Genomic DNA, 57,671 nt, shown 5'->3' with positions numbered 1-57,671 from the left:
CGGCCGCGGCACGCTCGCCTTCGGCGCCGGACGGGCCGAGCTCACCGCCGAGGACGGCGCGCTGCTGCTCGCCGTCGAGGGCGCCGAGGAGAACCTGCCCCAGCTGGAGGACGTGGTCGGCCGCCACCTGGTCCGCTTCGGCACCCGCGACGAGCTGGTGGTCGCCTGGCAGCGGGACAGCGGCGAGGCCGGCACCGTCCAGCGACTGACCGGCGAGGACGGCTGACCGGCCCGCGCGGCCGTCGTCGGCTCAGCTCTGCCGCAGCGGCGGCATCGGCACCGGCGCCGAGAACGCCGTGGCCCCCGCCCCGACCCCGCCGGTGCAGCCGTTCGGCGGCACGGTGGTCACTCCCCGGGTGGAGGGCTTCTCGGCCGCCCAGAACATGAAGCCCAGCAGGCCGGCGCTGGTCCCCGCGCCGTTGGGTGCGGCGTTCTGCACCCAGCTGCCGGTGGCGCGCTGCACCGAGTTGGCGAAGTCGGTGCACTCCGGGCGGACCTGCGAGCCCTCCGCGATGTACAGGCTGCCGGTGAACTTGGCGGGCGCCAGCGGCGGGATCGGCGGGCTGTACGTCGGCTTGCCGTCCAGGTGCTCCTGCCAGTTGGCGGTCGCCGTGGACGCCGAGGGCTGCTTGTTCGGCACCATCGCGTTGGCGTAGTCCAGCACCGGGTTGCCGGTGGTCAGCCAGTGCGCGGTGGCGTACTGGTCGATGCCGCTCAGCCAGCGGTCGCCGGCCGCGACGTCGACGGTCAGCCGGGCGGTCGGGTCGGCGCCCGAGGCGTCGTACGGGTGGGCCGACCGGTAGGCGTCCACGAAGGCCTGCAGGCCCGTCAGGTTCGGGCTGCTGCTGTTCTCGTAGTCGATCTCGATGCCCACCCCGAGCTTCGAGGCCAGCGCCGCCGCCTTCTGGCCGAGCAGCCCGCCGCTCTGCGCCAGCGCGGAGTCCCAGTCGCCGGTGTAGGTGATGCCGCCGATGGAGAGCATCACCCGGATCCCGCGGGCCGTGAAGTAGTCCACCACCTGCTGGTTCATGCCCACCGGCACGCCCGCGGCGTCCCCCGCGTCGGTGGTGCCGTTCAGCAGCCGCAGCGGGTTGACGAAGCTCAGCACCACCACGTTCACCGAGGGCCGGCCGTCGCCGCGGTCGACCAGCCAGTGGTTGGCGGCGTCGAACTCCGCCATGTCCCGGACCTTCGCCCAGGTGCAGGCGTCGTTGCCGCAGTGCCAGGCGCCGTAGACCTGCATCGGGGCGGCCGCCGCCGTCGCGCTCTGCGCCGGCAGCGCCGCGGCCGCGACGACGAGCAGCGAGGCCGCCACCGAGAAGCGCGTCACGGGCATGACTGGAGAACGCACATTCGCCTCCCGGCGATCGCGTGCGGATGGGTGGGGAACAGGGTGCGCGCGAGCCGGGGAGGCGTCAATGGCCATGACCGGATCGCGAATTGACGTGACGTCAGGCTTGGGCGTCCGGCAGCAGGCGGGGCAGCAGCCGGTGCAGGCCGAGCAGCAGCAGGCCCGAGAGGCACCAACTGGCGACCACGTCCAGCAGCCAGTGGAAGTCACTCCACACCAGCCCCGCGCCCACCCCCAGGCAGACCGCCGCGGTGGCCCACCCGACCCGCCGGGCCGACCGCGCCGGCCGCACCCGGGCCAGCAGCAGCGCCGCCGTCCCGTAGGCGATCGCCGAGGTCGCGGTGTGCCCCGACGGGTACCAGCCCCACTGGTCCGCGGCCAGCGGCAGATCGAACGGGCCGGGCCGGGCGAACCAGGCCTTGGCCGGCACCACCAGCAGCGGGATCAGCACCGCCGCCGCCACCGCCACCGGCACCGGCGTCCACCAGCGCGGCCGCCCGTCGCGCCGGGCCAGCCAGGCCGCCAGGCCCGCACAGCCCAGCAGCACCGGGACGGCCGGCACCCCGCCGCCCAGGTCGGACAGGGCGACGCCCAGGTGGTTCAGCAGCGCGGAGTGCAGCGTGCGGCGCAATTGCCGCACCGCGTCGCGCACCGCCGGGTCGATCCCCAGCAGCGGCCCGTCCACCGCCACCTGCCAGGAGATCACCACCAGCAGCACCGCGAGCGTCATGGGCAGGACAGCAAAAGTCGGCCGCCCCGGAGCAGGGGGGAGAGCTCCGGGGCGGCCAAGGCGATCGCCGCACCGTGCGGCCCGGGGGGTGTGGGCGGGACGGCCGGTCGATCGGTCCAGTGCGTCCGCCTCGACGGCGGACGGCGGTGTGGGCAGTGCTTGAGGTTCGCTGTCCATCTGTGATGACAGTACGTCAAAGCCGGGGCGCGCCAACGACCGACGGGCTTTCGTGCACAGCATCTTCACCACCGGCGGGGCAACCTCCACCCAGGGCTCGAACAGCAGAACGCGCGAGGGCCGGACGGGATCCGCTTCCGTCCGGCCCCCGCGCCGCTCAGGGGGTACTGCCTGGGACTCAGACGCCCGCGAAGGCCGACTCCAGGATGTCCAGGCCCTCGACCAGCAGGTGCTCCGGCATCACCAGCGGCGGCAGGAAGCGCAGCACGTTGCCGTAGGTGCCGGCGGTCAGCACGACCAGGCCCTCGGCGTGGCAGGCCTTCGCGATGGCCGCGGTGGCCTCCGCGTTCGGCTCCTTGCCGCCCGGCTTCACCAGCTCGACGGCGATCATCGCGCCGCGGCCGCGGACCTCGCCGATGATCTCGAACTTCTCCTGCATCGCCCGCAGGCGGCCCAGCATGATCTCGCCGATCCGCTGCGCCTTGCCGTTGAGGTCCTGCTCCTTCATGGTCTCGATGGCGCCCAGCGCGGCCGCACAGGCGACCGGGTTGCCACCGTAGGTGCCGCCCAGACCACCGGTCTGCGCGGCGTCCATGATCTCGGCGCGGCCGGTCAGCGCCGACAGCGGCAGACCGCCCGCGATGCCCTTGGCGGTGGTGATCAGGTCCGGGACGATGCCCTCGTCCTCGCACGCGAACCACTGGCCGGTCCGGCAGAAGCCGGTCTGGATCTCGTCCGCGACGAAGACGATGCCGTTCTCCTTCGCGAACTCCACGATCGCCGGCAGGAAGCCCTTGGCCGGCTCGATGAAGCCGCCCTCGCCCTGGATCGGCTCGATGATGATCGCGGCGACGTTCTCGGCGCCGATCTGCTTGTTGATCTGGTCGATGACCTGCTTGGCAGCCTCGGTCGCGGCGTTCTCCGCGCCCGTCAGCCAGCGGTACGGGTAGGCCACCGGCACGCGGTAGACCTCGGGGGCGAACGGACCGAAGCCCTGCTTGTACGGCATGTTCTTCGCCGTCAGCGCCAGGGTCAGGTTGGTGCGGCCGTGGTAGCCGTGGTCGAAGACCACGATCGCCTGGCGCTTGGTGTAGGCGCGGGCGATCTTCACCGCGTTCTCGACGGCCTCGGAGCCCGAGTTGAACAGCGCGGTCTTCTTCGCGTGGTCGCCCGGGGTCAGCTCGTTCAGCTGCTCCGCAACCGCGACGTAACCCTCGTACGGGGTCACCATGAAGCAGGTGTGGGTGAACGCGGCCAGCTGCTCGGTGGTCTTCTCCACCACGGCGGCGGCGCTGTTGCCCACGTTGGTGACGGCGATGCCCGAACCGAAGTCGATCAGGCTGTTGCCGTCCACGTCCTCCAGCACACCGCCGCCGGCACGCGACACGTACACCGGCAGCGTGGTACCCACACCGGCAGCCACCGCACCGAGCTTGCGAGACTGCAGCTCCTGCGACTTCGGGCCGGGGATCGCGGTGACCAGGCGGCGCTCCTGCGGGAGCGGCGTTGCAGCGCTCATCAGTGATTCTCCAAGTTCTCAAGGCGCGGTAGTCGCAGGCTACGACCGGCCCCGTTCGGCGGGCATGCGCCACTCGGTACTGCTGCGCCGTACGAATTGTCCTGCGCGGCCAGTGGCCGAAGATCGGCCGCCGCCCCGCTCCCTCCACTACATTGGCCCCGGGTGTGTCGGTGGGACGGCGGAGCGGGTCTGGCACCGCCGGCAACGTAGGAGGGGCCCCGAAGTGGAACTGAACGACGCGCGAACCCAGCACACCCCCCTCCCGCCACCCCGCGCCCCCTTCCACCTCCCCACCTGGGCCACCGCCCCCCGCCCCCAGGCCCCGCCCGGCATCTACCGCCAGCACCACACCCCGTACGACCCGAGGGCGGCGGGCGACGGGGAGACGGCGGCGGGGCCGCTGCTGTTGCGGGCCGTGCTCAACGTCGCCGTCGGAGTCTTCGTCTACCTCGAAGGCGTCTCCCTGATACAGGGACTCCTGACCACCTTTGGTCTCACCGTCACCAGCTCCTTCGTCATCTCCCTGTTGATCGCCGCCGCCGTGAACGTCGCGGTGATCATCCTGGTGCTGATGGTCTTCGGCCGGATGGGCCGCTGGGCCGAGGTGTGGCGGCGCTGGATCGCCCCGATCCTCTCCCGCACCGTCACCGACGTCCCGCCCGAGCCCGAGGACGTGCCCGTGGTGGACGTGTGGGCCGAGTTGCGGCCGGCCGGGGAGGCGGTGCGGCGGCTGGAGGGCGAGCAGGTGGGGGACGTGGACTATGTGCGGCTGCACCAGGCCTGGCGGAGCGTCGGTGCGGACGCGGCCGGCCGGCAGGAGTTCGCCGCGCAGGTGGGCAGTCGCGGTGCGGCCGCCTGCGCGCACCCGTCCGAGCAGCGCGACCTGCCGGGCGGGCGGCGGGCGCGGCACGACCTGATGGTGCGTCAGGTCCGGTTGGGCACCGCGCAGGACGTGCCGAAGAACCCGGCGACGCACCGGAGCGCGGGCTTCGCGCTGGAGCCCGCGCTGCTCGGCACCTCGCTGCTCGCGGTCGGCCCGGCCGGGACCGGGAAGACGGCGGCGCTGGCCCGCCCGGTGGCGGAGGCGCTGTGCCTGCAGGCGCTGGCGGGCGCGGCCTGCGCGGTGGTGGTCGGGGCGTCCGACGCGGACCTCGGCCCGGACGACTGGTACGACGTGGTGATCGCCCCCGGCGACCCGTCCGCGCCGTACGGACTGGACCTGTACGGGGCCGCGCCGAACCCGGACGAGGCGGCGGCCCGGTTGGCCGACGCGCTGCTGCCGGACGAGCTGGCTCCGCGGGCGGAGAGTGCCCGGACCTCGATGCAGCAGGTGGTGGGGCCGTTCCGGGCGGCGTACGGCCGCTACCCGGGGGTGCGGGAGCTGCGCGGGCTGCTGGCCGGTGACCGGGACGGGTGGGCGGAGCTCGCGGAGCAGTTGCAGAAGTCGGGTCGGCGCCCGGAGTTCGAGGCGGACCTGCAGCAGCGCGAGCGGATGCACGGCCGGGTGGACGACCCGGGCGCGCTGCTCGCCGACCGGCTGGCGCTGCTGGACCGTCCGGCGCTCGCCCCCGGGTTCTCCGGCGGCCCGGACGCCAAGCCGGCGTTCGCGATGCGCGCGCTGGAGCATCCGCTGCGGGTGCGGGTGAAGCTGCCCGAGCGCAGCCACCCGGAGGCCGCCCGGATGCTGTCGCGGCTGCTGCTCGGCCAGTTCACCCAGGCCGCCGCCGACCGCGGCGACCGGGAGCTGTTCGCGGGGCTGGTGCTGGACGACGCCACCGCCGCCGTGGACGCGCAGACGATCCGCGGGATCCAGCGGCTGCGCGGCGCCAACGCCGGCGTGGTGCTGCTGCTGCGCACGCTGTCCGACCTGCCGGAGTCGCTGCGCGCGCCGCTGTTCGGCGCGGTCGGCAACCGGATGGCCTTCCCCGGCATAGCGCCCTGGGACGGTCGGCTGTTCTCCGAGGCCTGGGGCACCCACCTGGTTCGGGAGACCGCCGTGACGCACACCCCGGACACCTCGGGCGGCACGATGCGCCGGGCCGGCCGGCTGGTGCGCAAGGCGCTGTCGGGCACCACCGCGCAGACCGAGTCGGTGACCACCCGGGACGTCGAGCGGCACCGCTGGTCGCCGTCCGACCTGGCGCACGCGCTGCCGTCCGGGCACGCGGTGGTCTCGCTGACCTCGGTGACGGGGGAACAGGTGCCGCCGCTGCTGGTCGACCTCCGGCACTGATCGCTCCGGGGCCGGTCGCGGGGTGGTCAGCATTGGGTCACGGAAGGTACGGACCGGCGGATTTCGGCACTCCGGCTTGTCCGGAGCGTCCATAATGGGAGAAGAACCCTCACTCGCCCGGTTGCAACGACGCGACCGGGTCGAACCATCGAAGGTGCCATGCCCCCCACACTCGCCTCCGTCGTCCGCACCAGCACGCTCCATCTGACGGTGCTGGCAGGCGCGGACCACCTGGAACGCCCGGTCCGCTGGGTGCACACCAGCGAGCTGGACGACCCCACTCCGTTCCTGGAGGGCGGTGAGCTGCTCCTCACCACCGGCATCAAGCTGGGCAAGAGCGCCGCCGGTCTGCAGGCCTACGTGCACCGGTTGGCGGACGCCGGCGTGGTCGGGCTCGGGCTGGGGGTCGGCCTCTCGCACACCGAGGTGCCGCAGGCATTGGTGGACGCCGCCGCGCAGCGCGGGCTGCCGCTGCTGCGGGTGCCCGAGGCGACGCCGTTCATCGCGATCTCCAAGACCGTGTCCGCCGCGCTGGCCGCCGAGCAGTACGAGGCCGTCACCACCAGCTTCGAGGCGCAGGAGGAGCTGACCCGGGCCGCGCTCGGCAAGGACGGCACCACCGCGATCGTCCGTCGGCTGGCCGCCCGCCTGGGCGGGTGGGCCGCGCTGTACGACGGCTCCGGCGCGCTGTCCGCGGTCGCCCCGGACTGGGCCGCCCGCCGGGCCGGCCGGCTGGCCGCCGAGGTGGACCGGCTGCGCCGCCGCCCCGCGCCGTCGAGCGCCGCGCTGCAGGGCCGGGCCGGCACCATCGACACCGCCGACGAGGACTACGTGGTGGTCCAGTCGCTCGGCGCGGACCGCCGCCCGCGCGGCTTCCTCGCGGTCGGCACCGAGGACCGCATCACCCCGACCGAGCGGTACGTGCTGAACGCCGCCGTCGCGCTGCTCACCCTCACCCTGGAGCGCTCCCGGGAGCTGCGGCAGGCCGAGGAGAAGATGGGCGCGGCGCTGCTGCGGATGGTGCTGGCCGGTGAGGTCGGCACCGCCCGCCAGATCGCCGCGGGGCTGTTCGGCGGCCTGCCCGAGGGCACCGTCCGGGTGCTGGTGGCCGCGGCCGGGCCCGGCCCGGAGGCCGCGGAGGCGCTCGGCGAGCTCGGCGACCGCGCCGAGCAGGCCGGCGGCAAGGTCGGCGAGAAGCTGCTGGTGGCCCGCGAGGACGGCGCGCACGGGCCGCGCCTGATGGTGCTCGCCATCGACAACGGCTCGGTGCACCGGGCCTGCCTGGGCGCCGTCGAGGAGCACGAGGGCCTGGCGCTCGGCGTCTCCGCCCCGGCCGCCCTGGAGGAGGCCGGCACCGCGCACGCCCAGGCCGAGCGGGCGCTGGCGGTCGCCCAGCGCGGCGGCCGCCGCACCGTCGACCACGAGGAGGTCGGCGCCGGCTCGCTGCTCCCGCTGCTCGGCGAGGAGGCCGTCACCGCGTTCGCGGAGGGCCTGCTGCGCCCGCTGCGCGAACACGACCGCACCGCCCGCGGCGACCTGGTGGCCTCGCTGCGGGCCTGGCTGTCCCGGCACGGCCAGTGGGACGCGGCGGCCGCCGATCTCGGCGTGCACCGGCACACCCTGCGCTACCGGATGCGCCGGGTCGAGGAGCTGCTGGGCCGCTCGCTGGACGACACGGACGTCCGGATGGAGCTGTGGCTGGCGCTGCGGGCGGGCGAGGACTGAGCCCCGCCCCGGACGGGCCTGTCCTGTCCGTAGAAATCGACCGGCTGCTTTCCACCCGTCCGTCCAATCGGAAAGCCGTCCCCCTCCGCCTACCGTGAACGGGAAAGCGAAGTCTTCGAGGGAAGGGGCCGGTGCGACCGTGACCACCACGTACGAGTTCTGGTTGGCCGGGCAGCGGGCGAGCGGCGAGGCGGACTTCGAGGTCCGCCACCCGCACGACAACAGCCTGGTGGCGAAGGTCAGTGTGCCGACCGACGCGCAGGTCGAGGAGGCCGTCGCGGCCGCCGCCGCCGCTGTTCCGGTGTTCGCCGCGACCCCGGCGCACGTGCGCGCGGCCGCGCTGGACCACGTCGCCAAGCGGCTGACGGAGCGCACCGAGGAGATCGCCCAGCTGATCACCGCCGAGAACGGCAAGCCGATCAAGTGGGCGCGCGGCGAGATGGGCCGTGCCGTGTCGGTGTTCCGCTGGGCCGCCGAGGAGGCCCGCCGGACCAACGGCGAGACCATGCGGCTGGACACCGACCCGGGCGGCACCGGCCGCTACGCGCTGGTGCGCCGCTTCCCGCGCGGCGTCGTGCTGGGCATCGCGCCGTTCAACTTCCCGCTGAACCTGGTGGCCCACAAGCTGGCCCCGGCGATCGCGGTGGGCGCGCCGATCATCCTGAAGCCCGCCCCGGCGACCCCGCTGTCCGCCATGGTGCTGGGCGAGATCCTGGCCGAGACGGACCTGCCGGTGGGCTCCTGGAGCATCCTGCCGGTGGAGAACGCCAAGATGCCCGCGCTGGTGCAGGACAAGCGCCTGCCGGTGATCTCGTTCACCGGTTCGGACAAGGTCGGCTACCAGATCATGGACTCGGTGCCGCGCAAGCACGTCACCCTGGAGCTCGGCGGCAACGCCGCGGCCGTGGTGCTGGCGGACTGGAGCTCCGAGGCGGACCTGGACTGGGCCGCGAGCCGGATCGCGCTGTTCGCGAACTACCAGGGCGGCCAGTCCTGCATCTCGGTGCAGCGGGTGATCGCCGACGCGACCGTCTACGACCGCCTGGTCGAGAAGGTCGTCGCCAAGGTGCAGGCGCAGGTCACCGGTGACCCGCGCGACGAGGCCACCGACGTCGGCCCGCTGGTGGACGAGAACGCCGCCAAGCGCGTCGAGTCCTGGGTCGACGACGCCGTCGCCAAGGGCGCCAAGCTGCTCACCGGCGGCAAGCGGGACGGCGCCGCCTACGCGCCGACCGTGCTCGCCGAGATGCCGGCGGACGCCATCCTGGCGAAGTCCGAGGTGTTCGGCCCGGTGATGTCGCTGCACAAGGCGTCCTCCACCGACGAGGCCTTCGCGATGGTCAACGACTCCGACTTCGGCCTGCAGGCGGGCGTCTTCACGCACGACGTGCAGACCGCCTTCCGTGCGCACCGCGAGCTGGAGGTCGGCGGCGTGGTGATCGGCGACGCGCCGTCCTACCGCGCCGACCAGATGCCGTACGGCGGCGTGAAGGACTCCGGCGTGGGCCGCGAGGGCGTCCGCTACGCGATGGACGACTACACCGTCGAGAAGGTCATGGTGCTGACCGGCCTCGACCTCTGAGCAACCCCTTCGACGCCCCGTCACCGCAGCAGCGGCGGCGGGGCGTCGGCCTGCCTTGACGCGCTCCGGCACCGGGCGTAGGCCGGGAGGCAGGAAGGAAGGAGGCCCGTCATGCTGGGCGACCTCATTGCCGAGGAACAGGGCCGGATCACCGGTCGGCGGGTGCTGCCGGGGGAAGCACGGACTGCCGCCCACGGTGGAGACCTCGTACGCGGCGAGCGGCACTCTGCTGGGCGTCCCGGTCCAGGACATGGGCACCTACACGGCGCGGCTGCGCGACGACGGCACGCTGGAGGGCGGCGGCCAGGGCGTGCTGATGGGCCCGGGCGGCGCGCATGCGAGCTGGCGCGGCCACGGGGTCGGCACGTTCACCGAGAGCGGCGGCAACAGCTTCCGCGGCTCGGTCGTCTACGAGACCGACTCGCCGGAGTTCGCCGGGCTGCGCGGCGTCGCAGGCGTGTTCGAGTGGGAGAACTCGGCGGACGGCGAGGTCGCCGGGAAGCTCTGGGCATGGCGGTGACCACCGGGTAGCACAGGCCACAATGGGGGCATGAATTCGCTCGCCCATCCGCAGCTGCGCTTCACTCCGACCGTCGCCGACCCGGACGGGCCGCGGGAGTTGGTCATTCTCGGCTCGACCGGCTCGATCGGCACCCAGGCCATCGACGTGGTGCTCCGCAACCCCGGCCGGTTCAGGGTGGTCGCGCTGTCCGCGGCCGGCGGCCGGGTGGAGCTGCTCGCCGAGCAGGCCGTCGCGCTGGGCGTGCACACCGTCGCGGTGGCCGACCCGGCCGCCGAGAAGCCGCTGCGCGAGGCCCTGGCGGCCAAGGCGCAGGGCGCCCCGCTGCCGCGGGTGCTGGCGGGCCCGGACGCGGCGACCGAACTGGCCGCGGCGGAGTGCCACTCGGTGCTGAACGGCATCACCGGTTCGATCGGCCTGGCGCCGACGCTGGCCGCGCTGCGGGCCGGCCGGGTGCTGGTGCTGGCGAACAAGGAGTCGCTGATCGTCGGCGGTCCGCTGGTGAAGGCGGTGGCGCAGCCCGGCCAGATCGTGCCGGTGGACTCCGAGCACGCCGCGCTGTTCCAGGCGCTGGCCGGCGGCACCCGCGCGGAGGTCCGCAAGCTGGTGGTGACCGCCAGCGGCGGCCCGTTCCGCAACCGCAGCCGTGAGCAGCTGGTCGGCGTCACGCCGTCCGACGCGCTGGCGCACCCGACCTGGGCGATGGGCCCGGTGGTGACGATCAACTCGGCGACCCTGGTGAACAAGGGCCTGGAGGTGATCGAGGCGCACCTGCTGTACGACGTGCCGTTCGACCGGATCGAGGTGGTGGTCCATCCGCAGTCGGTCGTTCATTCGATGGTGGAATTCGTGGACGGTTCGACGCTGGCCCAGGCCAGCCCGCCGGACATGCGGATGCCGATCGCGCTGGGCCTCGGCTGGCCGGACCGGGTGCCGGACGCCGCCCCCGGCTGCGACTGGACCAAGGCCGCGACCTGGGAGTTCTTCCCGCTGGACAATGAGGCCTTCCCCGCGGTCGAGCTGGCCCGCGAGGTGGGTACGCTCGGCGGGACCGCCCCGGCGGTCTTCAATGCCGCCAACGAGGAATGTGTGGACGCTTTCCTGAAGGGCGCACTGCCCTTCACCGGAATCGTGGACACTGTGGCGAAGGTGGTCGCCGAACACGGCACACCGCAATCGGGAACTTCGCTCACGGTGGAGGACGTACTCCACGCGGAGAGCTGGGCCCGGGCCCGGGCCCGTGAGCTGGCGGCCGGCTGAGGCAGTAGGACGACGGAGGCGACGCGGTGGAAATGCTGATGTGGGTGCTGGGCGTCCTGATCTTCGTGGTCGGGCTGCTGTTCTCGATCGCCTGGCACGAGCTCGGCCACCTCTCCACCGCGAAGCTGTTCGGGATCCGGGTGCCGCAGTACATGGTCGGCTTCGGGAAGACCGTCTGGTCGACCAGGCGGGGCGAGACCGAGTACGGCCTGAAGGCGATCCCGTTCGGCGGCTACATCCGGATGATCGGGATGTTCCCGCCCGGGGCGGACGGCCGGATAACGAAACGTTCCAGCTCGCCGTGGCGCACCATGATCGAGGACGCCCGGTCCGCCTCGTACGAGGAGCTCCAGCCCGGCGACGAGACCCGGATGTTCTACACCCGGGCCCCGTGGAAGCGCGTCATCGTGATGTTCGCCGGCCCGGGCATGAACCTGGTCCTGGCGATCGGACTGTTCCTCACCCTGTTCATGGGGATCGGCGTCACCCGGACCACGCCCACCATCGCGACCGTCAACGAGTGCGTCGTCCCGGTCGGCGAGAAGACCGACACCTGCAAGCCGGACGCCGAGAAGTCCCCGGCCAACGCGGCCGGCCTGCGGGCCGGCGACACCGTGCTGGCCTTCGGCGGGGTGAAGATCCACGACTACACGCAGCTGCAGGGCCTGATCCGCGATTCGGCCGGCAAGCACGTGGAGATCGACGTCCGGCACCAGGACGGCACCCTCGCCACGCTGCCCGCCGACATCAAGGCCAACACCCTCGCCGCGATCGACAAGGACGGCTACCCGATCAAGGGCAAGACCGTCACCGCCGGTTTCCTCGGCATCACGCCGGCGATGGGCGTGCACCACATGTCGTTCGGCGAGAGCACCGACGAGATGGCCCGGCTGGCCGGCCACGGCGTCGAGTCGCTGGCCCAGCTGCCCGGCAAGATCCCCGGCCTGTGGCACGCCGTCGTGGACGGCGCCCCCCGCGACCAGGACTCCCCGGTCGGCATGATCGGCGCGGCCCGGCTCGGCGGCGACGTGTTCGCCGCGGACCTGCCGCTCAGCGTGCAGCTGACCGTCTTCGTGCAGATGCTCGCCTACCTGAACTTCATGCTGTTCCTGTTCAACATGCTGCCGCTGCTCCCGCTGGACGGCGGCCACATCGCCGGCGCCCTGTGGGAGTCGCTGCGCCGCGGCCTCGCCAAGGTGCTGCGCCGCCCCGACCCCGGGCCGTTCGACGTGGCCCGGCTGATGCCGGTGGCGTACGTGGTCGCCGGCATCTTCATCTGCTTCACCGGCCTCGTGATGGCCGCCGACATCGTCAACCCGGTGCGCCTGAACTAGCCGCACGCCACCCACGGCCGGGTGTGCTCCGCCACCCGGCCGTGCCGTACCGTTGGACGCCGGGCGCGCCGGTTGCAGTGCGCGTCGGCTCATCGAATTTCTGCAGAGGAAACACTGCGCACATGACCGCGATCTCGCTCGGTATCCCCTCCCTGCCGCTCAAGCCGCTGGCCAAGCGCCGGTACTCGCGGCAGATCATGGTCGGCAACGTACCGGTGGGCGGTGACGCGCCGGTCTCGGTGCAGTCGATGACCACCACGCTGACCTCCGACGTCAACGCGACGCTCCAGCAGATCGCCCAGCTGACCGCCTCGGGCTGCCAGATCGTCCGGGTCGCGGTCCCCTCGCAGGACGACGCCGACGCGCTGCCGATCATCGCGAAGAAGTCGCAGATCCCGGTGATCGCCGACATCCACTTCCAGCCCAAGTACGTGTTCGCCGCGATCGACGCCGGCTGCGCCGCGGTGCGCGTCAACCCCGGCAACATCAAGGCGTTCGACGACAAGGTCGGCGAGATCGCCAAGGCCGCCAAGGACGCGGGCGTGCCGATCCGGATCGGCGTCAACGCCGGCTCGCTCGACAAGCGCCTGCTGGAGAAGTACGGCCGAGCCACCCCCGAGGCGCTGGTGGAGTCCGCGCTCTGGGAGTGCTCGCTGTTCGAGGAGCACGACTTCCGCGACATCAAGATCTCGGTCAAGCACAACGACCCGGTCGTGATGATCAACGCCTACCGGCAGCTCGCCGCGGCCTGCGACTACCCGCTGCACCTGGGCGTCACCGAGGCCGGCCCGGCCTTCCAGGGCACCATCAAGTCCGCGGTGGCGTTCGGCGCGCTGCTCGCCGAGGGCATCGGCGACACCATCCGGGTGTCGCTGTCCGCCCCGCCGGCCGAGGAGATCAAGGTCGGCAACCAGATCCTGGAGTCGCTGGGCCTGCGCGAGCGCGGCCTGGAGATCGTCTCCTGCCCGTCCTGCGGCCGCGCCCAGGTGGACGTCTACAAGCTCGCCGAGGAGGTCACCGCCGGCCTGGAGGGCATGGAGGTGCCGCTGCGGGTGGCCGTCATGGGCTGCGTCGTCAACGGCCCCGGCGAGGCCCGCGAGGCCGACCTGGGCGTCGCCTCCGGCAACGGCAAGGGCCAGATCTTCGTCAAGGGCGAGGTGATCAAGACCGTGCCCGAGTCGAAGATCGTCGAGACCCTGATCGAGGAGGCCATGAAGCTGGCCGAGCAGATGCAGGAGGAGGGTGTCGAATCCGGCGCCCCCGTCGTCGTGGCCGCCGAGTGACGGTCTGAACTCCCCGGCGGGGCCGCCGCGTTCGGCGGTCCCGCCCCTGCGAGAGGTGACTCCCGTGCTCGATCGAGGTGTGATGCTGCCCGGCCCGTTCCAGGTCGCCCGGGCGCTGGCCGCAACCCGCGTGCTGGAGACGCCCGACCTCGACGCGGCGCTGGAGGTCCTGCGCCGCGACCCCGTCGCCAACGCCTTCGTCGCCACCCGGGTGGAGGCCGTCGGCCTCGACCCGTGGCGGCTCGGCGGCGAGATGTGGGGCTGGCACGACGCCGACGGGCGGCTCGACGCGCTCTGCTACGCGGGCGCCAACCTGGTCCCGGTCAACGCCGGCCCGGAGGCCGTCCGGGCGTTCGCCGAACGCGCCCGCCGACAGGGCCGCCGCTGCTCCTCGATCGTCGGCCCGGCCGGGGCCACCGCCGCCCTGTGGGCGCTGCTGGAGCGCTCCTGGGGCCCGGCCCGCGAGGTGCGCGGCCACCAGCCGCTGATGGCCACCTCCGCACCCGTCACCGACGTCGCCCCGGACCCGCTGGTGCGCCGGGTGCACCGCAGCGAGATCGAGGCGCTGATCCCCGCCTGCGTGGCGATGTTCACCGAGGAGGTCGGGATCTCCCCGCTGGCCGGCGACGGCGGCCTGCTCTACCAGGCCCGGGTCGCCGAACTGGTCTCCTCCGGACGGTCGTTCGCCCGCTTCGACGAGGACGGCAAGGTCGTCTTCAAGGCCGAGATCGGCGCCGTCACCGCCGGCGCCTGCCAGATCCAGGGCGTCTGGGTGGCCCCCGAGCACCGCGGCAAGCGGCTGTCCGAGAGCGGCATGGCGGCGGTCGTGAACACCGCTCTCGCCGAGGTCGCCCCCGTGGTGTCGCTGTACGTCAACGACTTCAACCTGCGGGCCCGCGCCGCCTACCGCCGGGTCGGCTTCCGCGAGGTCGGCGCGTTCATGAGCGTGCTGTTCTGACCGAGCGTCAGGGGCGGGCCGGGTCGCGCAGCGGCAGGTGGGCGCCCATCACCGCGTACGGCCGCGCCGTGTTCGGGAAGCGCACCGCCGGCGCCAGGTCCCGGTAGCCGAGCGAGCGGTACAGCCGGCGGGCCGGGGTCTCCGCGTCGATCGCCGACAGGATCGAACGGTCCAGACCGGAGTGCTCGCACAGGGTGCGGATCAGCCGGGTGCCCACCCCTTGGCCCTGGAGCTCCGGCAGCACGTGCAGCTCGGTCACCGCGAACACCCCGTCCAGCCAGCTCTCGTGGCCGCGCGCCGCCAGGTACGGCTCGATCACCGTCGACCACCAGTGGGTGCGCTGGTTGGGCATCCCGTAGCCGAACCCGACCAGCCGGCCCTGCGCCATCGCCCCCAGCGCGATCACCCCCGGCTGCAGCGCGTGCCGGCCGACGATCGGCAGCCGCACCGCCACCTCCTGCGGACCCAGCCCGAACGCGACCGCCTGGACCTCCAGCACGGCAGGCGCCCACGCCGCCAGGTCGATGGCCTCGATCGTCACCCCGGTGAGCTGCTCCATGAAGCGGGACGTTACTACCTGCCGTCCCGGGCGTCCGCGTGGCCCGTCCCTCACAGCCAGGCCGCGAACTCCAGATGGAGCTCCATGCCCGCCGCGTCGCCCCCGGCCAGCGCCGCCAGCGCGGTGTCCACCGCCCGCAGCAGCGCCCAGGCCCGCACCCGGTCGGCGGGCAGCTCCACCGCCTCCGACAGCTGCGCCAGGCGCCGCCGGGCCGCGCCGCGCGGGCCCGGCGCGGCCGCCAGGGTCTCCGCCCGGTCCAGCACCAGCCGGGCCAGGTCGTACGCCCGGTCGCCCACCACCGGCCGCGGCCCGACCGCCAGCCACGGCGCCCGGTCGGCGGCCAGCACCCGCCCGTGGTGGAAGTCCCCGTGCAGCAGCCACCCGCCGCCGTCCGCGGCCAGCGCCACCGCCTCCAGCGCCTCGTCCACCAGCGGCCCCGCGTCCGCAGCGCCCGGCAGCGCCCGCCGCTCGGCGATCCGCCGCTCCAGCTCCCCGGCGCGCTCGACGAGGGTGGGGAACGCATGCCCGGCGGGCGGCTGCACCCACAGCCGGCGCAGCAGGCTGGTCGCCTCCAGCGTGGCCTTCGCCTCCGCCAGCGAACGCAGCGGGATCTCGCCGTGCAGCCGCTCCAGCAGCAGCGTCCGGTCCGCCTCCGCCAGCAGCAGCACGGCCCCGCGCCCGGCCCAGACCCGCAGCGCGGCCGCCTCGCCCACCGGGTCGGCGCCCGGGCGCAGCGCCTTCACCGCCACCGGCGTGCGGTCCTCGGCGCGGTACGCGTAACCGACCACTCCGCTGCGCCCGCCGGGCTCGGCCACCCGCTCCAGCACCAGCCCCCAGTCGGCCAGCCGCTCCGCGAACCGGGCCGGCAGCGCGGCGGACCACTCCGCCTCGCCCGGATCACCGCCCGCCCGGACCGACTCGGCGAGACGCTCGGGGACGGTGAACTGCGCGGGCTGTGCGGACATACCGTCCATCATCGCGCAGCGGACGCCGGGGACGGTGTTACGTCGCGCTCGCGGACGGCGCGGGGTCGGCGGCGGCGAGGCCGGGGAGGGCGGGCAGGTCGGCGCCCCAGTGGGCGGCCCGCAGGGCGCATTCGCGCAGGGCGGCGGCGGCCTGGGCGCGCAGGGCGGTGGTGGCGCACAGGTCGGCGTAGGCGGCGGTGAGCTGGGTCTCCAGGTGGGCGGCGAGCCGGCCGGCGGTGGCCGCGTCCTTGACCTGGAACGGCAGCCGGTAGCCGGGCGCGGCGGCGGTCGGGGAGGTGCCGCCGGCGGTGAGCAGCCGCTGCCAGGCGTCCCGGCGGGCCTGGTGGGCGGCGTACGCGGCGCGCCCGTCCTCGCGCTGCGGGCCGACCGGGAGGAACGCGCCCACCACGCCGTACCCGTAGACGGCGGCGTGTTCGGCGGCGAGCGCCGCCTGGAGGGCTTCGACGTCGGCGGCGCGCATCGCCGCGGGCGAGGCCGAGCCGGAGGGGGCGGCGGAGGCAGTGGGGGAGGGGGAGGGCGCCGGGCCGTCGTCGGCGATCGGCCCGGTGTCGCCGAGGGCGGCGGCGTGCGCGGCGCCGGAGGCGGCGACCGAGGCGAGCGTCCTGGCCAGTGCGGGGGAGGCGTCGGCCAGGTCGGCGAGCCGCCGGCCCGCGGTGCGGCGCTCGGACGCGGCCAGTTCGGCGACGGTGCGGGCGGCAGCCGCACCCGCGCTCGCGCTCGCGGCGGGCGAGGAGGCGGGCAGCGACTGGGCGAGCGCCTCGCGGTGCTGGAGGACGTCGTCGCGCAGGTCGCCGAGCCGGTCGGCGTCGGCGGGGCTCGCCGCGATCACCGCGCCGTAGTCGGCGAGCAGCGCGTCGGTGGCGGCGAGTTGACGCTGCCGCAGCGGCCGGTCGGCGTCCTCGGCGGTCGGGCGCGCGTTCTTGTCGTGGTCGTCGGTGCAGCCGCAGACGGACAGCAGTCCGCCGAGCGCGCCGAGCGCCAGGAAGGACCGCCGGGTGGGCGCGGGCATCGGCACTCCAGCGTGTTCGTGGGGCCGGGCGGCCGCCGTCGGGAGAATCATGACCGGAGCCGGGCGCTCCCGGCGGGAGCTTGGACGGTACCGGGTGGCTGTGACATTGCTCGCAGCGGGGTGGCCCGGCCGGGGGTGTCTCCCGGCCCCCCTGGGGGCCGGGGGGAGGGTCGGAATCGGCGGTTCGGGGGTTGACCGGATAGGCTTCGCGAAGAGTTAGCACCTCCGACAACAGCAGACGCGGCCGAGGAGTCACCCGGATGAGCACCACCCCCACTGACCGGCTGCGCACATTGCTGGAGCCGCTGGCCGCCGAGGCAGGGCTGGATCTCGAAGAGGTCAAGGTGACCCAGGCCGGCAGCCGCCGCCAGGTGCAGATCGACGTGGACGCCGACGGCGGCGTCGACCTGGACGCGATCGCGGAGTTCTCCCGCCTGGTCGGCCAGGCGCTGGACGAGTCGAACCTGATGGGTGACGCCCCGTATCTGCTGGAGGTCGGTTCGCCGGGCGCCGAGCGCCCGCTGAGCGAGCCGCGGCACTGGCGTCGGGCGACCGGTCGGCTGGCCGCGATCAAGCTGGTGGACGGCGCGGAACTGACCGCGCGGGTGCTGGAGAGCGACGAGGACGGCGCGCTGGTCGAGGTGCAGCCGGTGAAGGGGCGCGGCCGCCCCAAGGAGCGCCGACTGGAGTTCGCGGAGATCGCGCGGGCCCGGGTGCAGGTCGAGTTCAACCGCAAGGACGAGGAACTGCTCGACGCCGCCGCCGACATCGCGGACACGGACGAAGAGGAAGAGGAGGCGTAATCGTGGACATCGACATGAGTGCCCTGCGCGGGCTGGTCACCGAGAAGGGCGTGCCGTTCGACCTGCTGGTCGAGTCGATCGAGTCGGCCCTCCTCATCGCGTACCACCGCACCGAGGGCTCGCGCCGCCGGGCGCGGGTGGAGCTGAACCGCAAGAGCGGCCACGTGACGGTGTGGGCCCTGGAGGACGCGGCCGAGCTGGACGAGGGCGTGGAGCCCAAGGAGTTCGACGACACCCCGAGCGGGTTCGGCCGGATCGCCGCGTCCACCGCCAAGCAGGTCATCCTGCAGCGGCTGCGGGACGCCGCGGACGACCAGACCTTCGGCGAGTACGCCGGCAAGGAGGGCGACATCGTCACCGGTGTCGTCCAGCAGGGCAACGACCCGAAGAACATCCTGGTCGACATCGGCAAGCTGGAGGCCATCCTGCCGCCGCAGGAGCAGGTCCCGGGCGAGGACTACCGGCACGGCACCCGGCTGAAGTGCTACGTGGTGGGCGTGCGGCGCGGTGTGCGCGGCCCGTCGGTCACCCTGTCGCGGACCCACCCGAACCTGGTGAAGCGCCTGTTCGCGCTGGAGGTCCCGGAGATCGCGGACGGTTCGGTGGAGATCGCGGCGATCGCCCGCGAGGCCGGCCACCGCACCAAGATCGCGGTGTGGTCGCGCCGCCAGGGCCTGAACGCCAAGGGCGCCTGCATCGGCCCGAACGGCATGCGGGTGCGCGGCGTGATGGCCGAGCTGCACGGCGAGAAGATCGACATCGTCGACTGGTCCGAGGACCCGGCCGAGATGGTCGCCGCCGCCCTGTCGCCCGCGCGGGTGACCAAGGTGGAGATCGTCGACCTGGCCCAGCGGTCGGCCCGGGTGATCGTGCCGGACTACCAGCTGTCGCTGGCGATCGGCAAGGAGGGTCAGAACGCCCGCCTGGCCGCCCGTCTGACGGGCTGGCGGATCGACATCCGCCCGGACACCGAGGCCCCGGTCGAGGGTCAGTAATCGAGCGTCGCCCAGCAGTGGGCGCTGTCCCAAGCCTCCGGAGATCTACTCGGCGGCGGCGAGTCCCTTCGGAGGGGTAGACTTGAGCGTGTCTGGCCGGACGCATGCCCGTGCATGCCCTGAACGCACCTGCGTGGGCTGCCGCAAGCGGGCGGCCAAGCACGAGCTGCTGCGTGTCGTGGCGGGCGAGGGCGAGTGCGTCCCCGATCCTCGCGGCACACTGCCGGGCCGGGGCGCGTATCTGCACCCCGTACCGAACTGCCTCGACCTCGCGGTCCGCCGCCGGGCGTTCCCGAGGGCCCTCCGGGTCCAGGGCACGCTCGAACCCGGCGCCCTGCGGGAGTACGTCGGGGCAGGAGCAAGTCCGGCCGACGGTCAGTCGGCCCGCTGACGGGCCTCGTGCCCGGCAACACGCACCAGCGCACGGCAGTGGGTACATCGCCGTGCGCCACAGTCAGGTACCTCGCGAGATGGAAGTAGGTCGAGATTGCGATGAGCACTCGATGAGTACGCGATGAGTACGCCCATGAAGTAGCGACAGTCCGGCGGACGACACCCCGGACGTATAGACAGGAGCGAAGTGGCTAAGGTCCGGGTATACGAGCTCGCCAAGGAACTTGGTTTGGAGAGCAAGGCCGTCATGGCCAAGCTCACCGAGTTGGGTGAGTTCGTGCGTTCGGCGTCCTCGACGATCGAGGCGCCGGTCGTGCGCAAGTTGACTGACGCTTTGGGAGCGACCCCGCCGTCCGGCGGCGCGTCCTCCGCGAAGCCTGGCCCGCGGAAGCCCGCGGCGCCCCAGCCGACCGGCGGCGCCGGTTCGGCTGCACCCAAGCCGGGTGCCCCCACCCCTGGCCCGCGTCCGACTGTGACGCCGGGCCCCCGTCCCACCACCCCCGCGCCCGCCGCGGGCTCGGCTGCGCCGAAGCCCGCCGGGGCGCCGACCCCGGGTCCGCGCCCGGCGGCCCGTCCGGCTGCGCCGGCCGCGCCTGCCGCGCCCGCTCCGGCGGCCGAGTTCTCCTCCCCGGCTCCGGCCGGTGAGGCTCCGGCGCGTCCGGCCGCCCCGCGGCCGGCTCCGGCCAACCCCGCGGCCCGTCCGGGCCCGCGTCCGGCCGGTCCGCGTCCGGGCAACAACCCCTTCACCTCCGGTGGCGCTTCGGGCATGGCCCGTCCGTCCGCTCCCCGTCCGGGTGGCGGCGAGCGCGGCCAGCGTCCGGGTGCTCCGGGTGCGGGTGCTCCGCGTCCGGGCGGTGCCCCCGCCGGCGAGCGCGGCCCCCGTCCCGGTGGCGAGCGCGGTCCCCGTCCCGGCGGTCCGGGTGCGGGTGCTCCGCGTCCGGGCGGTGCCCCGGCCGGCGAGCGCGGTCCCCGTCCCGGCGGCGCTCCGCGTCCCGGTGCTCCGGGTGCCGGTGCTCCCCGTCCCGACGGCATGCCGCGTCCGGCCGGTCCGCGCCCCGGTGCGCCGAGCCCGTCCGGTATGCCCCGTCCGAACCCCGGCATGATGCCGCAGCGTCCGGGCCCGCGTCCGGGTCCGGGTGCCGGTGCTCGTCCGGGTGGTCCGGGTGCGCGTCCGGGTGCCCCGGGTGGCGCTCGTCCGGGCTTCCAGGGCCGTCCGGCCGGTCCGGGCTCGCGTCCGGCCGGTGGCGGCTTCGGCGGTCCCCGTCCCGGCGGTGCCGGTGGCGGCGGCGGCTTCGGTGGCGGCGGTGCCCGTCCCGGCGGCTTCGGCGGTCGTCCCGGTGGCCCGGGTGCCCGTGGTGGCACGCAGGGTGCGTTCGGTCGCGGCCCCGGTGGCCGTCCGGCGCGTGGCCGGAAGTCGAAGCGCGCGAAGCGTCAGGAATACGAGGCCATGCAGGCCCCGTCCGTCGGCGGTGTGATGCTGCCGCGTGGCAACGGTTCGACCGTTCGCCTGTCGCGCGGTGCGTCGCTGACGGACTTCGCGGAGAAGATCAACGCCAACCCGGCCGCGCTCGTCTCCGTCATGTTCAACCTCGGTGAGATGGTCACCGCCACCCAGTCGGTCTCCGACGCCACGCTGCAGCTGCTGGCGGACGAGATGGGCTTCGTGCTGGAGATCGTCAGCCGGGACGACGAGGACCGTGAGCTGCTGGAGTCGTTCGACATCGACTTCGGTGTCGACGAGGGTGACGAGGAGCAGCTGGCTCCGCGTCCGCCGGTCGTGACCGTCATGGGTCACGTCGACCACGGTAAGACCCGACTGCTGGACGCGATCCGCAAGACCAACGTGGTCGCGGGCGAGGCCGGCGGCATCACCCAGCACATCGGTGCGTACCAGGTGGCGACCGAGGTGAACGGCGAGGAGCGCCGGATCACCTTCCTCGACACCCCGGGTCACGAGGCGTTCTCCGCCATGCGTGCCCGTGGTGCCAAGTCCACCGACATCGCGATCCTGGTGGTCGCGGCCAACGACGGCGTCATGCCGCAGACGGTCGAGGCGCTCAACCACGCCAAGGCCGCCGGTGTGCCGATCGTGGTCGCGGTCAACAAGATCGACGTCGAGGGCGCGGACCCGACCAAGGTCCGTGGTCAGCTGACCGAGTTCGGCCTGGTGGCCGAGGAGTACGGCGGCGACACCATGTTCGTCGACATCTCCGCGCGCCAGGGCCTCAACATCGAGGAGCTGCTGGAGGCCGTGGTCCTGACCGCGGACGCCTCCCTCGACCTGCGCGCCAACCCGGAGCAGGACGCCCAGGGCATCGCGATCGAAGCCCACCTGGACAAGGGCCGCGGCGCCATGGCGACGCTGCTCATCCAGCGCGGCACCCTGCGGGTCGGCGACTCGATCGTGGTCGGCGACTCCTACGGCCGCGTCCGCGCGATGCTGGACGAGAACGGCAACAGCCTCTCCGAGGCCGGCCCGTCCCGTCCGGTCATGCTGCTCGGTCTGACCTCGGTGCCCCGCGCCGGCGACAGCTTCATCGTCGTCGACGAGGACCGCACCGCCCGCCAGATCGCCGAGAAGCGCTCCGCCCGCGACCGCAACGCCTCGATGGCCCAGCGCCGCGTCCGCGTCTCGCTGGAGGGCTTCGAGGCCGCGCTGGCCGCCGGCAACATCGAGAAGCTCAACCTCATCATCAAGGGTGACGTCTCCGGTTCCGTCGAAGCCCTCGAGGACGCGCTCGTCAAGCTGGACGTGGGCGAAGAGGTCGAGCTGCGGATCCTGCACCGCGGTGTGGGCGCCATCACCGAGTCCGACGTGGACCTGGCGATGGGCTCGGACGCCATCATCATCGGCTTCAACGTGCGCGCCGAGGGGCGTGCCCGTACCGCGGCCGAGCGCGAAGGCGTCGACATCCGGTACTACTCGGTCATCTACCAGGCGATCGAGGAGATCGAGGCCGCGCTCAAGGGCCTGCTCAAGCCCGAGTACGAGGAGGTGCGCCTCGGCTCCGCGGAGATCCGCGAGGTGTTCCGCTCCTCCAAGTTCGGCAACATCGCCGGTGTCATCGTTCGCGAGGGCATCATCCGCCGCAACACCAAGGCCCGCCTGCTGCGCGACGGCAAGGTCGTGGCGGAGAACCTCAACATCGAGGGTCTGCGCCGCTTCAAGGACGACGCGACCGAGGTCCGCGAGGGCTTCGAGGCCGGTGTCACGCTGGGCTCGTTCAACGACATCAAGGTCGACGATGTCATCGAGACCTACGAGATGCGCGAGAAGCCGCGCGCGTAACGGCTGCTGACCGGGGTCGGTCGACGGGGTGCAGTTATCCCGTCGACCGGCCCCGGCCGCGCTGTTAGGGTCCTGGCTGTCGGGAATCCTTCGAGGCCACCAGGCCGGCCAGGCCTGTCACTGCATGTATGTAGGAACTCTCACTTTCGACCTGCTCCTCGGCGACGTGCACTCGCTGAAGGAGAAACGGTCGATCGTTCGGCCCATCGTGGCCGAACTGCAGCGCAAGTACAGCGTGTGCGCCGCAGAGGTCGGGAACCAGGATCTGCACCGCAGGGCCGAGATCGGCTGTGCGGTGGTGTCCGGCGACGCCGGGTACGTCAACGAGATCCTGGACAGCTGTGAGCGGCTCGTCGCCGGCCGCCCCGAGGTGATGCTGCTCTCCGCGAGGAGGCGGCACCACCACGACGACGACGAATGACCTGCGGGCGTCACCACCGTCACACCCGCACCGAACCGAGAGCGCCCACAAGGCTGGGCGCGGGCAGGTACGTTGGGGAGAGGGCCCCACCGGGTCCAGGTCATGACCCGGGTACCGCGCCTACTGCACGAGGAGGCAAGGCAACGTGACCGACACCGCAAGGGCGCGCAAGCTCGCCGACCGCATTCAGGTGGTCGTGGCGGAGACCCTGCAGCGCCGGATCAAGGACCCGCGACTCGGGTACGTCACCATCACGGACGCCCGGGTGACGGGTGACCTGCGCGAGGCCACCGTCTTCTACACCGTCTACGGCGACGAGACCGACCGCGAGTCCAGCGCGGCCGCGCTGGAGAGCGCCAAGGGCATCCTGCGCTCCGAGGTCGGCAAGCAGACCGGGGTGCGGTTCACGCCGACCCTGACCTTCGTCGCCGACGCGCTTCCGGACAACGCCCGGAACATCGACGACCTGCTGGACAAGGCCCGGGTCTCCGACGCCGCGGTCCGCACCGCGGCCGCCGGGGCCGCCTACGCCGGCGAGGCCGACCCGTACAAGGCGGCCCGCGACGACGACGAGGACGAGTGACCACGGCCGGGAAGCCGGCCGAGTCCGGCGCCGCGGGGGCGGTCTCCACTGTTGAGGTGGAGACCGCCCTCGCGGTGCTTCCGGGCCCGCGCAGCGGGTCGTCGCCCGAACCCGGGGCGCAGGGCGGCGACGGTCGGTTCGAGGCCGCGTGGGAACGCGCCCTGGAACTGATCGCGGGCGCCGACGAGATCGACCTGATCTGCCACATCTGCCCGGACGGCGACGCGCTGGGCTCCGCGCTGGCCGCCGCGCAGGCGCTGCGCGGTCTCGGAAAACGGGTGCGGGTGTCCTTCGGCGAGGACCCGCAGATCATCCCCGAATCGCTGTCCTTCCTGCCCGGGCAGGACCTGATCGTCCCGGCCGCCGCGGTGCCCGCCGCGCCCGCGCTGGTGCTGGCCTTCGACGCCGCCTCCGAGGAACGGCTCGGCCTGCTGCGCGACAAGGCCTTCGCGGCCGGCGCGCTGGTGGTCTTCGACCACCACGCCTCCAACCCGGGCTTCGGCGACGTCCGGCTGATCGACCCGTCCGCGCCCGCCACCGCCGTCCTGGTCGACGAACTGCTGCGCCGGCTGCGCGTCCCGCTGGACCAGCCGATCGCGACCTGCCTGTACACCGGCATCGCCACCGACACCGGCTCGTTCAAGTACCGGGCCACCACGCCCGCCACCCACGAGATGGCCGGGCGGATGCTGGCCACCGGGATCCGGCACGACCTGATCTCCCGGCAACTGTGGGACACCACCTCGTTCGGCTACCTGAAGGTGCTCGCCGGGGCGCTGGACCGCGCCGTGTTCGAGCCCGAGCAGGCCGGCGGGCACGGGCTGGTGTGGACCTGGGTGCCGTACCAGGACCTGGCGCTGTTCGGCGTCACCGTGGAGGAGATCGAGGGCCTGATCGACGTGCTGCGCAAGCCCGCCGAGGCGGACGTCGCGCTGGTGCTCAAGCAGGACCCGGACGGTACCCTGCGCGGCTCCTGCCGCTCGCGGGGCGCGGTCGACGTGGCCGCGGTGTGCGCCCGGCTGGACGGCGGCGGGCACGTCTTCGCGGCCGGGTTCTCCGCCCGGGCCGGGGTGCCGGAGACCGTCGAGCGGTTCCGGGTGGCGTTGGCGGAGGAAAGCGCGCGCTAGGCTCGTCCGGTTCGGTGGACGGCCGCGGCAGCGGCGACGCAGGGAATGAAACGATAGAGCGATGAAGCGTAAAGGGACGGGCCCCGACGGGCTGGTCATCGTGGACAAGCCGGAAGGCATCACCTCGCACGGCGTGGTGGCCAAGCTCCGCTGGCTGGCCGGCACCCGCAAGGTCGGGCACGCCGGCACCCTCGACCCGATGGCCACCGGCGTGCTGGTGATCGGCGTCGAGCGGGCCACCCGGCTGCTCGGGCACCTGATGCTCACCGCGAAGACGTACGACGCCACCGTCCGGCTCGGCCAGACCACCATCACCGACGACCGGGAGGGCGAGGTCACCGCCTCCGCCCCGGCCGACGCGGTGGCGCGGGAGGCGATCGACGCCGAGATCGCGAAGCTCACCGGCGAGATCATGCAGGTGCCGTCCAAGGTCAGCGCCATCAAGATCGACGGCAAGCGCTCGTACGCCCGGGTCCGCGAGGGCGAGGACTTCGAACTCGCCGCCCGGCCGACCACCGTGCACTCCTTCACGGTGCACCAGGTGCGCCCGGCGGTCGCCGAGGACGGCACGCCGGTGCTCGACCTCGACGTGACCGTGGAGTGCTCCTCCGGCACCTACATCCGCGCACTCGCCCGCGACCTGGGCGCCGCGCTCGGCGTCGGCGGCCACCTGACCATGCTGCGCCGCACCAAGGTCGGCCCCTACTCGGTCGAATCCGCGCACACCCTGGAGCAGTTGGAGGAGAAGCTCGAGGTCCTGCCGATCGCCGACGCCGCCGCGGCCGCGTTCCCGCGCTGGGACATCGACGCCGAGCAGGCCAAGCTGCTCTCCAACGGCATGCGACTGCCCGCTCCCGGCCTCGGCGTGGACGGCCCGATCGCGGTCTTCGACCCGGACGGACGGTTCCTGGCGCTGGTGGAGGAGCACGCCGGGAAGGCCAAGCCGGTCGCGGTGTTCGTGGGCTGACCGACGGTCAGGGCGCGTGCGCGATTCCGCCGTCGGCCCGCCGGTGATCGGCCGCTGCCCCGGCCGCGCCGGTGCCGGCGTCGGGGGAGTCGTCGTCGGCCGCGGTGCAGCCGGTGACGGTGCGGGCGGGCGGCTCGGGCGCCGGGGGTTCGCCGGCGTCGACCGGTGGGGGTGACGACGGGTTCGCGGTCGCCCGGTCGGGGGTGGGCGCGGTGGCGCTCGGCAGTGGGCTGCCGGTGGCGGCGCGGCGGCGGAAGGCCGGCCCGCGCGGAGTTCCGACAGTCGGTGAACGGCCCCGGTGGAGAGCTTCTCCGCCGGGGCCGTTCGGCGTCTCAGCGCAGGGCGAGGCGCCAGTCGTTGCTGTGCAGGAACCGCCCCGAACCCCGCGGGTACTCGAACTCGCACGGGCCCGCGTCGGTGAAGCCGAGGCGGGCGCACAGGGCGTTGGAGGGGGCGTTGTCGGCGGCCGGGAAGGCGTGCAGGGCGCCGGGGGCGGTGCGGTCCGCGGCGGCCGCCTCGCGCAGGGCGGCGAGCATCAGGCGGCCGGCGGCGAGCGCCAGGCCGCGGCCCTGGAACTCGGGCAGGACGTTCCAGCCGGTCTCGTAGATCTCCTCGCCCTGCCAGTCGCGCCGGTGGTAGGCGATCGAACCGGCGGGGGCGCCGTCGGCCAGCACCGCGTACATGACGCCGCCCAGCGCCGGGAGTTCGAGGTAGCGGCGGTGGCGGTGCAGCAGCTGCTCCGGGGTCTCCGGGCCGCCGACATGACGGCGCATCAGCGGCGTGTTGATGCGCTCCAGCAGGGCGAAGCGGGAGTCGGACCAGGGGTCGAGGCGGACGTCCATGCCCGGATGCTGGCAGACCGCCGCCCGCCCGGCCCACCGGTTTTCCGGGGGCGGCCGGGGCGGTGCGCGGCGTGTCGCCGGGGGCGCGCGAGGTGAACGGGTGTGGTGAGCGGGGCGCGCGGGGTGCTGTGGGGCTGGTGGGGGGCAGGCTGACCGGCGGCCGGAACAGCGGCCGCAGAGCGGAGGGAGGACCGGCGGGATGGGCGAGGGCGCGAGCGCCGGCTTCGCGGGAGACCCGGCGCACGGGCTGCTGCGCATCCGGGACGTGCAGGGCCGGTTGTGCGGGCTCGGGTTCGTCGCCGACCGGCAGGGCACGGTGGTGACCGCGCACGAGGCGGTGGCGGGCCTGCCCAGGCTGGTACTGCACACCCCGGGCGGCCAGTCCAGGGTGCTCGGGCCGGAGAGCGTCGACCTGCTGCCGGAACGCGGTCTGGCGCTGCTGCGGACCACGGCGGTCGGCGGCGTGCCGGGCCGCGCGCTGCCGATCGGGCGCGGCGAGGTCGGCGGCCCCGTCGTGGTGCCGCACCAGCGCCGTGAGGACGGCACGCCCGCGCTGGCCCGCGGCAGCCTGCTCGGCCGGGAGAACGGCCGCTGCGGGGACGGCGTGCAGACCCGGACGGTCCCGGGCGTGCTGCTGCTCGACCTCCCCGCGGCGCCGGTGGCCGGCGCGCCCGTCCTCGACCCGGACACCGGGGCCGTGCTGGCCGTCGTCGCACCCCGGGTGCGCACCGCCGGCGGGTCCGGGGTGGCGGCCGTCCCGCTGTCCGTCGACGTCCCGGCGGGGGACGGCCCGCTCGGGCTGCTGCTGGCCCGCAACGCCTCCGGCGTGCCCGCGTTCGGCCGCGCCCTCAACCTGGCCGGCGGGCTGCGCCTGACGGCCGCCCAGCTGGACGCCGCCACCGCCGGCCCCGGCCGGATCACCGAGCTCGCCGCCGACCGGGTCGACCGGCCCGACGGCCTCAGCGGCGAGGAGCCGCAGGACACCCTGACGGTGCTGCTCGGCGAGGCCGGCAGCGGGCGCACCACCGAACTGGCCGCGCTCGCCGTCCGCCGGGCCGGCGCCGCCGAACCACTGCCCACGCTCTGGCTGCGCGGCGCCGACCTGGCCCTGGGCGACCGCGCCCTCGGCGACACCCTGCACCGCCGACTCGTCGCGGCGGCACGGCAGTTGGGCGTCCCCGAGGTGGGCCCGGCGGAGCTCGCCGAACGGTGCGCGGACGGCGGCCGCCCGCTGCTGGTGGTGCTGGACGGGCCCGAGGAGGCCCCGCTGGCGCTCTCCGCGCGCTGGCTGACCGGCGCCCTGGAGTGGTTGGGCGCCCACCGCGCCCGCGCCCTGGTCGCCTGCCGCCCCGACGGCTGGCAGCAGCTCGGCCCCTGGCGGTCCGCCGCCCGGGCGCTCTGGCTGGGCCCGCTCACCGACGACGCCGCGGCCCGGGCCGGGCGGCGCTACGGGCTGCCAGAGCCCTTCCTCGGCCCCGCCGACCGCGGCCACCCGCTGGCGCTGCGGCTGGCCGGCGACCTGCGCGGCGCGGGCGTCCACGGGCCGGTCGCCGACCGCGGCGAGCTCTTCGACGGCTGGCTGGACCTGGCCTGCCTGACCGTCGCCCGCCGGATCGCCCCCGTCGCCGGCGGCCAGCGCCGCCACCGGCGCGGCGGCCCCGTCCCGCCCGGCGAGGACGCCAAGCAGCTCCGCCGGCTGGCCGTGGTGGTGGCCGGCCGGCTGCACGAGGCCGCCCGGCTGATGCTCGGCGCCGGCGACGGGGCGCTGCCCGCCGCGGAGTTCGACCGGCTGTTCCCGGCCGCGGGCGGCTGGGCGCGGGCCGTCCGCGAGGAGCACCTGCTGGTCCCGGCGGGCGCCGGGCACCGGGCCGCCCACGAGGAGTGGGGGGAGTGGCTGCAGAGCCTGCACCTGGACCTGGACGCGGCGCTGCGCCTGCTGCTGGCGGAGGAGGACGCGACGGCCGACGCCCCCGGCGACCCGACGGCCCGGAACGTCCTCCCGCCCGCGGCGGTCGGGGTGAAGGGCCGTCAGGGCGCGGTCGGCCGGGCCCGGGTGGGCGTGGTGACGGGGGCGCTGCGCCGGGTGGGGGCGGCGCGCGGCGCGGGGGCGCTGGACGGCTGGCTGCACCGGATCCGGCTGGCGCTGGAGCGGGCCGAGCCGGGCGGCGAACCCGACTGGTGGGCGGGCCGGCTGCTGGCGGCCGGGATCGCCGGCAGCCCCGAGCCCGGCGCGCACCGGGAGCTGCTGGAGTCGCTGGCGGCCCGGGCCGGGCGGGACGAGCGCTTCGGCCCGGCGTTCTGGGTCGCCCTGCCGCTGCCCGCCGCCGACCGGGTCGCGCTGCTCGGGCGGCTCGCCGGCGACCCGAGCAGCCCGAGCAGCCCGAGCAGCCCGAGCGGTCCGGGTGGCCCGGGCGGCCGGGCGGAGGCGGTGCGGGAGGCCGTCGCGGAGCTGCTGGCCGCCGACCCGCACACCGTGCTGCCACTGCTGTGCGGCTGGTACGAGCACGCCGGGCCGGCCGCCGCCGACCTCGCCGACGCCCTGCTGTTCGAGCACCGGGCGCTGGCCCTGGACGAGTTGACGGAGGCTCTGGTCGCGGCCGCGCACCCGCGGGCCGACGCGCTGCTCGGGCGGCTCGCCGAGCGGGAGCCGTCCGCGCTGTGCCGGGCCGTCGACCGGTGGAGCCACGACCCGCGCCCCGAGCGGCACGTCGCGGCCGCCGTGCACGCGCTGCGCACCGCCCCGCACGCGGGCGGCTCGGGCGCGCAGCTGCTGCGGCTGGCCGCCGGCACCCTGCTCGCCAGGGACGACGAACCGGCGCTGCACGGCGCGGCGCTGGCGCTGCTGGTGCGCGACCCGCAGACCCGGGCCGAGCACCTGCCGGCGGCGCTGGCCGGCTACCGGGCGGGCGACCCGTTCCTCACCGAGGAGGTGCTGGGCGACCTGGTCGAGGAGTACCCGGCCGAGGTGCTGGCGGCGGTCCGCGAGCGGTCGCGGCTGCCCGGGGCGCGGGCCGGCGACGGGCTGCGGGCGTTCGACCGGGCGGCGGACCCGGCGGTGGTGCGCTCCGGGGTGCTGCTGGCGGCCGAGCTGCTGCGCGAGCGGCCCGAGCGGGCCGGGCAGATCGCCGACCACCTGGACCGGCTGCTGGACGCCGGGCGGGACGGCCGCCCGCTGCTGCCCGCGGTGCTCGCCGCCGGGCCCGCGGCCCGGGCCCGCTTCGCACCGGTGCTGGCCTCCCCCGGCACGGGCCGTGGAGGGCTGCTGGACGCCCTGCTGGCGGCCGAGCGGGATCCTGTGGTGCTGGGCGCCGTGGTGGAGGCGCTGGCGGCCCGGCACGCCGGTCACCCGCCGTCCCGGGTGCGCGAGTTGCTGCGCCGGATCGCCGGCGGCTGGCCCGGGGCGGACGCCGTCCTGGTGCGCTGCGCCGGCCGCTGGGCGGGGTTCGCCCGGCTGCTGGCGGACTGGCCCGCCGACGCCGCGCCACCGCCTGCCGGGCCCCGGCTGACCAGAATGCGGACGCTCACGGCGGCCGGCCGCGACCCGCAGTACGCCGCCGCGGAGGCCGAACGGCAGGTGGACCGGCCCGGCGGCCGTCTGACCGGTCACACCGGGGGCCTTCCGGTACCTGGACAGGGGCGGTCGCATGGCACGCTATAGGGGTTCGGTTTCGGTCTTTCGAGTGCACCGGGTGTGCACACCGTAGGAACAAGGAGCGGTCAGGTGCAGCGCTGGCACGGCCTGGAGGAGATCCCCGGGGACTGGGGGCGCAGCGTCGTCACCATCGGATCGTTCGACGGGGTCCACCGCGGACACCAGTTGATCATCAATCGGGTGGTCGAGCTGGCCGGGGAGCTGGGGGCGAGGTCGGTCGTCGTCACCTTCGACCCGCACCCCAGCGAGGTGGTCCGCCCGGGCAGCCACCCGCCGCTGCTCGCCCCGCAGCCGCGGCGGGCCGAACTGGTCGAGCAGCTCGGCGTGGACGCCGTGCTGGTGCTGCCGTTCACCGCCGAGTTCTCGAAGGAGTCGCCGGAGTACTTCGTGCAGTCGGTGCTGGTCGACGCGCTGCACGCGAAGGCCGTGGTGGAGGGCCCCAACTTCCGCTTCGGGCACCGCGCGGCGGGCAACGTCGAGCTGCTGGCCGAGCTCGGCCGGGCCGACGACTTCGCGGTCGAGGTGCTCGACCTGCAGGTGCGCGGCGCCGCCGGCGACGGCGAGCCGTTCTCCTCCAGCCTGTGCCGCCGCCTGGTCGCGGCCGGCGACATGGCGGGCGTCGCCGAGGTCCTGGGCCGCCCGCACCGGGTCGAGGGCGTGGTCGTCCGGGGCGCCCAGCGCGGCCGCGAACTCGGCTACCCCACGGCCAACGTGGACACCGTGCCGTACTCGGCGATCCCCACCGACGGCGTGTACGCGGGCTGGCTGACCGCCGACGGCGAGACCATGCCCGCCGCGATCTCGGTCGGCACCAACCCGACCTTCGACGGCACCCACCGCACCGTCGAGGCGTACGCCATCGACCGGGTCGGCCTCGACCTGTACGGCAAGCACGTCGCCGTCGACTTCCTCGCCTGGCTGCGCGGCATGGAGAAGTTCGACAGCATCGACGCCCTGCTGGAGCGGATGGCCGAGGACGTCAAGCGCGCCCGGGACCTCACCGAGCGCCCCTGACCCGCGCCCGGCATCAGGAAGCCCCCCGCGAAGAACCTCTCGCGGGGGGCTTCCTGATGTGCGCTCAGCAGCGCGTGCGCCCGGTCGTGCCGGTGCTCGGCCGTGCCTGCGCTCAGCCGTGCTGCGGCGGGTAGCCGTAGCCGGGCGGCGGGGCCTCGTGCGGCGGCGGGTAGCCGTAGCCGGGCTGCGGCGGACCCTGCGGCGGGTAGCCGCCGGGCTGCTGCGGCGGATACTGCTGCGGCGGCTGCTGCCACGGCTGCCCGGCCGCCGGGTAGCCGCCCTGCTGCGGGTACTGCGGCGGGTACGGCTGCTGCTGCTGCGGCGGGACGCCCTGCTGCTGGGCCTGCCAGCCGCCCTGCTGCTGCGCCTGCCAGCCGCCCTGCTGCTGGGCCCGGGCGATGTCCTCGCCGACCAGCGCCGCCAGCTCGAAGTAGGCGTCCCGGACCTTCGGCCGCATCATCGCCAGGTTGACCTCGGCGCCGGCCGCCAGGCTCTCGTCGAACGGCACCACCACGACGCCGCGGCAGCGGGTCTGGAAGTGCGCCACGATGTCCTCGATCTTGATCATCTTGCTGGTCTCGCGCACCCCGGAGACCACCGTGATCGACCGCTGCACCAGGTCCGCGTAGCCGTGCGCGGACAGCCAGTCCAGCGTGGTGGAGGCGCTGGACGCACCGTCCACGCTGGGCGTCGCCACCACGATCAGCTGGTCCGCCAGGTCCAGCACGCCGCGCATCGCCGAGTAGAGCAGACCGGTGCCGGAGTCGGTCAGGATGATCGGGTAGTGCTGCCCGAGCACCTGGATGACCTGGCGGTAGTCCGAGTCGTCGAAGGTGGTGGAGACCGCCGGGTCCACGTCGTTGGCGACGATCTCCAGGCCCGAGTTCGGGTCCTGCGAGGTGAACTGACGGACGTCCATGTAGCTGCGCACGTGCGGGATCGCCGTCACCAGGTCGCGGATGGTCGCCCCGGTCTGCCGCTTGATGCGGCGGCCCAGGGTGCCCGCGTCCGGGTTCGCGTCGATCGCGATGACCTTGTCCTGCCGCTCGCTGGCCAGCGTCGCGCCCAGCGAGGTGGTGGTCGTGGTCTTGCCGACGCCGCCCTTGAGGCTGATCACCGCGATCCGGTAGCAGGTCATCACCGGGTGCCGGATCAGCTCCAGCTTCTGCTGCTTGCCGGCCTGCGCCGACTTGCCGCCGAACTGGAACCGCGACTGCTTCTGCACCTTCGGCTGCCCCCGCAGCAGCCGGTCGGAGGAGAGCTCGACCGCGGCCGTGTACCCCAGCGCAGCGCCGTGCGCCGCCGCCTGCGGACCGGGCTGCTGGAACTGGGCCGGGGCCTGCGGCGCGTTCTGCGGGCCCGAGTGCTGCTGGTACGCCGGGCCCGGCCCGGCCTGCGGCCAACCGCCCGCCCGCGGATCCACCGGCGGCTGCCCGCCCCACTGCTGCTGGCCCTGCTGCGGCGGGTACGGCTGCTGCTGCACGGGCGGCTGCTGGCCCTGCTGCGGATACACCGGCGGCTGCGGCTGGTTGGGCCACGGCTGCTGCTGCATCGGCTGCTGCTGCATCGGCGGGTGCTGGCCCTGCTGCGGGTACACCGGCGGCGGCTGCTGCTGCATCGGGGGCTGCTGCTGCGGGACCTCCTGCACCGGCTGCGGCGCGGCCGCGAGCTCCACCGGCGGCGCGACGGGCACGCCCTGCCCGTGGGTGGCCGGCCCGGGCTGCTGCTCGGGGCCCGGCGCGACCGGAGGCTGCGGGGCCGCGTCCGGCGCGCCCGTCACCGGTGCGGCGGTCGGCGGAACCTGCGCCTGCACGGGCTGGGGCTGGGGCTGGTGCGGCTCCGGCGCGGGCGCCGGCTGCTGGACCTCCGGCTGCACCGGCTGCTGCTGGACCGGGGGTTGCTGCACCGGCTGCTGGACCGGCGGCTGCTGCACCGGGGGCTGCTGCTGGACGGGCGGCTGCTGGGCCGGGCCGGGAGCGGCGCTCTGGGTGTACCAGGACGGAGCAGTGTAGTCCGGGGCATCGGACCAGTCATCGTCGTCCTCGGCCGCGTTGTCGCCGACGTAGACGCCGTCCCGATCGCTGCTCACTGGGGCTCCCTCGTTCTCGCCGACGACGCGTCGGCGGTTGCCTTCGGGCAACAAGACTAGGCCGTGCAGGCGCATCCGCTGAAGGCGGAGCACGACCTGACGGCGGATCGGAGCGGGTCGGCCGGCCGGTCCGTCCCTCGGGGAACACCGGCCCCACGGGACGCACCGGCCGGCCGGCCCGCGCGACGCGGCCCGCCCGGCCGCACCGCGTCAGTCCATGCGGCGCGGGCCGCCCAGAACCTGGGTCTCGGCCTCGCCCGGGTTGGTCATCACGTACTGACGGCGCATCCGGGTCGCCCACAGGGTGATGTGGTCCGGCATCGTCGGCAGCGTGTTCACGTCGCCGGGCGACAGCGACAGCAGCCGGCCCACCAGCTCCGACTCCTGCGGCGACACCCGCTGCAGGCCGACCAGGTCGGCGGCGTTCAGCACCCGACTGGCGTTCGGACCCAGGTAGGGCAGCACCGTCAGCGTGGTCTGCCACGGCGCCGCCGACAGCCGGCTGCGCGACGGCCGGGCGCCCAGGTCGCGGACCACCAGGACGGGTGACGCCACCGACGCGCCCTGCGCGCCCAGGCGGCCGACCTGATGGATCGTCACGCACGGCTGCCCGCCGCCCGCGGCCTGGGCCATCGGCGCCCAGGCCTGCGGACGGCCGGTCTCCACCGCGATCCGGGCGCCGGTGGCGGCGGCGCGCAGCGCGATCAGCTGCGCCGTCCACATGCCGCCGACCAGCACCACCTCGTACTGCGTCGGCCGGAACAGGCCTATCACGGCGGGCTGTTGCTGCTGGTCCAGGCCGATCACCACGCCGTCGTCGCCGACCGGGAAGGCCAGTGCCGCCAGGTCGTCGACGGTCAGCACGTGCTTCTCCCGGCGCGGACCGCGCAGGCCGAAGCCGGGACGGACCCGCACCCGGGGCAGTTCGGCGGACTGCGGGGCCTGGCCGGAGTAGGTCTGGTAGGCCATCAGGACGTCCCTCCCAGGGGCAGCGTGGCGAGCAGGCCCGGGCCGTGCTCCTGGTCGAGGCGGGTCAGCGCCGTGCCGCTGTGCTGGGCGCGGGACTCCACCAGGCGGCCCACCTGGGCGATCTCGCTCTCGCTGCGCGCGGTCAGCCGGACGTGCCCGCTGAGCGCCACCGAGCCGCCCATCGCGCGGGTCGCGGTGACCGAGAAGGTGGAGGCGAACGCCGCCGGGGTGCTGGTGAGCTGGTTGACCAGCTCCGGCGCGGCGACCCGGCCGCCGCCGCCGCCCGGCCGGGTCAGCTCCGGCCACTTGGAGATCCAGTAGGTGGCGTGCCAGCGGTCGTCGATCCGGCAGAACTTCGCGGACTCCTGGGCCCGGCGCACGCCGACCCCGCCGCCGCCGGAGCCCTGACGGCCCGCCACCGCCACCGGGTTGGCGCACACCGAGATGGCCAGCGCCGCGATCAGCTCCCGCTCGTCGAGCACGGTCGCGGTGAAGCCGGCGCTGTTCAGCCGGCCGGCCAGCTGGTCGGTGACCCGCTGGAGGGCCTTGCGGGCGCCCTCCTCGCCGCCGCCGCGGGCCAGCACGGCGGTGGAGGCGCGCTCCGGGTCGAGCTTGACGGCGACCCACGTCAACCGCAGCGCAGGAGTGTTCACTCCTCCGGGTGCCTGCTGGTAGGCGCGCGCGGCCAGCGAGTGCTCCGGCAGGTGCGGCGCGGGCGCCGGCTGGGTGTGCTGGATCAGCTGCACCGACTCCAGCGGGATGTCGTCGACCTGCAGGACCGAGCAGATCAGGTCCAGCGGCAGCGAGGAGTTGGCGCGGCCCGGACGCAGCGGCTGGTCCTTGGACTGCACCAGCAGCACCGAGGTGAAGAACGTGCCGTCGCCGACCATGCCGGTCTCGCGACGCAGCGGCCGCCCGTCGCCGAGGTCGGTCTCGATCGCGTGGGTGCAGGTGCTCAGCGCCGGTTCCAGCTCCATCACCGGCGCCAGCGCCGGGTCGGTGCCGGGCGGCGGAACGTTGTACTTGGCCTCCCGGCGGCGGGAGTTGTACGCGGAGCGCACCCCCATCGCCTCGCCCGTGGTGCGGCCGCCGAGGCGCAGCAGGGCCACCACCACGAGGACCACGGCGGGCACCGCGAGGATCGCGGCCACCAGCTTGTTGATCGACCAGCCGACCGCCACCAGGGCGACGGCGACCTCGAGTTGGACGATTTGCTTGAGCTCCAGGCGGCGGGCGAGCAACCCGGGCCTGGGCAGCAGCCGCAGGCCGACCGGCCCGGTGGGCGCCGCGACCGGGGCGGTACGGGCCCGCCGCCCGCCCTGGGCGTCCGGCCTCCGACCCTGCGAGGTGGAGCGTCGTCGTGCTGGAGCGGACTGGCTTGGCATCCCCCGAATTGCCCTCTCTGCTTCAGATGTGCCGTCAGATCCCCGTGCGGCTGCGGCCATCAGGGCCACCGGCCGCGGGCCGGGTCGACGGCCCGGATGGCGGACCGTCGGAGCCTACCCGTTACCGTACTCACCGTCTGCTGCCGCATCGTAGAGGGTTGACCGTTCCGGACGCCCGTCGGGTGGCAGACTCACGCACAGCACAAGCGCGTTGACACCCGCAGGTCGGGTCACACAGGGGAGACGGGGACGAGCATGGCATCACGCCGGGACGAGCTGAACGCCTACACCTTCGCCCGCAAGCGGATGGTCGGGGCCTTCCTGCAGCCGGGGGGCGGCGGCAACGACGAGGACGCGCCGCGTCCGATCCGCGCGGTGCTGCCGAGCTTCGTGATCGGCGCCGTGGTGGTGGCCGGCTTCGGCATGTGGGGTGTCATCAAGCCCAGCGCGCCGCCGAACTGGGACAGCGGCAAGTTCATCCTGCAGGGCAAGTCCTCGACCACCCGCTACGTGATCCTGCCCGACCCGAAGACCAACCAGCCGACCCTGCACCAGGTGCTGAACATGTCCTCGGCCCGCCTGGTGCTGTCCGAGGGCGCCACCGTGCAGACGGTCGCCGACGACGTGCTGGACAAGTACCCGCGGCGCGGCCCCGCCATCGGCATCCCGTACGCGCCGGACAAGCTGCCCAAGGGCGACGACGCGGGCAACTCCAAGCTGTGGTCGGTCTGCGACAAGCAGGGCAAGGACAACAAGCCGTCCTCGGTCGGCCAGTCGGTGTTCGTCGCGGCCGGGGCGGACGCCAAGACGCTCCAGGGCGACCGGATGCTCCAGGACGGCCAGTCCCTGTTCATCCAGGTGCCCGACGTGACGAACCAGTCGGGGCCGGACACGCCGGGGTCGAAGTACCTGGTGGACAACCACGGGGTGATCCACGCGATCGGCGTCGAGGAGACCGGCCCCAAGGAGAAGAGCGACCTGGTGACCGCTCTGTTCGGCCCGAACGCGACGCCGCAGCGGGTCACCAAGGAGTGGTTCGACACCATGGCGTTCGGCGACCCGATCGTGTTCCCCCGGATCCAGAACATCCCCGGCAACTCGTCGGGCGCCTCCTCGCTGGAGCTGTCGCAGGCCTCGGAGAAGAAGGTCGGGCGGCTGATGAAGTTCCAGGACCAGTACTACGCGGTCGGGACGAAGCAGCTGTACAAGATCACCGACTTCCAGGCGAACCTGATGTTCAACGACCCCAACACGCAGGCGACGGCGTACGACGGCAAGCCGCCGGCCTACGGACCGCTCGGCGCGGGCGACCTGAGCAAGCTCGACAGCAAGATCGTCGCGGAGCTCCCGGGACAGCCCAAGGACTGGCCCACGCACAACTCCCCGGCGGTCAACGTCGGCGAGAAGGACCCCCGCACGGTGATCTGCTCGACCTTCAACGGCTACGAGAACGACCAGATCAAGCGCACGGTGTGGGCCGGCACGACCTACCCGGCGGACATCACCTCGGACTCGGCCAGTGCGCACGTGACGCCCGGTCACGGCCTGCTGTACCGCTCACTGGACGGCCAGAGCAAGCCCACCGACGGCGGCACCGGCAGCGGCTTCCTGATCACCGACTCCGGTCTGCGCTACTCGCTGCCCGCCAACAACGACGGCGGCAACGCCACTGCGGGGGCCAGCCCGAACCCGCAGGGCGGCGACAAGAAGAGCACCAACGAGGCCCAGGCGCGGCTGGGCTACAAGTCCGTCAACCCACAGTTCGTGCCCGACAAGTGGTCGCAGCTCGTGCCGGCCGGTCCGGTGCTCAACACCAACACTGCACTTCAGGCCCAGAATGCCTGACGGATCGTCAATGCCGGTACGGGAGTTCAGTGTCATGGTCTGGTAACTACCCGCTACCCGGTGTTGGGTCGAGCGCGCTTGGCCGTTACAGTGCTACACAGCACCACGCCATGTGGTGCCCGTGCGGGCGCTCGCCACAGGGGTGCCCGGACGAAGTCTGTCTCATGGGGGACGGTGGATCATGGCAGGTCAGTTCACGACGACCGCGGAAGAAATGACCGCGTTCGCTAACCGCATCGGCGAGGTCAACCAGCAGGTTCAGGGCGAGATCAACCGCCTGAACAACCTGGTTTCCGAGATCGCTTCCGGCTGGAAGGGCGCGGCGGCGACCGCGTACCAGCAGATGCAGTCGCGAGTCACCGAGGACGCTTCGGCGCTGAACAAGATCCTCGACGAGATCCGTCAGGCGATCGAGGCGACCACCAAGCTCTACTCGATGACCGAGGAAGAGCAGCGCGCTGCCGTCGGTGGCATCTCCGGCTGACGCCGGGCCCGGTAATCGTCATTCCGCGCCCTCGCGGGGGCGCGCCGTGCATCCATCGACAAGGAGACACCAATGTCCGACGGCGGAATTCTCGTCAATTTCCAGACCATCCAGAACGCGGGCTCGGAGGTGCGCCAGACTGCGGCGCGCGTCCAGGGCCAGCTGGATGACCTGAAGGCGGGCGTGCAGCGCATCGCTTCTTCGTGGCAGGGCTCGGCCCAGGAGGGCTACCAGGCCCGCCAGGCGCAGTGGGACGCCAAGGCTGCCGACCTGCAGCAGGTGCTCTCGCAGATCGCCTCCGCGCTGGACAACGCGGCGCAGAGCTACCAGCAGACCGAGAACCGCAACGCGGAGCTCTGGGCCTGAGCATCCCTCTCGGGACTCTGCGCGTAAGCGCTCTCTTTCAAGGGCGGGCGTCCCACGGGGCGCCCGCCCTTCGCGCGTGGCACGGGGCACGCGCCCAACACGGGTGGAAGCAATGAGGGGTGGACTTCAGGTGTCGTCAGGATCGTTGCGCCGGACCGGCGCAGTGCTGCTGGTGCTCGGGGTGGTCGGCACTGCCGCCGGGAGCCCCGCCTACGCCGAGCCTTCGCCCTCGGCCTCCGGGGGATCCACGTACCGACCGCCGGTGACCATCGCGGCCTCCGGCGACTGCGCCAACAAGGACGTCGAGGCGGTGCCGTGGGCGCTGCAGCGGGTCGTCCTGAACGAGCTGTGGGGCATCGACAAGAACGGCCTGGCCACGCACTCCGGCAAGGACGTCACGGTCGCCGTCATCGACACCGGCGTCGACACCGCCAACCCGCAGTTGACCGGCAAGGTGATCGACGGCCCGGACCTGCTCGGCGACTCGATGGCGTCGGGCGGCGGGCAGCGGCCGGCCGGCACCAGCACGACCGACCCGGTCGGGCACGGCACCAAGGTGGCGGGCATCATCGCGGCCGCGCCGCGGGACAGGGTCGGCTTCGTCGGCCTGGCCAAGGACGCGAAGATCCTCTCCATCCGGCAGAACGACGCCGAGGGCCACGGCAGCGTCAACACGCTGATCAAGGCCATCGACAAGGCGATCGAGGCGGGCGCCGGCGTCATCAACATCTCGCAGGACGTCCGGGTCGAGATCGACCCGAACAAGCCCCTCGACTCGCCGTTCCAGGAGGAGCCCGATCTGAAGCGGGTGCTGGACAAGGCCGAGTCGAAGGGGATCGTGGTGGTCGCGTCCTCCGGCAACGACGGCGCCGAGGGTCCCACCTACCCGGCCAAGTACGAGACCGTGCTGGCCGTCGGCGCGTCCGACCGCAACAACGAGCGGGCCACCTTCTCGCAGTACGGCGACTTCGTCGACGTGGTCGCGCCCGGCGTCGACATGCTCTCCACCGTGCCCGGCGCGGGCCAGTGCACCGACAACGGCACCAGCTTCTCCGCGCCGTACGTCTCCGGCCTGGCCGCGGTGCTCAAGAGCGAGCACCCGGGCTGGACCGCTCAGCAGATCCGCACCGTGATCGAGCAGACCGCCCAGCGGACCGAGCACGGCCGCAACAAGTGGATCGGCTGGGGCGTGGTCGACCCGGTCAAGGCGGTCTCGTTCTCGGGCACGCCCGAGGCGTCCCCGCACCCGGACCCGCCGACCAAGCTGGACTCCAACCAGCTGATCGCGCAGCCCGCCGGCCTGGAGGAGACCCAGGCCGACCGGGACCGGCGGACCGGCACCTACGTGCTGGGCGCCGGGGTGCTGCTGGTGGCCTGCCTGGCCGGCGGCGCGATCGTCGCCCGCGACCTGGGCCGGCGCCGCCGCAGCTGACCGCTCGCAACACGTCCGAGGGGCCGACTCCGGAAACGGGTCGGCCCCGCCGGTCGGGGGGAACCGGCGGGGCCGAGAGGGAGCGGCCTGCAGGGGGGTCAGACCCGCTCGTCCTCGGGAAGGGTGATCACCCAGCGGGTCGCCTGGCGGGGCCGCAGGTAGAACGCCCAGTACAGGCTGGCGGCGGCGGTGATGCCCAGGGTCCAGTAGAGGCCCGGGCCGGCGAGCTTGACGAGCGTGAAGCCGAGGGCCGCGATCACCAGGATCGGCAGCGCCGGCCACAGCGGCTGGCGCCAGGCGGGGGCGTGCTTGTGCTCGCCGCGGCGGGAGAACAGCGAGCCGACGGCGACCAGCAGGTACAGCGCGGCGACCGCGACACCGGTGATGTCGATCAGCAGGGTCTGCGGCACGAAGCAGAGCACCGCGCCGGGGATGCCGACCGCCAGGGTGGAGACCCACGGGGCGCTGAACTTGTTGAGGGTGCCGAAGGCGTTGTTCACCGGCTCCGGCCAGGCCTTGTCGCGGCCGGAGGCGAACAGCACCCGCGAGTTCTGGATGACCATGACGATGCCGGCGTTGATGATCGCCAGCGCGATGCACAGGCTGATGAAGGTGCCGACGCCGGTGTTGCTCCAGCCGATCACCAGCTGCGAGATGTTGCCGTCGGTCAGCGCGGTCAGGTCGGGCGCGCCCATGGTGATGGCGGCGACCGGGATGACGATGATGGCGACCGACAGGCCCAGCGTCCACAGCACGGTGCGGGCGACGTTCTTGCGCGGGTTCTCCAGCTCCTCGGAGAGGTAGATGGCGGTGGAGAAGCCCTGGGTGACGAACAGCGCGGTGCCCATCATGGCCAGGATCCCCGCGAAGCCCACGCCGGAGGTGGCGCCCGCCGCATCGGCGACGGTGCCGTGCAGCATGGTGTCCGCGCCGCGCTCGGTGTGGGTGAAGCCGAGGAAGGACACCACGGCGCAGGCGATGACCTCGAGCACCAGGAAGATGCCGGTGATCCAGGCGTTGGCCCGCAGGTCGAGCAGACCGGCGACGGTGGCCGCGATCATCACCACGGCGCCGGCGATCTTCGGGTCGACGTGGATGATCGGTTCCAGGTACTCGGCGGTGCCCATCGCGATGATGGACGGCACGATCATCACCACGATCAGCGACTGGATGAAGACCAGCCAGCCCGCGAACTTGCCCGCCAGGGTGCCGACCATGGCGTACTCGCCACCCGCGGAGGGCACCAGGGTGCCGAGCTCGGAGTAACAGAACGCCACCGCGATGCAGATCACCGAACCGATGGCGATGGCCATCATGGTGTAGGTGCCGAGGCCCTGGAACAGCTCGGGGACGAGCACGAAGAGGGAGGAAGCCGGGGTCACGCAGGAGAGCGTGAGCAGCGTGCCGCCCACGACGCCGAGCGATCGGGCGAGCTTCTTCGGGGCGTCCGCGCCGGTGGCGGCGCCCGGGGCGGGGGCCGCTGCCTGCGGGGGGAGCGTGTCGGTCATGGGGCATCCGATCGGCTGTTCGGCGGTGTGACTGGGGGTGGGAGCGGTATCGCCTCCGAAACACGTAATCGCGGGTCTGGTTCTCCATCGCTCCCGATGCGCCAGGTTGCCTGGGTGAAAAGGCTCCGTCAACGCGCCAGCAGCTGCGGAATCCGTTGCCGAAACCCGGGTTTTCCTACGGAACGCAGCTCTCGGCGGGCCGGCCGCATGTTTCCACCGTGGCAACTCCGATGAACGGCAGTTGAATCGAAGGTGAAGTGATCTGCGCAACTCTGATTCAAAGGCATTGTGCCGACCCGGCCGGAGGCCTGAAAACCCAGGCCGACCGGCCGTCCGGGTACGGGAACCGAAGGAGGGGGCCGGAAATCGAAAGATAACGTTATGGCACCGTTCGGCCCCTGGGATGCCAGAGGGCCGGGTCCCGTTCGGAACCCGGCCCCATTGGTCACGGTGCGTGACGTCCGCCCCGGCTACTGCTGGATCGGCAGCCAACCGGTCTGCACCGTCTGGCCCGCCTGGATCCGGCGGGAGACGAACACACCACGGCCCGGCGGCTGCGGCTGCGGCTTGACCGTGCCCAGCAGCGCGCCCTCGCCCTTGTCACCGGACATGACCAGACCCTGACCGCCCAGCTCGCGCATGCGTTGCATCACCGGCTCGAACAGCGAGCGGCCGGCGCCACCCGCGTTACGGGCGATGATCAGACGCAGACCGATGTCACGCGCGAACGGCAGGAACTCCGCCAGCGGCGCCATCGGGTTGCCCGACTGCGTGGCGACCAGCTCGTAGTCGTCCACGATCACGAACATGTCCTTGCCGCTGTACCAGCTGCGGTTGCGCAGCTGCTCCGGCGTGACGTCCGGACCGGGCAGACGACGCGAGCAGGCGCCGCGCAGCATCTCCACGATCGCCGACATGGCGGGCGCGGCGGCCGCGTACTCCACCAGGTACTCCGGCGGAACCACGCCCAGCAGCGAGCGGCGGAAGTCGCCGATCACGATGCCGGCCTGGTCCGGGGTGTACCGCTCGGTGATCTGCTTGATCAGCATGCGCAGCATCGCCGACTTGCCGGACTCGCTCTCACCGAAGACCACGAACAGCGGGTCGCTGTCGAAGTTGATGAACACCGGCGCCAGCTCGACCTCGTCGACGCCGAACGCGATGCCCAGCTCGGGGTGCTCGAAGCCCTTGGGCAGCGAGTTGCCGTCGAGCACCGGCGGCAGCATGCGCACCTGCGGGGCGCGCGGGCCGGTCCAGGCCGAGTTGATCTGGGCGACCATGTCGGCGACGCCGTCCACCAGGTCCTGGGTCTCGCTGGAGCCGTCGATGCGTGGCAGACCGGACAGGAAGTGCAGCTGCTCGTGGGTCAGACCGCGACCCGGGATCGCCGGCACGTTCGCGGCGACCTTGCGGGCGATCTCCGACTCCATCGAGTCACCGAGCTTCAGCTCGACGCGGTTCTGCAGCTGGTCCTTCAGCGCCGGGCGGACCTCGGCGTAACGGGCCGCGGTGATCACCACGTGGACGCCGTAACCGAGACCGCGCTGCGCGATGTCGGCGACGACCGGCTCCAGGACCTCGAACTCCTGCTTGAAGGTCAGCCAGCCGTCGATGAACAGGAAGACGTCGCCGAACTGCTCGTCCGGCAGCTGCCCGTTGGCCCGACGGGTGCGGTAGGTGGCGATGGTGTCGATGCCGGCGGAGCGGAAGAGCTCCTCGCGGCGGTTGAGCACCCCGTGCACCTCGCTGACCATGCGGCGGACCTTCTCGACGTCCAGTCGGCCCGCCACGCCGCCGACGTGCGGCAGGTCGGCCAGCGAGCCGAAACCGCCACCGCCGAAGTCGAGCAGGTAGAACTGCGCCTCCACCGGCGTGTGGGTGACCGAGAAGCCCGTCACGATGGTGCGCACCATGGTCGACTTCCCGGACCGCGGACCGCCGACGATCATGCCGTGGCCGGCCGCGCCCGAGTAGTCCAGGTACATCACGTCGCGGCGCTGGTCGCGCGGCTTGTCGACGATGCCGACCGGGACGACCAGGTTGCCCTGGCGGATCGAGGCCGGGGTCAGACCGCGCTCCGGGCTGACCAGCAGCGGCTCCAGCAGGCTGTCCACCGACGGCGGCGCCTCCAGCGGGGGCAGCCACACCTGGTGGGCCGGCGGGCCCTGGCCGATCATGCGCTGGACGAACACGTCGAGCATGGTGTCCAGCAGCGCGTCGTCCTTCTCCTCCTCCTCGGTCGGGTCGGGGAGGACCTCCTCCACCTCGGGCTCGATGATCTCGACCTCGGCGGCGGTGAACAGCACCGGCTGGGCGGTGACCACCCGGCCGCCGACCGCGCGCTGCTGGCCCGGCGGACGGTACTTGCCGGACACGTACGCGGCCCGGAAGCGCTCCATCACGTCGGAGCCGAACTTGAGGTAGCCCACGCCGGGGATCGGCGGCAGGTGGTAGGCGTCCGGCACACCGATCGCGGCCCGCGACTCGGCGGCCGAGAAGGTGCGCAGACCCAGTCGGTAGGACAGGAAGGTGTCCAGACCGCGGAGCTTGCCCTCCTCCAGTCGCTGCGAGGCGAGCAGCATGTGCATACCGAGCGAACGGCCGATGCGGCCGATCTGGATGAACAGGTCGATGAAGTCCGGCTTGGCGGTGAGCAGCTCGGAGAACTCGTCGATGATCATCAGCAGCGAGGGCAGCGGGTCGAGCGGAGCGCCCGCGGTGCGGGCCCGCTCGTACTCGTTGATGTTCGCGTAGTTGCCCGCCGCGCGCAGCAGCTCCTGGCGGCGGTTCATCTCGCCCTCGATCGCGTCGCGCATGCGGTCGATCAGGGTGGCTTCGCCCTCGAGGTTGGTGATCACGGCCGCGGTGTGCGGCATCTCCGCCATGCCGGCGAAGGTCGCACCACCCTTGAAGTCCGCGAGGACCAGGTTCAGCACCTCGGAGGAGTGGGTGACCGCCAGCGCCAGCACGATGGTGCGCAGCACCTCGGACTTGCCGGAACCGGTCGCGCCGACGCACATGCCGTGCGGGCCCATGCCCTCCAGCGAGGCTTCCTTGATGTCCAGCCAGACGTACTCGCCGTTGCTGCCGACGCCCAGCGGGACGCGGAGCTTCTCCCGGATCGGCTTGGGACGCCAGTGCCGGGCCGGGTCGAAGGAGCCCGGGTCGCCGGTGTGCATCATCTCGGTGAAGTCCATCGAGACCAGCGACGGGTCGCTGTCGTCGCCGCCCGCGGACGCCCGGAACGGCGCCAGCTGGCGCGACAGCGCCTCGGCCTGCCAGCTCGACAGGGTGTCCGGCTTGCCCGGGTAGCTGGCGCCGGACGCGGCCTCCAGCAGCAGCTCGTGCTTGCCGACGGTGATCACCAGGTGGCCGTTCGGCTCGTCCAGGTCACCCGGGACGACCTCGATCACGGTGACGCCCTGGACGCCCTCCGGACCGGCGATCAGCGAGTCGACCGGCACCGAGGCGCCGTCCATGATGACCACCAGGTGCGGCTGGTCCGAACTCGGCGTGCTGTCACGGGAGAAGCCCTTGCGGCCGGCCAGCTCGTTGGCCAGCAGCTCCTCCAACTCGCCCAGCCCGTTGGCGATCAGGCGCCGCGAACCGGCGCCGTCGTTCTCCTTGCGGTGCTGGGTGTGCGGCAGCCACTTCGCCCACTCCCACTCCTCCACCGCGCCGGGCGCGGCGGCCACCCCGATCATCAGGTCCTCGGGGGAGTGCAGGGTCGCCAACTGGGCCACCATCGCGCGCACGTTGCCGTACACCGAGTCCGGGTCGCCGCACACGGTGATGTGGTAGAAGGCGCGCAGCGACACCGCCAGCGGCAGGTCCTGCAGGGTGCCGTGGGTCTTGATGAAGGTGCCCATCGCCTCCGCGGCGAGCGGCTCCAACTCGTCCATCGGCGCGGTCTGCGGCGCCACCAGCGGCGTCGACAGCTGCAACGGGCCCAGGCCCACCCGGATCTGCGCGAAGTCCGGATCGGTCGGCCGGCGCTCCCACAGCCGGCGGCCCTCGGCCACGATCGACCACAGCTGGTCGGGCTCCGGGTGGGTGAACAGCAGCGCCCCGCGCTGACGTTCGGCCGTGCGACGCACCTCGCGGCGCTTCTGCTGCAGGTACTTCAGGTAGTCCCGGCGCTCGTCCGAGGTCGCCGCACTACCGCCCTTGCGCGCCTTGACGATCTGCGCCACCGCCATCGCGGCGGTCGACGCGACCATCAGGACACCCATCATCTTCATCGGGCCCTGTGCGCCCGGAGAGAAGAAGAACGCCGCCGAGCCGCCCATGCCGAGCAGCGGCAGCAGCGACATCATCCAGTCCTCGCCACCGCCCCGCGGCAGCTCCGGCGGCGGAACCAGCTCGACCGGCTCCTCCGACACCGGAGGCGGGAACGCCCGCGGCGGGCGCTTGACCGTCACCGAACTCACGAGATCACCCCGCCCCCGTCGACAGCCGCAGCGCGCGACTCCCCGTCGTCAACGGTGCGCCCTCCCCGGGCACAGGGTCGGGGGCACCCCCATCGCTCGCTCACAATCCGCCCTCACGCATCTGGATACGTACGGTGAGGGCGCCCCGTGTGATGACGCCGCCCCCGCTCCGCCGAACCGCAGGCGCGCGGGGCTGTCGCGTCTTCGATCGCCGCCCCCGTACGCCGTGCGCAGGGGCCGATCCTACTGCGCGAGCCAAGCCGTTCGTCCACGGGGTCGGCCACCCGCAGAGTACTGACCCGGCGTCAACACACAACCCCCGGCGCACCTGTACACCGCGTTCATCCCCGCGCGCCGCCCGAGCGGCCTCCGCGCCCCCGCCGCAGTGCGCACTTGCGCCGAGGGGGTAGGGTGACGCCGCGCCAACTCTCGTTCGGGCCGTGACAGTTCCGGAGCCGGTCGACGAGTGGTCAGCAGACTTGCCGACACAGCCAACGAGGGGGAGAGGGCCGGTGAGCACAAACGCTACGACCGGTTTCTGCCGGGTCACCGTGGTGGCACCGGACAGCCGGATCGACGTCGCCCTGCCGGAGGACGTCCCGCTCGCCGACATCTACCCGGAAGTGCTGCGGCTCTCCGGGCAGACCCAGGTGGACGGAACACCGACCGGCTTCCATCTGGTGCGGCGGGACGGCACCGTGCTCGACAGCGGACTTCCGCTGGTGGCCCAGCAGGTGCGCGACGGCGACCTGCTGAGCCTGCGCCCGTTCTCCGAGTCGCTGCCGCCGGCCGTCTACGACGACGTCGCCGACGCCATCGCCTCCGCGGTCGAGGCCGACCGCAGGTTCTGGAGCCCCGACCTGATGCGGGCCTTCGGCCTGATCGCCGGCACGGTGCTGCTCACCCTGCTGGCGTTCGCGCTGTGGTTCTCCGACCTGCGGCACAACATGTTCGGCCTGCCGGGCATCCTGTCCGGCGTCACCGCCGTCGTGCTGGTGGCCTACGCCGCCGTCCGCGCCCGGGTCTACGACGACCACGTCGCCGCCGTCGCGCTCGGCCTCGGCGCGCTGCCGCACGCCATGCTGGCGGGCTCCGGCATCATCGACGTCCCGCACGTCGGCGACGGCCCCGGCCGGCTCCAGTTCCTGGTCGGCTGCGTCACCGTGCTGGTGGTCTCCGTCCTGCTGGTCGGCCTGCTGCCGGAGAAGGACTCGGTGTTCGTCGCCGCCGCGTTCGTCGCGGCCGCCGGCACCCTGGCGACCTTCGCCGCGGTGCTGATGTCCGGCACCGCGATCACCGACATCGCCGCCGTCACCGGCGTGGCCGCGGTCGCCGCGGTGGGCTTCCTGCCCGCGCTGTCCGCCCGCTTCGCCCGCCTGCCCGTCGGCTTCAGCGCCCCCGGCCAGGCCCGCACCCGCGGCACCGCGTACGGCGAGGAGAACAGCAGCGCCGAGACCGTCCAGTACGAGCGGATCGCCGCCCAGGCCCGCCGCGGCCACGAGGTGCTGGTCGGCCTGGTCGGCGGCGCCGCCACCACCATCGTCGGCGCCTGCACCGTGCTGGGCTTCAGCGACCGCTCCTGGGCCGAGCTGCTGGCCCTGGCCATCGGCGTCTCGACCATGCTGCGCGCCCGGCTGTTCCGCTACACCGCGCAGGTGTTCGCGCTCACCATCGCCGGCCTGGTCGGCCTGGCGCTGCTGATCCTGGGCCTGGCCCTGCACACCCCGCTGCACCTGGCGATGGCCGCGGCCACCGGCGGGAACGGCGGCGGCGACCTGCGCACGGTGTGGCTGTCCACGTCCATCGCGGCGGGCGCGGCGATCATGATCGCGATCGCGCTGATCGTCCCCCGCTCCGGAGTGTCCCCGTTCTGGGGCCGCATCCTGGACATGGTCGACAGCCTGATGCTGATCGCCCTGGTGCCGCTGGCGCTGGCCGTGCTCAACATCTACAACGTGGTGCGCGGCGCGACCGGCTGAGCCGCGCTGGTATCGTTGATCCGTCCGAGTCTTGTCAGGTCCTGTGCTTTCGACCAGGACCGCTCGGCCAAACCGAAGGAGATGCCCGTGGCCCTCGCCGCTGACGTCAAGAAGCAGATCATCGCCGAGTTCGGCCAGAAGGAGGGCGACACCGGCTCTCCCGAGGTTCAGGTGGCCATGCTCTCCCGCCGCATCTCGGACCTGACCGAGCACCTGAAGTTCCACAAGCACGACCACCACTCGCGTCGTGGCCTGCTGATCCTGGTCGGCCAGCGTCGCCGCCTGCTGCAGTACCTGGCCAAGAAGGACATCGAGCGCTTCCGTACCCTGGTGGACCGCCTCGGCATCCGCCGCGGTGCCGCCGGCGGCGCCCGCTGACACCGCTCGTAGGGGCGGCTCCCCTCACCGGGGGAGCCGCCCTTCGGCGCTTTCCGCGCCACCCCGCGACCACGCCCCGCGAACGGCCCGGCTTTAAAGCCGCGCTCGATAGGGTGTGAATTTGTAAGGTAAAGGGCATGCCCGCCCTTGCGGGCCGACAAGGCTTCAAACGGAAGCCGCCCGCACCGCAGGAGCGTCCACACGCCGACCGCCGCACGCCGAAAGGCGCCGGTCCTCGGTAGTGGCCGCCGGAACCCCCGACACGCGGGGACGGACCCGGTGGCTTCGATCGAAGACCGGCCCAACTGCCCGGGCCACGGCAGGCAAGCGCAGGGGCGCTCCTGGGGAGACGTACAAAAGAGGAGATCTTCCAGGTGGAAGAGAACGTTTTCTACGCCGAGGCCGTCATCGACAACGGCAGCTTCGGCACCCGCACCATCCGCTTCGAGACCGGCCGTCTGGCCCGTCAGGCCGCCGGCTCCGCCGTGGCCTACCTGGACGACGACACCATGGTGCTGTCGGCCACCAGCGCCTCGAAGCAGCCCAAGGAGCACTTCGACTTCTTCCCGCTGACGGTGGACGTCGAGGAGCGGATGTACGCCGCCGGCCGCATCCCCGGCTCGTTCTTCCGCCGTGAGGGCCGGCCGTCCGAGGACGCGATCCTCACCTGCCGCCTGATCGACCGCCCGCTGCGCCCGTCCTTCGTCAAGGGCCTGCGCAACGAGGTCCAGGTCGTCGTCACCGTCATGGCGCTCAACCCCGACCACCTGTACGACGTGGTGGCCATCAACGCGGCCTCCGCCTCCACCCAGCTGGCCGGCCTGCCGTTCTCCGGCCCGATCGGCGGCGTCCGCGTCGCGCTGATCAACGGCCAGTGGGTGGCCTTCCCGACCCACTCCGAGCTGGAGTCGGCCGTCTTCGACATGGTCGTCGCCGGTCGCGTCCTGCCGGACGGCGACGTCGCGATCATGATGGTCGAGGCCGAGGCCACCGACAAGACCATCAAGCTGGTCGAGGGCGGCGCCGACGCGCCGACCGAGGAGGTCGTCGCCTCCGGCCTGGAGGCCGCCAAGCCGTTCATCAAGGTGCTGTGCGCCGCGCAGGCCCAGCTCGCCAAGCAGGCCGCCAAGCCGACCGGCGAGTTCCCGCGCTTCCTGGACTACCAGGACGACGTGCTGGCCGCGCTGACCGCCGCCGTCAAGGACGAGCTGGCCAAGGCGCTGACCATCGCCGGCAAGCAGGAGCGCCAGAACGAGCTGGACCGCATCAAGGCCGTCGCCGCCGACAAGCTGCTCCCGGAGTTCGAGGGCCGCGAGAAGGAGATCAGCGGCGCCTACAACGCGCTGACCAAGAAGATCGTCCGCGAGCGCGTCATCAAGGACAAGGTCCGCATCGACGGCCGCGGCGTAACCGACATCCGCACCCTGGCCGCCGAGGTCGAGGCCATCCCGCGGGTGCACGGCTCGGCCCTGTTCGAGCGCGGCGAGACCCAGATCCTGGGCGTCACCACGCTGAACATGCTCCGCATGGAGCAGCAGCTCGACACGCTCTCCCCGGAGACCCGTCGTCGCTACATGCACAACTACAACTTCCCGCCGTACTCGGTGGGCGAGACCGGTCGCGTCGGTTCGCCGAAGCGCCGCGAGATCGGCCACGGCGCCCTCGCCGAGCGCGCGATCCTCCCGGTCCTGCCGACCCGCGAGGAGTTCCCCTACGCGATCCGCCAGGTCTCCGAGGCGCTGGGCTCCAACGGCTCCACCTCGATGGGCTCGGTCTGCGCGTCCACCATGTCGCTGCTGAACGCCGGTGTGCCGCTGAAGGCCGCCGTCGCCGGTATCGCCATGGGCCTGATCTCGCAGGAGATCGACGGTGAGACCCACTACGTGACGCTCACCGACATCCTCGGCGCCGAGGACGCGTACGGCGACATGGACTTCAAGGTCGCCGGTACCCGCAACTTCATCACCGCCCTGCAGCTGGACACCAAGCTCGACGGCATCCCGGCCTCCGTGCTGGCCGCCGCGCTGAAGCAGGCCCGGGACGCCCGCCTGCACATCCTCGACGTCATGAACGAGGCCATCGACTCGCCCGACGAGATGTCCCCGAACGCGCCGCGGATCATCACCATCAAGATCCCGGTGGACAAGATCGGCGAGGTCATCGGCCCCAAGGGCAAGATGATCAACCAGATCCAGGAGGACACCGGCGCCGAGATCACCATCGAGGACGACGGCACCATCTACATCGGTGCCGCCGACGGCCCGGCCGCCGAGGCCGCCCGCTCGACGATCAACCAGATCGCCAACCCGACCATGCCGGAGGTCGGCGAGCGCTACCTGGGCACCGTGGTGAAGACCACCACCTTCGGCGCCTTCGTCTCGCTCATGCCGGGCAAGGACGGTCTGCTGCACATCTCGCAGATCCGCAAGCTGGCCGGCGGCAAGCGCGTCGAGAACGTCGAGGACGTGCTCGGTGTCGGCGCCAAGGTGCAGGTCGAGATCGCCGAGATCGACCCGCGCGGCAAGCTGTCGCTGATCCCCGTCATCGAGGGCGAGGAGGGCGGCGACGCCGCCGCCTCCGAGTGACACCCCGGTAACACCCTGCGGCCCGCACGCCCCATCCGGCGCGTGCGGGCCGCGCCCTGTTCGTGAAGTCCGTGCAGTTCATGCAGTCGATGCAGCTCGTGCGGTTCGTGTAGCTCCCCTCGTGAAGCAGTAGCTGGAAGGAACACCCGTGGCCCAGGCCTCGGCGGCGAAGCAGCGCCCCGGCACCACCCGGACCCTGCTCAAGGGCACCGAAGGCGGCGCGGGCACCGTCCGCCGCACCGTGCTCCCCGGCGGCCTGCGGGTCGTCACCGAGACCCTCCCGACGGTGCGCAGCGCCACCTTCGGCATCTGGGTCGGCGTCGGCTCCCGGGACGAGACCCCGGTCCTGAACGGCGCCACGCACTACCTGGAGCACCTGCTCTTCAAGGGCACCGCCCGGCGCGACGCGCTGGAGATCTCCGCCGCGCTGGACGCGGTCGGCGGCGAGATGAACGCGTTCACCGCCAAGGAGAACACCTGCTACTACGCGCGGGTCCTGGACACCGACCTGCCGCTGGCCATCGACGTGGTGTGCGACATGCTCACCGGCTCGCTGATCCGCCCCGAGGACGTGGAGTCCGAGCGCGGCGTCATCCTTGAGGAGATGGCGATGGCCGAGGACGACCCGGGCGACGTGGTGCACGACCTGTTCGCCAAGGTGATCTTCGGGAGCGGCCCGCTCGGCCGCCCGATCCTGGGCACCCAGGAGACCGTCTCCGGGCTGAGCCGCGACCAGATCGCCGGCTTCTACCACCGCCGCTACAAGCCGGAGAACCTGGTGGTCTCGGCGGCCGGCAACCTCGACCACGCCAAGGTGGTCAAGCTGGTGCAGCAGGCGTTCGCGCCGATGCTGGCCAAGTCCAAGGGCCACCCGGCCGAGGTCCGCCAGGGCGTCAAGGCGGTCCGCACCTCCGGGAAGGCCGCGGTCCTCAACCGGCCCACCGAGCAGGCCCACCTGGTCCTCGGCGTCCCCGGCATCCCGCGCCACGACGAGCGCCGCTGGGCGCTGGGCGTGCTCAACGCCGCCCTCGGCGGCGGCATGAGCTCCCGGCTGTTCCAGGAGGTCCGGGAGAAGCGCGGCCTGGCCTACTCGGTGTACTCCTACTCCTCCTCGTACGCCGACACCGGTCTGTTCGGCATCTACGCCGGCTGCCAGCCCAAGCGGGTCGAGGAAGTGCTGAAGATCTGCCGCGAGGAACTCGCCCGGGTCGTCGAGGAAGGCATCACCGAGGAGGAACTGCGCCGCGCGATCGGCCAGATCTCCGGCTCCACCGTGCTCGGCATGGAGGACACCGGCTCCCTGATGAACCGCATCGGCAAGGCCGAGCTCTCCTACGGCCACCACCTGTCGGTGGACGAGATGCTGCAGAAGATCGCCGAGGTCACCCTGGACGACGTGCACGCCGTCGCCCGTGATGTGCTGGGGGCGCACCGGCCCTCGCTCGCGCTGATCGGCCCGATCAACGACCGCCGGGCCGCCCGGTTGGCCGACCTGCTCGCCTGACCCGTCTGAGAGGACAACAGACATGACGCTGCGCGTCGCCGTGATCGGCGCCAAGGGCCGGATCGGCTCCGAGGCCGTCAAGGCCGTGCAGGCCGCCGACGGCCTGGAGCTGGTGGCCGCCCTCGGCCGGGACTCGAAGCTCACCGAACTCACCGACGCCGGGGTCGACGTCGTCGTCGAACTCACCCACCCCGACTCGGTGATGGGCAACCTCGACTTCTGCCTGCGCAACGGCATCCACGTGGTCACCGGCACCACCGGCTGGACCGAGGAGCGCCTGGAGACCGTTCGCGGCCTGCTCGCCGAAGCCCCCGGGCTCGGCCTGCTGATCGCCCCGAACTTCTCCATCGGCGCGATCCTCGGGATGAAGTTCTCCCAGCTGGCGGCCAAGTACTTCGAGTCCGTCGAGGTGCTCGAACTCCACCACGACCGCAAGGCCGACGCCCCGTCCGGCACCGCAGCCCGCACCGCGCAGCTGATCGCCGCCGCCCGCGCCGAGGCCGGCCTGCCCCCGCAGCAGGACCCGACCACGCACGGCCTGCCCGGCGCCCGCGGCGCCGACGTGGACGGCGTCCCGGTGCACTCGGTGCGGCTGCGCGGCCTGCTCGCCCACCAGCAGGTGATGTTCGGCGACACCGGCGAGACCCTGACGATCCGTCACGACTCCATGCACCACAGCAGCTTCATGCCCGGCATCCTGCTCGGCGTGCGGAAGATCGTCGACCACCCGGGCCTGACCTTCGGCCTGGAACACTTCCTGGACCTGTGACATGACCTCACGCATCGGCTTCTTCGTCCTCTCCGGCATCCTGCTGCTGGTCAGCGTGGTCTGCATAGGCGAGGGCGTCCAGCTCGTCGCCACCGGCAAGCCGCTCGGCATCGGCATCGGCGTGTGCGCCTTCGTCATCCCGCTGATCGGCGTCTGGTTCCTCCGCCAGACCGTCCGCTTCGGCCGGGCCAGCGAGCGGCTCGCCCGCCAGCTGGAGGCCGAGGGCGGTCTGCCCGTGGACGAGCTCAGGCGCACCCAGGGGGGCCGGATCGACCGGGCCTCCGCGGACGCCGTGTTCACCCGACGCAAGGCCGAGGCCGAGGCCGACCCCACCGACTGGCGGAACTTCTTCCGGCTCGCCGTCGCCTACGCAGACGCCGGCGACGTCCCGCGCGCCCGCAAGGCCATGCAGCACGCGATCAAGCTGCATGGCCGGGACGCCGCGGCCACCGCCGTAAACTGACTCGTACCGCCCCCAACAGCCAGGAACATCACCCATGCGCGCAGTCGAACCCCAGGTCCACCTGATCGCCCGCCCCGAGCTCGACTACGACGAGGTCGCGGCCTACCTGCAGGACGTCGGCGGCGAGAGCTGGCTGGAGCGGGTCGACCGCGGCGACCTGGACGACGCCCAGAACCTCGCCGAGTTCGCCGGCCGGATCTGCTACCGCTCGTGGAAGCCGGGCCTGAACCCGAACGTCACCAAGGTCCGCACCGACCAGGACGTCTACCTGAAGAACATCCTGGCCAGCGCGCACGGCTCGGTGCTGGAGCACGTCTCCTTCACCTTCGTGCTGCACAACGTCAGCCGCGTGGTCACCCACGAACTGGTCCGCCACCGGGCCGGCGTCGCGGTCTCCCAGGAGTCGCTGCGCTTCGTCCGCCTCGACGACATCCCGTTCTGGTTCCCCGAGTGGGCCCAGCAGGACGAGGAGCTGATGGGCCGCGCCACCGGCCTGATGCAGCAGATCGAGGAGTTCCAGCACTGGATGGCCGACCACTTCGGGCTGGACGAGGAAGGCGTCAAGTTCCACGAGAAGAAGGAGAAGACCTCCTTCATGCGCCGCTTCGCCCCCGAGGGCCTGGCCACCGGCCTGGTCTGGACGGCGAACGTGCGCACCCTGCGCCACGTCATCGAGAACCGCACCGCGCCGGGCGCCGAGGAGGAGATCCGGCTGCTGTTCGGCAAGATCGGCGAGCTGATGGTCAAGGAGGCCCCGTCGCTGTTCGGCGACTACACCGTCGAGGACGGCGCCTGGGTCCCCGGCTGGCGCAAGGTCTGACCTCCGGAGCACCCGACCGGGATCTGACGGACCGTCGGATCCCGGCCCGGCCCGCTCACTCGTGCGGCGTTCCCGCCGGCGGCCCCGATCCGGCCGCTGACCTGCATCGACGGGCAGATGGACGGACCGCGGGAGATGTCCGGATTGCGGCATTCTCGGCCGCTCCATACGCTCAGGACACGGATTCCGGTGCTGCGTGAACCCCCGAGCGCGCAGCACCGGAATCCCATGTCGGGCCCGGCCCAAGGCCCTCAGGACTGTCCAAACCCTGGACCTGCGTGGCTATCGACCACCGCCCTACGAGTAGTTTTGGACCCATGGCTCCGACCTCCACACCGCAGACCCCCTTCGGCCGGGTCCTGACCGCGATGGTCACCCCGTTCACCGCCGACGGCGGGCTCGACCTCGACGGCGCCCAGCGCCTCGCCGCCCACCTGGTGGACTCCGGGAACGACGGCCTGGTGCTCAACGGCACCACCGGCGAGTCGCCCACCACCACCGACGCGGAGAAGGCCCAGCTGGTCCGGGCCGTGGTCGAGGCGGTCGGAGACCGCGCCCACGTCATCACCGGCGTCGGCACCAACAACACCCACCACAGCGTCGAACTCGCCCGCCAGGCGCAGTCCGCCGGCGCCCACGGCCTGCTCGCGGTCACCCCGTACTACAGCAAGCCGCCGCAGGAGGGCCTGTACCGGCACACCGTCGCGATCGCCGACGCCACCGACCTGCCGGTGATGCTGTACGACATCCCCGGCCGCGCCGCCGTCGCCCTCGAGCACGACACCCTGGTCCGCCTCGGCGAGCACCCGCGGATCGTCGCCAACAAGGACGCCAAGGGCGACGTCGCCGCAGCCTCCCGGGCCATCGCCGACTCCGGCCTCGCCTGGTACTCCGGCGACGACAACCTGACCCTGCCGCTGCTCTCGGTCGGAGCCGTCGGCGTGGTCAGCGTGGTCGGCCACGTCGTCGCCGCCGAGATGCGTGCCATGATCGAGGCGTTCGTCGCCGGCGACCACGCCAAGGCGCTCGCCGTCCACCAGTCCCTGCTGCCGGTGTTCACCGGAATCTTCCGCACCCAGGGAGTGATCCTCTCCAAGGCGGCGTTGAACCTGCAGGGACACCCGGCCGGCCCGCTCCGGCTGCCCCTGGTCTCCGCCACGGACGCGGAGATCACCCGGTTGAAGGAGGATCTCGCCGCCGGCGGGGTACACCTGTAACCAACAACAGACGTGCGCGCCCCCGGCTCGCCGGACCCCACCGGGTCCGCCGCTGGACCGGGACCGACGGCGCGCGGCAATCGGCAGTCAGGTAACCACGATGGACGCACGCCATATGTCGCCGGGGGAGGAACCCCTCGGGCATATGGCGTGCGTCGTGAGGAGAGTCTTTTGAGCCACCCGCACCCCGAACTCGGCGCTCCCCCCGCTCTCAAGGAGGGCGCCCTCCGCATCACTCCGCTGGGCGGTCTCGGCGAGATCGGCCGCAACATGACGGTCCTCGAGTACGGCGACCGCATCCTGATCATCGACTGCGGCGTGCTCTTCCCCGAGGACGAGCAGCCCGGCGTCGACCTGATCCTCCCCGACTTCAGCTACATCCGGGACCGCCTCGACAAGATCGACGGCATCGTCCTGACCCACGGCCACGAGGACCACATCGGCGCCGTCCCCTACCTCCTCCGGGAGAACCCGGACATCCCGCTGATCGGCTCCAAGCTCACCCTCGCCCTGATCGAGGCCAAGCTCGCCGAGCACCGCATCCGCCCCTACGTCCTGGAGGTCGCCGAGGGCGACCGCGAGCGGATCGGCCCCTTCGACTGCCAGTTCATCGCGGTCAACCACTCCATCCCCGACGCGCTGGCCGTCGCCGTCCGCACCCCCGCGGGCATGGTCGTCGCCACCGGTGACTTCAAGATGGACCAGCTCCCGCTGGACGGCCGCCTCACCGACCTGCCGACCTTCGCCAAGCTGGCCGAAGAGGGCATGGACCTCCTCCTGGTGGACTCCACCAACGCCGAGGTCCCCGGCTTCATCCCGCACGAGCGCGACATCTCCGCCGCGCTGCGCAACGTCTTCGCCAACGCGGAGAAGCGCATCATCGTCGCCTCCTTCGCCAGCCACGTGCACCGCATCCAGCAGGTCCTGGACGCCGCGCACGAGTACAAGCGCAAGGTCGCCTTCGTCGGCCGCTCGATGGTCCGCAACATGGGCATCGCCCGGGACCTCGGCTACCTCAAGGTCCCCGGCAACCTGATCGTCGACGTCAAGACCCTCGACGACCTCCCCGACAAGGAGGTGGTGCTGATCTGCACCGGCTCCCAGGGCGAGCCGATGGCCGCGCTGTCCCGGATGGCCAACCGCGACCACCAGATCCGCATCGTCGAGGGCGACACCGTCGTCCTCGCCTCCTCGCTGATCCCCGGCAACGAGAACGCCGTCTACCGGGTCATCAACGGCCTCACCCGCTGGGGCGCCAAGGTCGTCCACAAGGGCAACGCCAAGGTGCACGTCTCCGGCCACGCCTCGGCCGGCGAACTGCTGTACTTCTTCAACATCTGCAAGCCGAAGAACCTGATGCCGGTCCACGGCGAATGGCGCCACCTGCGCGCCGCCGCCGACCTCGGCATCGCCACCGGCGTCCCGCGCAACCGCGTGGTCATCGCCGAGGACGGCGTCTGCGTCGACCTGGAGAAGGGCGTCGCCCGGATCGCGGGCAAGGTCCAGGCCGGCTACGTCTACGTGGACGGCTCCTCGGTCGGCGACATCACCGAGGCGTCGCTCAAGGACCGCCGGATCCTCGGCGAAGAGGGCTTCATCTCGGTCTTCGTGGTGGTCGACTCCACGAACGGCAAGATGGTCAGCGGCCCCACCATCCAGGCCCGCGGCTCCGGCATCGACGACAGCGCGTTCGCGTCCATCACCGGCAAGCTGGAGGAAGCCCTCGTCCGCTCCGCCGGGGAAGGCGTCCTGGAGGTTCGCCAGGTCCAGCAGCTGGTCCGCCGGACCGTCGGCAAGTGGGTCGCCGACAACTACCGGCGCCGTCCGATGATCCTCCCGGTCGTCGTCGAGGTCTGACCGACCTGATTTGACCTGGGGCAGCCCGGTGCGTAATGTTCTCCGGGTTGCCCCACGGTCGTGCGGCTTCGCTCCGGATTCGAATTCATTCGAATGGGGCGGGGAAAACAGGCCGAGAAACTCTGCTAGAGTTCGGGAGCGCCGAAAGGCAAAAGCGAGTCGGAATGAATGAAACTCCGGAAAACGGAGCGGAAAACATCTGATAAGCTGGAAACACGAAAGAACGAAGCGCCCGGAGGGTCGGTCGGAAGGCCGCCTGAAGGAAGTGTCCGTTCCTTG

At 72.8% G+C, this 57,671-nt stretch carries 44 protein-coding genes (1 of these 44 running past the window's edge); 32 read left to right on the top strand and 12 right to left on the bottom strand.

Translation table 11 applies throughout. The annotated features are described in order from the left end of the window. Nucleotides 1–226, top strand: the 3' portion of a protein-coding gene (locus CG736_RS34820) for a DUF2218 domain-containing protein (protein WP_100590099.1). The gene continues 107 nt to the left of window position 1, outside the view; 226 of the gene's 333 nt are visible here — the last part of the coding sequence; the start codon falls outside the window, past its left edge; the stop codon is at nt 224–226. 24 nt (nt 227–250) lie between these two features. Here CG736_RS34820 and CG736_RS34815 read toward each other — a convergent pair whose 3' ends face one another. The 3 genes from CG736_RS34815 to gabT form a co-directional block, all read right to left on the bottom strand. Further along, the gene (locus CG736_RS34815; RefSeq protein ID WP_100590098.1) at nt 251–1,336 is read right to left on the bottom strand and encodes a glycoside hydrolase family 18 protein; all 1,086 of its coding nucleotides are present in this window, start codon (nt 1,334–1,336) and stop codon (nt 251–253) included. 115 nt (nt 1,337–1,451) lie between these two features. Further along, nucleotides 1,452–2,081, bottom strand: coding sequence for a phosphatase PAP2 family protein (locus CG736_RS34810; RefSeq protein WP_157815842.1), 630 nt, complete (start codon nt 2,079–2,081; stop codon nt 1,452–1,454). Between the two features lie 355 nt (nt 2,082–2,436). Next, nucleotides 2,437–3,777: a 4-aminobutyrate--2-oxoglutarate transaminase gene (gabT, locus tag CG736_RS34805; RefSeq protein WP_043909666.1), complete on the bottom strand. Its 1,341-nt coding sequence runs from the start codon at nt 3,775–3,777 to the stop codon at nt 2,437–2,439. Between the two features lie 223 nt (nt 3,778–4,000). On the opposite strand from gabT, the gene CG736_RS34800 reads away from it, so the two are divergent. From CG736_RS34800 to CG736_RS34765, 8 genes are all read left to right on the top strand, one after another. Continuing rightward, a complete protein-coding gene (locus CG736_RS34800) occupies nt 4,001–6,010 on the top strand; it encodes an ATP-binding protein (RefSeq protein ID WP_100590096.1) in 2,010 nt (669 codons plus the stop codon). Between the two features lie 159 nt (nt 6,011–6,169). Further along, nucleotides 6,170–7,735 (top strand): PucR family transcriptional regulator, encoded by a 1,566-nt coding sequence (locus CG736_RS34795; RefSeq protein ID WP_043909670.1) that lies wholly within the window; start codon nt 6,170–6,172, stop codon nt 7,733–7,735. A gap of 139 nt (nt 7,736–7,874) precedes the next feature. Continuing rightward, nucleotides 7,875–9,317, top strand: coding sequence for an aldehyde dehydrogenase family protein (locus CG736_RS34790; protein WP_100590095.1), 1,443 nt, complete (start codon nt 7,875–7,877; stop codon nt 9,315–9,317). 196 nt (nt 9,318–9,513) lie between these two features. Then, on the top strand, nt 9,514–9,837 hold the full coding sequence (locus tag CG736_RS34785; RefSeq protein WP_100590094.1) for a hypothetical protein: 324 nt from the start codon (nt 9,514–9,516) through the stop codon (nt 9,835–9,837). A gap of 30 nt (nt 9,838–9,867) precedes the next feature. Continuing rightward, nucleotides 9,868–11,097: a 1-deoxy-D-xylulose-5-phosphate reductoisomerase gene (gene dxr, locus CG736_RS34780; RefSeq protein WP_100590093.1), complete on the top strand. Its 1,230-nt coding sequence runs from the start codon at nt 9,868–9,870 to the stop codon at nt 11,095–11,097. A gap of 26 nt (nt 11,098–11,123) precedes the next feature. After that, nucleotides 11,124–12,431 carry an RIP metalloprotease gene (locus CG736_RS34775; protein WP_100590092.1) on the top strand — a complete coding sequence of 436 codons (1,308 nt, stop codon included), beginning with the start codon at nt 11,124–11,126 and terminating at the stop codon, nt 12,429–12,431. Between the two features lie 122 nt (nt 12,432–12,553). Further along, nucleotides 12,554–13,714 (top strand): flavodoxin-dependent (E)-4-hydroxy-3-methylbut-2-enyl-diphosphate synthase, encoded by a 1,161-nt coding sequence (ispG, locus tag CG736_RS34770; protein WP_043909679.1) that lies wholly within the window; start codon nt 12,554–12,556, stop codon nt 13,712–13,714. An 82-nt stretch (nt 13,715–13,796) separates the two neighbouring features. Next, nucleotides 13,797–14,672 (top strand): GNAT family N-acetyltransferase, encoded by an 876-nt coding sequence (locus CG736_RS34765; protein ID WP_100590091.1) that lies wholly within the window; start codon nt 13,797–13,799, stop codon nt 14,670–14,672. A 7-nt stretch (nt 14,673–14,679) separates the two neighbouring features. Here the strand turns inward: CG736_RS34765 and CG736_RS34760 are convergent, their stop codons facing one another. The 3 genes from CG736_RS34760 to CG736_RS38250 are packed head-to-tail and all read right to left on the bottom strand — an operon-like array spanning nt 14,680 to nt 17,226. Continuing rightward, complete coding sequence (locus tag CG736_RS34760) at nt 14,680–15,231, bottom strand: GNAT family N-acetyltransferase (protein WP_100590090.1); 552 nt, start codon at nt 15,229–15,231, stop codon at nt 14,680–14,682. A 50-nt stretch (nt 15,232–15,281) separates the two neighbouring features. Then, nucleotides 15,282–16,196: an aminoglycoside phosphotransferase family protein gene (locus CG736_RS34755; RefSeq protein WP_100590089.1), complete on the bottom strand. Its 915-nt coding sequence runs from the start codon at nt 16,194–16,196 to the stop codon at nt 15,282–15,284. A gap of 37 nt (nt 16,197–16,233) precedes the next feature. Further along, nucleotides 16,234–17,226 (bottom strand): ferritin-like domain-containing protein, encoded by a 993-nt coding sequence (locus tag CG736_RS38250; protein ID WP_232734380.1) that lies wholly within the window; start codon nt 17,224–17,226, stop codon nt 16,234–16,236. A gap of 260 nt (nt 17,227–17,486) precedes the next feature. Between CG736_RS38250 and rimP the strand changes: the two genes are divergently transcribed. The 8 genes from rimP to truB all read left to right on the top strand — a co-directional run bounded on the left by rimP (nt 17,487) and on the right by truB (nt 25,804). Continuing rightward, the gene (gene rimP / locus CG736_RS34745) at nt 17,487–18,029 is read left to right on the top strand and encodes a ribosome maturation factor RimP (RefSeq protein WP_100590088.1); all 543 of its coding nucleotides are present in this window, start codon (nt 17,487–17,489) and stop codon (nt 18,027–18,029) included. A 2-nt stretch (nt 18,030–18,031) separates the two neighbouring features. Continuing rightward, nucleotides 18,032–19,024, top strand: a complete 993-nt coding sequence (gene nusA, locus CG736_RS34740) for a transcription termination factor NusA (protein ID WP_043909691.1) — start codon at nt 18,032–18,034, stop codon at nt 19,022–19,024. A gap of 88 nt (nt 19,025–19,112) precedes the next feature. Next, the gene (locus CG736_RS34735; RefSeq protein ID WP_083462353.1) at nt 19,113–19,415 is read left to right on the top strand and encodes a YlxR family protein; all 303 of its coding nucleotides are present in this window, start codon (nt 19,113–19,115) and stop codon (nt 19,413–19,415) included. A gap of 189 nt (nt 19,416–19,604) precedes the next feature. Continuing rightward, nucleotides 19,605–22,706, top strand: a complete 3,102-nt coding sequence (gene infB / locus CG736_RS34730; protein ID WP_100590087.1) for a translation initiation factor IF-2 — start codon at nt 19,605–19,607, stop codon at nt 22,704–22,706. Between the two features lie 124 nt (nt 22,707–22,830). After that, on the top strand, nt 22,831–23,127 hold the full coding sequence (locus tag CG736_RS34725; RefSeq protein ID WP_043909696.1) for a DUF503 domain-containing protein: 297 nt from the start codon (nt 22,831–22,833) through the stop codon (nt 23,125–23,127). A 145-nt stretch (nt 23,128–23,272) separates the two neighbouring features. Next, a complete protein-coding gene (gene rbfA, locus CG736_RS34720) occupies nt 23,273–23,710 on the top strand; it encodes a 30S ribosome-binding factor RbfA (protein ID WP_100590086.1) in 438 nt (145 codons plus the stop codon). Further along, on the top strand, nt 23,707–24,837 hold the full coding sequence (locus CG736_RS34715; RefSeq protein WP_100590085.1) for a bifunctional oligoribonuclease/PAP phosphatase NrnA: 1,131 nt from the start codon (nt 23,707–23,709) through the stop codon (nt 24,835–24,837). Before rbfA ends, CG736_RS34715 begins: the two co-directional genes overlap by 4 nt. Before the next feature lie 61 nt (nt 24,838–24,898). Then, nucleotides 24,899–25,804: a tRNA pseudouridine(55) synthase TruB gene (gene truB, locus CG736_RS34710; protein ID WP_100590084.1), complete on the top strand. Its 906-nt coding sequence runs from the start codon at nt 24,899–24,901 to the stop codon at nt 25,802–25,804. A 332-nt stretch (nt 25,805–26,136) separates the two neighbouring features. On the opposite strand, the gene CG736_RS34705 is transcribed toward truB, so the two are convergent. Continuing rightward, nucleotides 26,137–26,646 (bottom strand): GNAT family N-acetyltransferase, encoded by a 510-nt coding sequence (locus CG736_RS34705; protein WP_100590083.1) that lies wholly within the window; start codon nt 26,644–26,646, stop codon nt 26,137–26,139. A gap of 199 nt (nt 26,647–26,845) precedes the next feature. Between CG736_RS34705 and CG736_RS34700 the strand changes: the two genes are divergently transcribed. Together CG736_RS34700 and CG736_RS34695 are read left to right on the top strand one after the other, a co-directional pair. Next, nucleotides 26,846–30,304: a serine protease gene (locus CG736_RS34700; RefSeq protein WP_100590082.1), complete on the top strand. Its 3,459-nt coding sequence runs from the start codon at nt 26,846–26,848 to the stop codon at nt 30,302–30,304. A 63-nt stretch (nt 30,305–30,367) separates the two neighbouring features. Next, nucleotides 30,368–31,312 carry a bifunctional riboflavin kinase/FAD synthetase gene (locus CG736_RS34695; protein ID WP_083462140.1) on the top strand — a complete coding sequence of 315 codons (945 nt, stop codon included), beginning with the start codon at nt 30,368–30,370 and terminating at the stop codon, nt 31,310–31,312. A 112-nt stretch (nt 31,313–31,424) separates the two neighbouring features. Here CG736_RS34695 and CG736_RS34690 read toward each other — a convergent pair whose 3' ends face one another. From CG736_RS34690 to eccE, 3 genes are all read right to left on the bottom strand, one after another. Next, a complete protein-coding gene (locus CG736_RS34690) occupies nt 31,425–33,401 on the bottom strand; it encodes a MinD/ParA family protein (RefSeq protein WP_100590081.1) in 1,977 nt (658 codons plus the stop codon). 210 nt (nt 33,402–33,611) lie between these two features. Further along, nucleotides 33,612–34,370, bottom strand: a complete 759-nt coding sequence (locus CG736_RS34685) for a hypothetical protein (protein ID WP_100590080.1) — start codon at nt 34,368–34,370, stop codon at nt 33,612–33,614. Next, nucleotides 34,370–35,755: a type VII secretion protein EccE gene (eccE, locus tag CG736_RS34680; RefSeq protein ID WP_232734379.1), complete on the bottom strand. Its 1,386-nt coding sequence runs from the start codon at nt 35,753–35,755 to the stop codon at nt 34,370–34,372. The genes CG736_RS34685 and eccE overlap by 1 nt, the downstream gene beginning before the upstream one ends. A gap of 255 nt (nt 35,756–36,010) precedes the next feature. Between eccE and eccB the strand changes: the two genes are divergently transcribed. The 4 genes from eccB to mycP all read left to right on the top strand — a co-directional run bounded on the left by eccB (nt 36,011) and on the right by mycP (nt 39,882). Continuing rightward, a complete protein-coding gene (gene eccB / locus CG736_RS34675) occupies nt 36,011–37,600 on the top strand; it encodes a type VII secretion protein EccB (RefSeq protein ID WP_100590079.1) in 1,590 nt (529 codons plus the stop codon). 181 nt (nt 37,601–37,781) lie between these two features. After that, entirely contained in the window at nt 37,782–38,084 is a 303-nt protein-coding gene (locus CG736_RS34670; protein WP_043909708.1) for a WXG100 family type VII secretion target, read from the top strand. Nucleotides 38,085–38,156: 72 nt separating this feature from the next. Next, on the top strand, nt 38,157–38,450 hold the full coding sequence (locus tag CG736_RS34665) for a WXG100 family type VII secretion target (protein WP_100590078.1): 294 nt from the start codon (nt 38,157–38,159) through the stop codon (nt 38,448–38,450). Nucleotides 38,451–38,580: 130 nt separating this feature from the next. Next, nucleotides 38,581–39,882: a type VII secretion-associated serine protease mycosin gene (gene mycP, locus CG736_RS34660; protein ID WP_232734378.1), complete on the top strand. Its 1,302-nt coding sequence runs from the start codon at nt 38,581–38,583 to the stop codon at nt 39,880–39,882. 98 nt (nt 39,883–39,980) lie between these two features. Here the strand turns inward: mycP and CG736_RS34655 are convergent, their stop codons facing one another. Then, nucleotides 39,981–41,390, bottom strand: coding sequence for an APC family permease (locus CG736_RS34655; protein WP_100590076.1), 1,410 nt, complete (start codon nt 41,388–41,390; stop codon nt 39,981–39,983). A 470-nt stretch (nt 41,391–41,860) separates the two neighbouring features. Continuing rightward, the gene (gene eccCa, locus CG736_RS34650; protein ID WP_100590075.1) at nt 41,861–45,820 is read right to left on the bottom strand and encodes a type VII secretion protein EccCa; all 3,960 of its coding nucleotides are present in this window, start codon (nt 45,818–45,820) and stop codon (nt 41,861–41,863) included. Nucleotides 45,821–46,332: 512 nt separating this feature from the next. Between eccCa and eccD the strand changes: the two genes are divergently transcribed. From eccD to CG736_RS34605, 9 genes are all read left to right on the top strand, one after another. Next, a complete protein-coding gene (gene eccD / locus CG736_RS34645) occupies nt 46,333–47,799 on the top strand; it encodes a type VII secretion integral membrane protein EccD (protein WP_043909717.1) in 1,467 nt (488 codons plus the stop codon). Between the two features lie 87 nt (nt 47,800–47,886). Next, the gene (rpsO, locus tag CG736_RS34640; RefSeq protein ID WP_030462697.1) at nt 47,887–48,177 is read left to right on the top strand and encodes a 30S ribosomal protein S15; all 291 of its coding nucleotides are present in this window, start codon (nt 47,887–47,889) and stop codon (nt 48,175–48,177) included. 374 nt (nt 48,178–48,551) lie between these two features. Further along, complete coding sequence (locus CG736_RS34635) at nt 48,552–50,762, top strand: polyribonucleotide nucleotidyltransferase (RefSeq protein ID WP_043909719.1); 2,211 nt, start codon at nt 48,552–48,554, stop codon at nt 50,760–50,762. A 148-nt stretch (nt 50,763–50,910) separates the two neighbouring features. Next, nucleotides 50,911–52,266, top strand: a complete 1,356-nt coding sequence (locus CG736_RS34630; RefSeq protein WP_232734377.1) for a pitrilysin family protein — start codon at nt 50,911–50,913, stop codon at nt 52,264–52,266. 22 nt (nt 52,267–52,288) lie between these two features. Further along, nucleotides 52,289–53,035, top strand: a complete 747-nt coding sequence (gene dapB / locus CG736_RS34625) for a 4-hydroxy-tetrahydrodipicolinate reductase (protein WP_100590073.1) — start codon at nt 52,289–52,291, stop codon at nt 53,033–53,035. A gap of 1 nt (nt 53,036) precedes the next feature. Then, the gene (locus CG736_RS34620) at nt 53,037–53,498 is read left to right on the top strand and encodes a hypothetical protein (protein WP_100590072.1); all 462 of its coding nucleotides are present in this window, start codon (nt 53,037–53,039) and stop codon (nt 53,496–53,498) included. A 34-nt stretch (nt 53,499–53,532) separates the two neighbouring features. Next, nucleotides 53,533–54,318, top strand: a complete 786-nt coding sequence (gene thyX, locus CG736_RS34615; protein ID WP_035866708.1) for an FAD-dependent thymidylate synthase — start codon at nt 53,533–53,535, stop codon at nt 54,316–54,318. Nucleotides 54,319–54,635: 317 nt separating this feature from the next. Continuing rightward, nucleotides 54,636–55,535, top strand: a complete 900-nt coding sequence (gene dapA / locus CG736_RS34610; RefSeq protein ID WP_043909734.1) for a 4-hydroxy-tetrahydrodipicolinate synthase — start codon at nt 54,636–54,638, stop codon at nt 55,533–55,535. 171 nt (nt 55,536–55,706) lie between these two features. Further along, nucleotides 55,707–57,392 carry a ribonuclease J gene (locus tag CG736_RS34605; protein WP_100590071.1) on the top strand — a complete coding sequence of 562 codons (1,686 nt, stop codon included), beginning with the start codon at nt 55,707–55,709 and terminating at the stop codon, nt 57,390–57,392. Nucleotides 57,393–57,671: the final 279 nt, after the last annotated feature.

The organism is Kitasatospora sp. CB02891 (assembly GCF_002803145.1).
GTDB classification, from domain to species: Bacteria; Actinomycetota; Actinomycetes; order Streptomycetales; family Streptomycetaceae; genus Kitasatospora; species Kitasatospora griseola.
The sequence above is the reverse complement of the archived record's forward strand: the minus strand, read 5'-3'. Positions and strand labels throughout refer to the sequence as shown.

Coding starts and splice junctions, on each gene's coding strand:
- CG736_RS34765 (WP_100590091.1), top strand. CDS start 13,797: ATGCTGCCCGGCCCGTTCCAGGTCGCCCGGGCGCTGGCCGCAACCCGC.
- dxr (WP_100590093.1), top strand. CDS start 9,868: ATGAATTCGCTCGCCCATCCGCAGCTGCGCTTCACTCCGACCGTCGCC.
- CG736_RS38250 (WP_232734380.1), bottom strand. CDS start 17,226: ATGCCCGCGCCCACCCGGCGGTCCTTCCTGGCGCTCGGCGCGCTCGGC.
- truB (WP_100590084.1), top strand. CDS start 24,899: ATGAAGCGTAAAGGGACGGGCCCCGACGGGCTGGTCATCGTGGACAAG.
- rimP (WP_100590088.1), top strand. CDS start 17,487: ATGAGCACCACCCCCACTGACCGGCTGCGCACATTGCTGGAGCCGCTG.
- dapA (WP_043909734.1), top strand. CDS start 54,636: ATGGCTCCGACCTCCACACCGCAGACCCCCTTCGGCCGGGTCCTGACC.
- eccB (WP_100590079.1), top strand. CDS start 36,011: ATGGCATCACGCCGGGACGAGCTGAACGCCTACACCTTCGCCCGCAAG.
- CG736_RS34620 (WP_100590072.1), top strand. CDS start 53,037: ATGACCTCACGCATCGGCTTCTTCGTCCTCTCCGGCATCCTGCTGCTG.
- CG736_RS34815 (WP_100590098.1), bottom strand. CDS start 1,336: ATGCCCGTGACGCGCTTCTCGGTGGCGGCCTCGCTGCTCGTCGTCGCG.
- CG736_RS34665 (WP_100590078.1), top strand. CDS start 38,157: ATGTCCGACGGCGGAATTCTCGTCAATTTCCAGACCATCCAGAACGCG.
- dapB (WP_100590073.1), top strand. CDS start 52,289: ATGACGCTGCGCGTCGCCGTGATCGGCGCCAAGGGCCGGATCGGCTCC.
- CG736_RS34670 (WP_043909708.1), top strand. CDS start 37,782: ATGGCAGGTCAGTTCACGACGACCGCGGAAGAAATGACCGCGTTCGCT.
- CG736_RS34655 (WP_100590076.1), bottom strand. CDS start 41,390: ATGACCGACACGCTCCCCCCGCAGGCAGCGGCCCCCGCCCCGGGCGCC.
- CG736_RS34760 (WP_100590090.1), bottom strand. CDS start 15,231: ATGGAGCAGCTCACCGGGGTGACGATCGAGGCCATCGACCTGGCGGCG.
- CG736_RS34705 (WP_100590083.1), bottom strand. CDS start 26,646: ATGGACGTCCGCCTCGACCCCTGGTCCGACTCCCGCTTCGCCCTGCTG.
- CG736_RS34685 (WP_100590080.1), bottom strand. CDS start 34,370: ATGGCCTACCAGACCTACTCCGGCCAGGCCCCGCAGTCCGCCGAACTG.
- CG736_RS34755 (WP_100590089.1), bottom strand. CDS start 16,196: ATGTCCGCACAGCCCGCGCAGTTCACCGTCCCCGAGCGTCTCGCCGAG.
- gabT (WP_043909666.1), bottom strand. CDS start 3,777: ATGAGCGCTGCAACGCCGCTCCCGCAGGAGCGCCGCCTGGTCACCGCG.
- eccE (WP_232734379.1), bottom strand. CDS start 35,755: ATGCCAAGCCAGTCCGCTCCAGCACGACGACGCTCCACCTCGCAGGGT.
- CG736_RS34795 (WP_043909670.1), top strand. CDS start 6,170: ATGCCCCCCACACTCGCCTCCGTCGTCCGCACCAGCACGCTCCATCTG.
- CG736_RS34725 (WP_043909696.1), top strand. CDS start 22,831: ATGTATGTAGGAACTCTCACTTTCGACCTGCTCCTCGGCGACGTGCAC.
- CG736_RS34700 (WP_100590082.1), top strand. CDS start 26,846: ATGGGCGAGGGCGCGAGCGCCGGCTTCGCGGGAGACCCGGCGCACGGG.
- ispG (WP_043909679.1), top strand. CDS start 12,554: ATGACCGCGATCTCGCTCGGTATCCCCTCCCTGCCGCTCAAGCCGCTG.
- CG736_RS34810 (WP_157815842.1), bottom strand. CDS start 2,081: ATGACGCTCGCGGTGCTGCTGGTGGTGATCTCCTGGCAGGTGGCGGTG.
- thyX (WP_035866708.1), top strand. CDS start 53,533: ATGCGCGCAGTCGAACCCCAGGTCCACCTGATCGCCCGCCCCGAGCTC.